Genomic DNA, 57,671 nt, shown 5'->3' with positions numbered 1-57,671 from the left:
ACCTCCTCCGGAGCTCCGGGCCGTGCTCCGGCTGATCACGACGCCATGGGGCCGACCGGTCGGCCCCGCCGCGGACGGCGCAGTGTCCCCGTGCCGCACCCCGGGTGCGCCGACCGCCGCTGACACGCACAGGAACGAGAGTCAGCCATGGCACACGTGAACACATGACGTCCCGTGCCGAGGGGACGGCCGCAGCAGAAACCGTCGTGGAAGGCCTTTCGGTGATCCTTGCAGTTCAGAGCACGGGGGTGGAGGCACCTCGCCGTTTTGAGGAACGGATGATCCAGAACTGGTAGATTGCAGAACATTCTGAGGGGTGGCGGCTACCTCAACGGTGCGGCGGGACTCGGCCAGGGGGAAAGTGAGCGAGACGGAATTCGGCGAGCTCCTGCGCACGGCACGCCTGCGCTCGCTGCTCACCTTGGAGGGTCTGGCGGAGGCCTCGGGTGTGAGTGTCCGGGCCATCAGCGACATGGAGCGGGGCAAGAGCCTGCCACGGCAGGGGACGCTGGCCGAGCTCATGGACGCTCTGGGGCTGGACCGGGGCGAGCGGGCGGATCTCGTGCGGGCGTCGAAGCGGCGGGGCACCGGTGTGCCCCGGCGGTTGCCGCCCGGTCCGGCCGTGTTCAGGGCCCGCGAAGCGGCGATGACGGCCGCTCTCGCCCTCACCGAGCAGGTCTCCTCGGTGGGACGGCACGCCGTCGTCGCCGCGATCAGCGGGATGGCGGGGGTCGGCAAGACGGCCCTTGCCGTGCACTGGGCGCATCGGGTCGCGGACCGGTTTCCCGACGGGCAGTTGTACGTGGACCTGCGCGGGTTCGAGGGAGCCCGCCGGCCCGTCGACGCCGGGGACGCGCTGGGAGGCTTCCTCAGGGATCTCGGTGTGCCCACGGAAGAGATTCCGGGCGGCACGGAGGAGCGTGCCGCGCTGTTCCGGGAGCAGGCGGCCGGCCGTCGCCTGGTCGTCGTCCTGGACAACGCCCTCGACTCCGAGCACGCGAGGCCGCTGCTGCCCGCCTCCGCCGGGTGTCTGACCATCGTCACGTCACGTAGCCGCATGTCCGCTCTGTCCGCCGCTGAGGGCGCTTCCCTGATCAGTCTCGACGTATGGTCCCGGGAGGAGGCGCTGGCGGCGCTGGCCGCCCGGATCGGTGGCGACCGGTGCCGGGCCGAACCGGAGGCCGCCGCCGAGATCGTCGACCTGTGCGGATATCTGCCGTTGGCCATCGCCGTGGTCGGCGCGCGGTTGGCAGCCGACCCGGGTACGTCGTTGCGGGGAGCCGTCCGGGAATTGAGGGAGATCCGTCCTCGGCTGGACGCCTTGGTGTCCGATGCTCATCCGGGCGGCGTCCGTGCCGTCTTCTCCTGGTCGTACCGAACGCTGTCCGACGCGGCCGCGCGCTTCTTCCGCGCCCTGGCCCTCCATCCCGCCCCCGCCATGTCCGCGGAGGCAGCGGCGTCCCTGGCAGGGGTGGGGCTGTCAGAAGCCTGGCGGCACTTGCGGGAGCTGACGTCAGGGAGCCTCCTCTCGCGTGACGGAGAGGGCTTTTACGTGCTCCACGACCTGGTACGCGCGTACGCCTCCGAACGTGCCGAGAGCGAGGGCGACGACCGCCTCGGCGCCGAGATCCGTCTGCTGGACTACCTCCGCCACAACGCCCGCACCGCCAACCGATACGTGGCGCGGCTGCCCTCCGATGAGGCCGGCACCGCTGCCTCCGGGGTCGTGCGGCTGGAGTTCGACGACCACGAAGAGGCGCTCGGCTGGTTCCGCCAGGAGGAGGCGACCGAGTCGGCCGTCCTGCGCCGCACGACTGATCGACGGCTGCTGCGCCGCCTCATCGGCCTCACCGAGGAATGGGCGGGCTACAACTCCGTGAGGGGGCGTTGGACCGAGGAGATCGCCGTCTCCCGCATCGCGTTGGACGCGGCCCTGGCTCTCGACGACCCGAGCGCCATCGTGCGCAGCTGCCTGAGCCGGGCGCGCGCGCTGATCGAAGCCGGTTACCCGGACGAGGTCGACGAGCGCAGAGAGGCCGTCGCCATCAGTGAGCGGGCGCTCGCCACGCTGCGGGAGCTCGGCGACGACCGTCGTGAGGCCGGCGCCTGGGACACCATCGGGTTCGCCCGGCACGGACTGGGCGAACCTCGGGCCGCGATCGATGCCTGCGAAACGGCCGCCGCGCTCTACTCCGCGCTCCACGACGACTGCGGCCACGCCCTGGTGCTGGACCGTCTCGCGGCTGCCCGGGCGGATCTCGGGGACGCCGAGGGCGCGCGGGCCGACTGGACCCGGGCGGCCGATCTGCTGGAGGCTCTCAAGGTGGTGCGCTCCGCGGAGATGCGGGCCACGGCACACGCCCTGCCCGTCCCAGCCGTCGTTCAGGACCTGGGAGACCCCGGCGCGGCAGGCTGACCGAACACGTCTCCACACACGTGTGACGTTCGATACGTGTGCAAGGGGGGTCATGCGTGCCCGATCGGCGCGATTCCCCCCTGACCAGCCGGCTTCGCCAAGGAGAGACATGTCCGTCACCGCCGTGGACCGGAGGAGCGCCCTCGTCGTCGTCGATCTTCAGAAGAGCGTCGCCGGGCTGCCTCTCGCGCACCCTGCCGAAGAGGTGCTGGCCCGCAACGCCGGGTTGCTCGCGGCTTTCCGCCGCCGTCGCCTGCCCGTCGTCCTCGTGAACGTCGCCGGGGCCCCGCCGGGCGCAACGACCTGGGAGTGAGCTTCCCCGAGCTTCCGCCGGAGTGGTCCGAGCTGCTCCCCGAGTCGGGTGCCACGGGAGACGATCACCTCGTGACCGAGCACGCGCGCAGCGCCTTCACCCGGACCGGCCTGGACGAGTGGCTGCGGGACCGCGGTGTCACGCAGGTCGTCGTCAGCGGCATCACCACCAGCAGCGGTGTGGAATCCACCGTCCGCGACGCCCACGAGCTGGGCTACGACGTCACGGTCGCGACCGACGCCGTCACCGACGTCGACGGGGCCGCCCACGATCACACGCTCGCGCAGGTCTATCCGCTGATCGCCGAAACGGGCCCGACGAAGTTGGTCCTGGCCGCGCTCGCCGTGGCGAGCTGACTTCGGCGCGTCGACGCCGCGGTGGAGTTGGTCGACGCCGCCGGCATGCCTCCCGTGCGTGTCGTAGGGCCATGCGTGGGGCTCGCAGCCGTTCGGTCCGTCGATCTGAGGATCTGTCCTCGGCCGCTCGGCCGGTAGAGGGGGACGGATCCTTCCCGGGCAGAAACCCGTCTCTCCCGCGTCCGGGCGGAAGGGCGGATGGTGGTGGTGTGCCCGACGGAACCGTCAAGGGCCGACCGCTTCACCACCCTCGTCTCCAGGAGTGTTCCCATGAGCAGGACCCGTGTGAGTTTCGTCAGTGCCGGTATCGAGATCGCCGCGCATCTGTACACCCCCGGCGCCCCCGCGTCGGTCCCGTGGCCGGCGCTCGTGGTCGGCCACCCCGGTACCGGGGTGAAGGAGCAGACGTCGGGCACGTACGCGCGGCTGATGGCCGAGCGTGGTTTCGTGACGCTCGCCTTCGACGCCGCCCACCAGGGCGAGTCGGGCGGTCTGCCGCGCGGTCTGGAAGACCCCGCGCAGCGCGTGGAGGACTTCAAGGCCGCCGTCTCCCACCTCACCACCCGCGAGGAGGTGGACCCCGGTCGGATCGGCCTGCTGGGCATCTGCGCCTCCGGCAGCTACTCCCTGGCCGCCACGGCCGGCGACCCCCGTGTCAGGGCCGTGGCCACCGTCTCCACCGCCGAACCCGCCCGCCAGTTCCGCTTCGGTGCCGACGGCGCCCAGGACCCGGCCGTCTTCCAGGCCCTGCTGGCCGCCGCCGCCCGGGCACGCAGCACCGCCGCGCGGGGGGAGGACCCCGGTGTGATGACGATGTTCCCGGAGACCGCCGAGCAGGCCGGCGCCCTCGGCGGGCAGCACGGCATCGACGGGTTCGAGTACTACTGCACCCCGCGCGGCGAGCACGAGCGCTCCGCCAAGTTCCTCGCCTGGGAGAGCATCGACCGCATGGCCTCCAGTGACGCCTTCCACGCCATCCCGCTGATCGGCGACCGGCCTCTCCTGCAGATCATCGGGGAGCGTGCCGTCACCGCCTGGATGGCCGTCGAGGCCCACCAGCGGGCCACCGGCCCCAAGGAGCTCCACTGGATCGAGGGCGCCGGCCACGTCGACCTCTACGACAAGAAGCGGTATGTCGGCCCCGCCGTCGACAAGCTCACCGAGTACTTCACCGAGCACCTCTCCAAGTGAACGGCCCCGTCCCGCGACCTACGGATCAGTCGTTCGACTGTCGGAACCGCCGGATCGCGCAGGGACCGAAGGGACCGTGGATCCGCTGTACGACGGAAAGGTCGCGGGTCTCAGTCCAGTGCCTTCAGCGCCCCGGCGACGGCTGATTCCAGGAACTCCCGGCCGACTCGCGCCTGGCCCATGACGCGGATGCCCTGGATGAACGTCGTGAGGAAACGGGCCAGTTCTTCCGGGCGTTGCCCGTCCCGTAATTCTCCCCGGTCCCGCGCCACGCGGAGCGCCGCGGTCAGCACCGTCTCCGCCTCCGTCATCGCCGCCCTCGCCCGCTTGGTCGTGCCCTCGTGGGCCGAGCGCTCGGTGGTGGCGCTGACGAGCAGACAACCGTGCTCCGGGTCCGCCGCGTCGGCGTCGACCATGGCCATCAAGAGTCCGTGCAGTGCCGTACGGATGTCGGGGCCGAGGTGGACGTCCCGGTCGAGTGCCGCGACCAGACCGTCGCAGTACCGTTCGAGGGCGCGTGCGTACAGGCCGTCCTTCGAGCCGAACGCGGCGTAGAGGCTGCCCGTGCCGATGCCGAGCCGCGCCGTCAGTCGTGGCATCGGCGTGGCGTGGTAGCCGTGCTCCCGGAACAGGTGCATGGCCTGGTCCACGGCCACTTCGGTGTCGAACTCGCGGGGGCGTGCCACTGCGGGATCCCTTCCTCGGCCGGCCGTCACACATGTGCTCGTCGACCCGACTCTGACAGGGTGCTCGCGGATGGGCATGAGTCGATCGACTGCAATACGGAAGGCCTTCGGCCCGGTTCCGTATCGATACGACAGGGGGCATGTCGGATCGGGGTTTGTGCGGTTAGCCTCGACGGCATTGACGGCAACAGCCCGAGGACCAACATGCAGGTGCACCTGAACCCCCCGCTGGAGCCGGGCAACGCGCCCTGGCACGCCGCTGCCATCGTCGCGGCCGCGGCCGACATCAGCGGTGCGGAACTGGACTACAGTCCGGAGAGCATCGTTCTGGTGGAGGACATCGTCGACGGCTTCCGGGCCGAGGGTGTCACCGAGGCGGACATGGCCGAGTCCCTCGTGGCCTTCGGCTGCTACGTGGGCGAGATCCTCGCCCGGCACGCCGGCGGAGCATGGCAGCACTCCCGGGCGACGCGGTCCTTCGGTGTCCCTGTCGTCGTGGAGCTGCCCGACGCACGGGAGTGCGATCCGATCGACTGGGTCGTCTGCCGTCTCAAGTTCGGCGCCGGAGTCAGCATCCGTGACCTCTACGCCGCCGTCGGCACGGGGCACGGTCCCTCGGACCAGCGGCCCTGTAGATGATCATGTCCACCTGAAGGTATCCGCTGCCGGTCGAGGAAGCGTGGGAGGACACGAAGTGAGCACGTACAGCGGCACGGACGGTCGGGGTCCGGACGGCACGGTCCCGTGCCGGTCCGATGCCGACGGGGCCGTGCTGCTCGGCCGCGAGCACGAGAAGCGGTTGGTGGAGACCCTGCTGACGGACCTGGCGCACCAGGGACGCGTGCTCCACCTGAGGGGCGCCGCGGGCACGGGGAAATCCGCGCTCATACGTTACGCCGCGGCATGCGCCGAGCACCGGGGCATACGTGTGCTGTCAGCGACATGGGCTCCTTCCGAACGGAGTCTGCCGCACTCCGCGCTTCACGGCCTGCTCCGCCCCGAACTGGCCCGGACGGACAGCCTGCCGGCCGCGGAACGGGCCGTCCTGGACTCTGCGTTCGGCGGCGGTCCGACCGCTCCGGAACCGGCGGACCTTGCGGCCGCCGCGCTGAAACTACTGGTCACAGCACCAGGACCGGTTCTGCTGTGCATCGACGACCTCGACCGGCTCGACACCGTGAGCCGCGGCGTCCTGAGTGCCATGGCCTCGCTCCGCGCGGCCTCACGTGTGAGCATGATCGTCACGGAGCGCGCGGCATCCGCGTCCCTGTCGGCTCCGGATCTGCTCACCGCGACACTCGACGACCTGCCCGATGCCCCGGCCCGTGCCCTCCTGGCCCGCGCGGGACGGACCACCGGGTACACGGAGGCGCAGCTCGTCCTCACCCTGGCCGGGGGAAACCCGCTGGCCCTCACGGAACTCTCCCTGGGCAGCGGCCCGCTCGGCGACGCGGCGGGCTTCGGCATGCTGTCGGCGACCCCTCGTCTCGCCGAGTCGTACGCGGAGGACCTGCGGGAATTGTCGGAGCCGGCCCGGACGGTCCTGCTCGTCGCGGCGCTCAGCGCCTCTCCTGTCGCGCGGGACATCCTGGACGCGGGCGGCCTGCTGCTGGGCAGCGGCCACGACGCGCGCGCCGGGCTCGCCGAGGCGGTCGCCCGGGGTCTCGTGACCGAGGACGGCGAGACCACGGGGGAGTGTCGGCGACTGGTCTTCCCCCAGCCGTTGGTCCGACCCGCGGTCCTGTACCTGGAGCCGGCGTCCCGGCGCATGGCCGCCCATGCGGTGCTGGGGCGGAGCCTCACCAGTGCCCCGCACGCGGCCTGGCACACGGCCCGGTGCACGGCGGGCCCCGACGAGGAACTGGCCCAGCGGCTGGAGGCGCTGGCCGACGGGCCCTGTTCGGGCACCGACCTGCTGGTGGCCCTGGCCGCCCTGGAGGGCGCGGCCCGTCTCTCCCCGGACCCCGAGCGCCAGGCGAACCGGCTGTTGCGCGCCGCCGAACTGGCCGTCGACCGCGGGCTGGTGGACCACTCGCTGCGCCAGGGCCGGCAGATCGACACGGCCGCGCTCGGCGCCCTCGGGCGTGCTCTGCAGCTGTGGGTGCACGACCTGATTCCGGGCAACACCGTGGTCGGCCGGGAGCGGATCGCGGAGCTGTGCGAGGCGGCACGCGCCGTGTCCGGGCAGGACCCCGTGCTCGCCCAGAAGCTCCTGTACGCGGCGGCGCGGCGCTGCTGGTGGCAGCAGACGGGACGCGAAGAGCGGCGCACCGTCCGGGAGGCGTTCGAGAGTCTGCGGTCCGGGCCGAGCGACGTGCTCGACCTGTCCGTCATGGCGCTGACCGACCCCCTGTCGGTCCTGCGGCCACCGGAGCCGCATCCCCTTCCCGGGCTCAGGGAGGAGGACGAGGCGAACCTGATCGCCCAGGTCGCCCACCTCACCAACGACCTCGACCGGGCGGCCCCGCTCTATGTGAAGGCGGAGGCGGCACTCCGCGCCGACGGCCGGTACGGACGGCTGCCGCAGGCCGTCGTCCCCCGGGCGATGGGCCAGATCTGGCTCGGCAGCCGGTGGGACGCGGTGCACGCCCTCACCGAGGAGGGCCGGGTGGTCGCCGAACAGACGGGGCAGCCCGAATGGGTGGCCCGGGCCACCGGTGCCAGGGCCGTCGTCCTGGCGCTGGAGGGCGACCACGAGCAGGCGCTCGTGTGTGCCGCGGAGGTCGAGGAGCACTCCCTGCGCACCGGGCTGAACCGGCAGTTGCATCTCGCCTCGCTCGCCCGTGCCCTCACGGCCTCCGGCACCGGCCGGTACGCCGAGGCCTACGCCCGGCTGCGCGCGCTGTTCGCCGAGCCGGCGGGGCCGTACGCCTACGAGGATTTCTGGGCGGTCGTCTTCCTGGCCGAGGCCGCGTTCCCCGCCGGGGAGACGGAGGACGCGAGGTCCGTCGTCAAGCACCTCGCGTCCCTGACGGATTCGGGACGCCCGCCCCTGGTGGAGCGGATGCTGGCATACGCCGAGGCCGTCATCGCACCCGACGAGGAGGCGGAGAGCCGCTATCTGCGGGCGCTGGGCCCCGGGGTCGAGACGTGGCCGCTGCTGCACGGCATGACCCTGTTCGGCTACGGAGCCTGGCTCAGGCGCCGGCGCCAGGTCACCGCGTCACGCACACCGCTGGCCACGGCCGAGTCCGTCTTCCGGGCTCTGGGCGCGCGGTCACGCGCGGACCAGGCGGCCTCCGAGCTGAGGGCGACGGGGCGTGCGGCATCGGTTCGGTCCGCCGGGGAGGGGGCGGACAGCGTCGGGGACGACGTCGCCCAGGTGTTGTCCCCGCAGCAGCTGACCATCACGCGCCTGGCCGCTCGTGGTCTGTCCAACCGGGCCATCGCCGAGCAGTTGCGACTGTCCCCCCGCACGGTCGCCTCGCACCTGTACCAGATCTTCCCCAAGCTGGGCGTCGCGTCCCGGGCGGGGCTCGCGGCGCGGTTCGGCGCGGAGGCGGAGTGAGTGCCGGCGGTCTCAGACCGGCCGGTGCTCCCGCAGGACCTCGGTGAGCTGCGCCCGCGCCGTCACGCCGAGCCGGGGGAAGATGCGGTAGAGGTACGCCCCGATGGTCCTCGGCGAAAGACCGAGGAGGTCGCCGATCTCCCGGTTGGACCGGCCGCTGCCGGCCAGTTCGGCGATGCGCAGTTCCTGCGGGGTGAGCAGGTCGCGCGGTGCGGTGTGGTCGGCCCCGCCCGCGCCGCCGGTCTCCGGCCGTTCGCCGGAGGCGCGCAGTTCCGCGGCGATCTGCGCGACCCGTGCCTCGGCACCCATCATCGTGAAGGTGGCCGCCGCCTGCCGCAGGACCGTCCGGGAGTCGGCGAACCGCCGTCGGCGTCGCATGCGCCGTCCGTGGGCCAGCCGCAGCGGCGCTTCCAGGAAGAGCCGGCCGGACAGGTCCTGGGCGAACGCCCGCTCGAACAGCTCCTCTTCGTCGTGGTCGTCCGCGAGGATGGCCCGCGCCACCGTGAAGCGGGCGGTCACGTCGGGGGCGCACTCCGCGCCCAGACGCTTCTCGAGCCGGTCGAGCACGGTCCGCGCCTCCGCGGTGGCGTTCGCGGCCTCGGCGGCCTCCGCGAACGCCACCAGCGCGAACATGGCCGCCGCGCTGACCTTCGGACGGCCCAGGAGAGCCGACAGCGTGGGAAAGGCGGCCTCGAAGTCCCCGTTCTCCACCTGCGCGCGGGCCGCGCCGACGGCCAGAACCGCGTCGATCGTGCGGACCGAGCGCCGTGCGGCCGCCCGTTCTCGTACGGTGCCGGGCGGGACCGTACCGCCGGTACGCAGTGCTCGGAGCAGGTCCTCCAGCAGACGGGCCGCCGCCGCGTGGTGGTCCTGGCCGTGGGCTTCGGCCAGGACCACGCACCGCCGCAGTGCGTGGCTGCCCTGTCCCCAGTCGCCCGTGGCCAGGTGCGCCAGGCCCTGCCTCAGCAGTACGGGGGGCAGCTGGTCGAGCGCGTCGTGGAAGCGGTGGCGGCGTTCGGCCTGTCGGTACAGGTCCACGGCGCGCAGGGGGTCGCCGGCCGCCAGTGCCGCCTCGCCCAGGTACTGGAGGTCGCGTACGGGCAGGTCCGCCAGGTTCCGGGCCGCGTGGACGCCCGCGAGGACCGTCGCGGCCCGGCGGACCGGGCCGACGGTGGCCATGGCCAGCAACAGCCGCGGGTCGTCCGCGCGGTCCGGCATCCCGTCCAGGAAGGCGAGCAGCGCCTCGGCCCGTGTGTCATCGCCCGCGAGGGCGGGCGCTGTGATCCGGGCCAGCTCCAGCCCGTCCACCTGTTCGTCCGGGCCATCGGGTTCGGGCCATGCGGCGGGGTCGACCGGAAGCGGCGTGCCTCCGGTCCGTGCCAGCGCCTCGGCGCACAGCACGCCCAGGGGGCCCAGTGGCCTGCTCAGTGCGCGGTGCGCCATGGTCCGGGTCATGCGCTCCAGGCCGAGGGAGTGGGCGAGCTGGGCGGTCCGCAAGGCGCAGCGTCCCTGGTCCTCGGGCGTCGAGTGCAGCTCGGCGGCACGCCGCAGGAGCCGTACGGCCATGAACGGCTCACACTGCTCCAGCGCGTGCCGGTGCGCGGATTCGAGGCGGCCGGCCAGGTCCGGAGCGTGTCCCTCGACGCTCTGGGAGAGGTGCCACAGCATGCGCACCGAACCGTCCGCCAGCACGTCCGCCAGGGCGGCGTGCGCGGTACGGATGCGCCGCGGGTCGGTGCCGTGGACGATCGCACCCGCTGTCGTGGGGTGGCCGAAGAGCAGCCGCATTCCGTCGAACTCCACCAGGCCCTCGCGCTCGGCGGGTTCCAGCGTGGTGAAACCCAGTTCGGTTCCGTCGATCCGTGACGCGGCCGACAGCAGCAGGGGCAGGTCGCCCGCCGGGTGCAGGGCGGCCACGAGCAGCAGGTCCTGGGTTCCCGTCGGCAGGCGTGCGGCGCCCGGCGCCATGGTGGCGGCCAGTCGGTCGGAGGAGACCGGGACGTAGGGCGACGAGTCCTCGGAGCGGGCCGGGAGTTCGAGCAGTGCCAGGGGGTTGCCGGCGGCGGTCGCCAGCAGTTCGCGCACGGCCTGGGCGTCCAGGCCCGGACGCCGGGCCGCCAGCAGGCGGGCGGAGTGGTCGGGCGTGAGCGGGCCGAGCCGCAGTTCCGGGAGGCCGTCCAGGGGTGCCAGGCGGGTGCGGTGCGGTCGCGCGGTCATCAGCAAGGCCATCCGGAGGCCGGTGGTCCGGCGGGCCACGAAGGACAGCACCTCGCGGCTGGGCTCGTCCAGCGCGTCCCAGTCGTCCACCGCGACGAGCAGGGGCTGCTCCGCACCGACCGTCTCCAGCATCTCCAGGACGGAGAACGCCAGCCGTGAGCGGTCGGCCGGGGGCGGAGTGCCGTCGACGAGCAGCATCTCCAGCGCATCGGGCCGCCCACCGCTCGAGGACCTGCCCGTCGGACCCAGTACCGGCCAGACGATCTGCCGCAGCCCGGAGAGGTCGGACGGCTTCCCGCCCCGGATGCCCGCGCCGCGCAGCACCCGCAGGCCGGCGGTGGCCGCGGCCTGGACCGCTGTCCCGAGCAGCGCCGACTTGCCCGAGCCGGCGTGACCGCGCACCACCCGGGTCGCCCCGTGCACCGTGGCCGCGAGCAGGAGGTCCCGCAGCACCCGCAGTTCGGCCTCGCGACCGACGATCCCGGTGTCCGCCGCCTGCTGAGGGAGCGGAACCACCAGCGACAACGAAGGGTTCCCCGTCTCACCTCCGGTGCGGCGGGAGAGCCTGGTCCGCGTGTTGTTCATCGCTGCCCCTGTTCCCAGGCGAGCGTTCCCGCCGGGCCGGGGCCGGCGCTCTCCTGTCGCCCTCCATCCCACTGGAGCGGGATCCGCGGGGCCAGGCAGTTCGCATGCAGCTTGCCTTCCGCGGGGAGGAGCCGCGGGTGGCCGAGGGGTGCGGGCGTGACGTGCCGCGCCCGCGAAAGGTGAGGTCAGGCCTGTTCCGAGGATGCTCCGGAAGCGTCCAGCGCCTCCGCGTTGGCCCGCATCCGAGCCGCGTGCGGGCTGCCGATCGTGCTCAGGAGCTCGGCTGCCCGCAGCCAGCTCGCCCGTGCGTCGTCACGGGAGCCCTGCTCCTGCTGGGCCGACGCGAGGTGTTCGAGCACCTCGGCCCGGTTGTAGTCGTCGAAGGCCTCTCCATAGACCCGCAGGGACTCCTGATAGTCGGCGATGGCGCCGCCGAGGTCGCCGAGGCGATGCCGGGCATAGCCCATGGTGTCCCAGGCGGCCGCCTCGATACGGAGGTTCTCGTCCCGCCGCAGCAGCGGGATGGCCTCCTCGCACAGCTCGATCGTCTCCTCGTACCGGCCGAGCAGTGCGAGGTACCAGCCCACCGCGTTCATCTCACGGGCCGCGGCCCGGTCGTCTCCCAGCGCGCGGAAGATCTCCAGCGCGTTGCGGGCGTGGTGCAGGGCCTCGTCATGGCGCTTCTGCCGGCCGCGGACCCATCCCACCGTCCGTTCGGTGACCGCGCGCTCCACGGGGCCGAGCCGGTGCAGCTGCCCGAGCATCAGCTCGACGTGCCGGTCCGCGTCGGCGGCCTGCCCCGTCTCCGCCAGGGCACGGGCGAGGTGCGAGGCGTTCTGGATGACGGCCGCCGGGTCGTCCAACCGCACGGCGGCGTCCAGACCGATCCGCTTGGCGGCGATCTCCTCGCTCCAGCGGCCCATGAGCGAGTAGTAGCTCACCCAGTCCCGCGTGAGGGTCATGCGGAACCGCAGCAGCCGCGGATCGTCCATGGAACGCAGGGCCGACGAGACGGTCGCCTCCTCCTGACGGAACCAGGCCAGCGCCTCCTCACGGGTGCCGAGCGGGACGCTCACCGCCCCGTCGGCCAATGGAACGTCCTCGTCCGCCACGGTGATCCCGAGGAAACGGTTGGCCGCCTGGGCGTTGTGGCGCAGATAGTCCAGCAGTCGGGTGCGGGCGCCCAGACCGTCGTCCTGCTCGGCCTCGACGAGTTCGACGCCGTAGACCCTCACCAGGTCGTGCAGGACGTACCTGCCCTCCGCGTCCCGCGACAGCAGATTCGCCGAAGCCAGCCGGCGCAGATGCCGCCGGGCTTCCGGTACGCCGATCCCCGCGAGGGAGGCCGCGGCCGCGGCCGACACCGACGGGCCGGGGTGCAGGGCCAGGTGCCGGAAGAGAAGGGCCGTCTCCGGCGGAAGGGCCCGGTACGACCAGGAGAACACGGTCCGGACGTCGCTGCGCCGGGCCCCGGCCGACAGCGCGTCCAGCAGCGGTGCGGCCCCCCGCAGGTCCCGTACCGCCACGCGCAGGGGGAGCTGCGGCATCGCGCTCAGCTGCGCCGCGACGATCGCGACCGCCAGTGGCAGGTGTCCGCACAGCTCCACCAGTCGGGCGGCGGCTTTCGGGTCCGTCCGGCAGCGGTCCTCGCCGATGCGTGCGGAGAGCGCGGCCAGCGCCTCCTCGCGGGTCCACACGTCGAGGCCGACCAGCTGTGCGCCTTCCCTCGTGGCCAGGTCGGCCAGGCGGCTGCGCGAGGTGATGATGGTCAGGCACCCGGTCGAGGCCGGGAGCAGTGGCCTGACCTGCTCCTCGTCGCGTGCGTTGTCGAGGACGACGATGAGCCTCCGGGACGCGGTCCGCTCCCGGAAGAGGGCGCCGCGCTTCTCGGTGCCGCGAGGAATGTCGTCGTCGGACACCCCGAGGGCACGGAGGAATCCGCCCAGGGCCTCTGCCGGATCCAGGGGATGTGCGGCGTCCTCGAAGCCACGCAGGTTCACATAGAGCTGTCCGTCGGGGAACCGGTCGGCGACGTGATGCGCCCAGTGCACGGCGAAGGCCGTCTTGCCCACCCCCGCCATCCCGCCGATCGCCGAGACGACCACGTGTCCGCCCCGGTCGGCGATCCGGGAGGTGAGCTCTCGCACGGTCTCCAGTGCTCGCGTGCGGCCGCGGAACACCGCGAGATCGGGCGGGAGCTGTCGCGGCACCCGACCGGCCGGGCCTTCGGCGCGGAGCACGGACGCCTCGAGGAACCGTCGCCGCTCGTCCTCGTCGAGCTCCAGGGCGTCCATCAACTCGCTCAGCGTGGCCTGCCGTGGCAGGCTCTGTCCGCGCTCCATGTCGCTGATCGCCCGGACGCTCACCCCGGACGCCTCCGCGAGGCTCTCCAGCGTCAGCAGCGAGCGCTGCCGTGCCTCCCGCAGCAGACGCCCGAACTCGGTCCTGCCCACACCCGCCCCCCGGCGCTTTCCGTTCTGGAACGCTCATTAAAGCAAGGAGGGGGACGGCGGGACGGGGCGAGACCCGGTCTCGCCCCGTCCTGTGGGCCGCGCGGGGCGGCCGTCGTCAGCGCAGGGTGTACGCCGTGGGGATGGTCTGGCGGACGGTGTTGCCCTGGCTGTCGGTGGCGCTGATCCTCAGCCCGACGCCCTGGGCGGTCTGGTCCCGCCGGGGGTTCCCGACCGTCGTGGTGAACGTGTTCCTTCCTGTGGCTCTCGTCGCCGCCGGGTGCCAGGTGCGGCCCCCGTCGAAGGTGGTCTCCGCCTTCAGGGAGGTCACCCTGGGCGGCTCGGTGAGGCGTGGCTGGTAGTAGCCGGTGACGGTGATCTCGTGCTGCTCCCCCGCCTTGGCCGTGTTGTCCAGGGCCAGGCCGAAGTCGTAGCGCAGGAAGATCAGCGGCTCGGGTCGGCAGGCCGCCTTGTTGGTGCCGAGCACCTCGCCCATGCACGGGCTCTGCCGGGGCGCGTCGGCCTTGGTCGCTTCGGCGGAGGTGTACTCCCAGACCGTCCTGGAGTCGTCGGTCTTCGTCTCGAACGTGTACCGGGCCGGCTTCGCCGGCAGGTCGTAGGAGACGAGGTCACCGCTCTTGCAGCCGGCCGATGTCAGCATCGCCGCGGCCGCGCACAGCATGAGGGTCGCTCTGCGGCGTCGCGCCGAAGGCACACGGTTGGTCATCGTGGGGGTCTCCTCAATGGATTCGGACGCCGTCACCGGTTCTCGTCGGGCAGGGGCTCCGTGCGGCTCTCGATCTCCCGACCCGATGCGTCGAGCAGCTTGAAGGCGCAGGTGTGGTCGAGGTTCGGCAAGGTCGGCGAGACGGTCGGCCCGCACGTCGGGATGTCGGCGAACCCGGTGGTGAGGAGTTCGTTGCCGACGATGCCGATCAGAGCCTGGCGGCCGCCGCCGCTTCCGGTCAGGTAGACGGTCGGGTAGAAGACGTCGCCCTGCCGGCATCCCGCGCACGGTCCGGCCCCGACGGTGAAGCCGGACTCGGTCCGCACCTGGGGCACGGCCCCCGGCACGGAGGGTCCCGCGTTCACGTGGAGGGAGTTCCGGCCGGTGAGGATCAGGTCGTTCGACTCGGAGCGGTTGTGCGCCAGGAAGGAGTACGCCCCGGTCGTCTCGGCCCAGGAGGCGGTGAACCTGCTGATCGCGTCGTCCTGCCGCTTGACGAAGGCGGTCACGCTCCGTCGCGTGGACGGGTGCGGCAGGGCCACCGGGGAGGCGTGGGGGGCGGCCCGGAGCGACTGCGTCCAGCTCAGCTGGTGGACGACTCCGGGCCGGGCCGCGTGGAAGTGGAGGTCGACCCGGTCGAGGTCGTCCTTCTCGACGCGGTAGGCGTTCGGCCGGATCTGCCCCTCGTCGTGGTACCTGGCGGCGTACGCCCTCGGCACTTCGCTGCCGCCGAGACGGATCTCCACGTGCGCCCGGTCGGCCCCGAGCCGCTTGATCAGGTCTTCGGCCTCGGCATGAGGCACCGTCACGACGGGCAGAGCGGCGTACGACCGGATGTCCGGGCAGCTCTGCGGCCCGTCCGGGCACTGGTCGAGCTCTCCGGGACCGCCCAGCGAGGTGAGGCCGGGTGCCGCGACCAGCACTCCGACGGCGCCGGCGGTGGCAGCGGCCGCGACCCGCTCGTCCCGGAGCCTGGGGAAGTCGCAGGTGTCCTGGCAGATGTCGGTCGGGGTCAGCAGGACGAGCTTGCCCCGGACGTCCGCCTTCGCGAGTTCGGCAGCGGTGCCGGTGCCGGCGTGGACCACCCGCAGGCGTCCCTTGAGCGGCAGCCGGGGGACCGTGATCGCGGCCTCGCGGAAGACCGGGTCGCCGTCGTCGCCCAGCCATGCCTGCGTCTCGCTCACCGCGGCGTCCGGGCTCCCGTAGCGCGGGGACAGGCCGGTGGGGGCGCCGCCGCCCGTGGTGCGCATGGTGACGACGGGAGTGGTCCCCGAGCTGTAGAAGTCGTGGGTGAAGGTGCCCAGTCGGACCTTCTCCGTGGGCAGCACCCACCAGTTCGGCTCGCCGGCGTCGTAGTCGTGGTTGACCGACGTGCCCGCCGTCCACTCCCCGGTCGCCGAGACCCGCATCACGTAGTCGCCCGCCGAGTAGGTCTCGGTGGCCTCCGGGTACCGCACGCTCAGCGGCTTGGCCTTGCGCAGGTCCAGGGTGACCGTGGTCGCCTTGGTGAGCACGACCTCCGGGGCGATCGGCTGGGCGTGCTGCCACGCACCGGAACCGTCGCGCCAGTCGACCGGTATCTGCACCGCGTAGGTGCCGCGGAAGAGCTGCCTGGTCACGGTGCCGGCGCCGGTCTCGGCGACCGGGCCCGCGTGCAGGTACACCTGGTCGTCGACCGGGGTGAACGTGGCGGTTCCGTAGCGCACGTCGGTGGTGTCCGCCGGGGTGACGACCTTGAGGGTGAGCGGGAACCTCTCGGCTTCCACGAAGGCGTGGACGACCGAACCCAGCCGTATGCCGCCCGCCTCGTCACGGGCGCTGACCAGCCCGTTGTAGGTGCCGTGGGCGTCCTCGGCGCCGAGCACGCCCGCGTCGAGGGTCACCGGCACCTCCGCGGACCCGCCGGCGGGGACGACCACCTTGTCCGTGCCGAGGGTGAACATGCCCGCGGGGGCGGGCCGTCCGTCGGCGAAGGAGACGGGCATCGTGAGGTGCAGGGTGATCGCCCTGTCGCTGCGGTTGGTGTACGTGATCTTCCTCGTCGTCGGCGACTGCGGGTGGGGCAGGCGGCCGAAGTTCAGGTTGCCCTTGGGGACGATCCGCGGGTCGGTCGCGGCCGCGAGGTCCACCCGGCCGGTTCCCTGGGCGTACAGGTCGTGCCCGAGGTCGGTGGCGGTGTCCATCAGCCGCGCCTTGATCTGCCGGCCGGTCAGCTCCGGGTTCTGTTGGGCGATGACGGCCGCGGCGCCGGCCACGTGGGGCGTCGCCATCGAGGTCCCGTCGGAGGCGGTGTAGTACGGGTCCACCGGTGCGCCCATGGTCGTGCCGGCGGCGCGTGCCGCGACGATGCCGACGCCGGGAGCCGCGATGTCGGGCTTGGCGGCACCGTCCCCGACGCGGGGTCCGCGGTTGGAGAAGTTCGCCATCTCGCCGAACGCGTCGACGGCCGCCACGGTCAGGGCGTCGTCGGCGGAACCCGGGCTGACGACCTTCTCGGGGAAGAGACCGGAGTTGCCCGCCGCGACCACGAACAGGGTGCCGGTGCTGCGGCTGAGGTCGTTGAGGGCCTGGCTCAGCGGGTCCGTGCCGTCGGTGGGGTCACCGCCCAGGCTCAGGTTGACGACCTTGGCTCCCGACCGGGCGGCCCACTCCATGCCGGCGATGATCTCGTCCTCGGGGCACTGCCCGCTGTCGTCGCAGACCTTGCCCACCAGGAGTTCGGCACCGGGTGCGACGCCCTTGCGCAGGCCCTTGGACGCGGCGCCGCTGCCCAGGACCGTGGACGCCACGTGGGTGCCGTGCCCGTGCCCGTCCTTGGCGCCGGCCGGGCTGCCGGTGAAGTCGCGCTGTCCGACGATGCTCCCGGCCACGTCCGGATGGGTGGCGTCGATACCGGTGTCGAGGACCGCGACGGTCACGCCCGTGCCGTCGTATCCGCGTTCCCAGGCGACGGGCGCGCCGATCTGCGGCACCGACCGGTCGAGGTCGATCCGGGCCAGGCCGTTGAGCCAGACCTTCTCGACCCCGGCCAGGGAGCCGGCGGACCGGGCGGCGGTCGCGGTGGCGGCCTCCTTGCCCCGTACCTCCTGCCACCACCGTCCGCTGTCGGCGATGTTCATCGAGCGGCCGTCGATGCTCGGAAGTGCCCTCCCGCCGGACGCCCCGGCGATCTGCCGCGTCCTGGCAGCGGCTCCGGCCGTGTCCGTGTAGGTGACGAGCACGGGCACCGTGGTGTCCTTGCCGGCCGCGACGAGCCTCACCAGTTGGCTCACGTCGAACAGGCTCCAGTCGAGCAGTCCCTTGCCGACCAGCGCGAGGGCGTCGTCGGGTACGACGTACAGCCTGCCCTGGCGGGTGAGGGTGTGGAACACGGCGGGCAGCCCGTCGGGCCGCCGCGCGCTCCTGGTGTCGCGGACGACCGGCTTGCCGTCGTCGTCGACGCCGATGCGCACCTTGTCACCGGTGACCAGCGTGACCGGAACGGATCCGCCGGACGCGGAGACGACCCGTGCCAGGTCGGCGTCGGCGGTCGCCGTCGCCTTCTTCTTCTGCGCGCCGCCGGTCGGCTTCTGCGCGCCGCCGGAGGGCGACGGTTGCTCGACGGCGTGGGACGCCGTCGTCGACACGAGCATGCCGAGGACGGTCAGCCCTACGGCCACCGCGCCCCGGCGTCTGCCGGTGCGCTGTCGTGCACTTGGCCTCATCGATCGGTCTCCTGTGCGAGGAATGACGGGGAAAGTGGGAGGAGTTCGGCCTAGAGCGGTTCGTACTCGCCGATGTCGTCGGCATCGGCCCCCGCGTCGTCCGAGGGGGCGGCGTCCGCCGGGTCCGGTGGCGTCGACGACGGCTCCGGTCGGCCCCGGGGGGCATGCCCGGTCGCGGACGGGGCGCCTTCGGGCGAAGGCGCGTGTGGGTCGGGGGGCGGCATGACGACGAGTCTGCGATCGGGCCGGCCGCCGGCACGATCGGTCAGATGCGGGATTTAATCCCGCCGCTCACTCGCCCGGCTTTTCTTCGACTGCCGGCCGGTGCGCGGAATTCACTCGTCGCCGGAGCGCCGTGGGCTCGGCTCGCCGACGAAGCCCGCCTCGACGACCTTGACCGCGAGCGCGGTGCGCGAGGTCACGTCCAGTTTGCGCATCGCCGATCGCACCTGGCTGGCTACGGTCTGCGCCGACACCACGAGCGCGTCGGCGATCTGCCGGTTGGTCAGGCCTTCGACCAGCAGCCGGGCGACCACCCGTTCACGCGGCGAGAGGCGGTTTCCGTAGCCGGGACGTCCCCGGCCACGGGTCGTCGTGGGCGCTCCTTCGTGCCGCGCGGCGAGGAACCGCTTGATCCGATCGGCGTCGTTGCCGGCGCCGAGTTCGGACAGTTCCCGCCCGATGCCGGACAACAGCGGCAGCGCCGTCTCCTCCCGGCCGTCCGCGAGGAGACAGCGGGCGGCGCGCTCCCGGGCGAGCAGAGCGTCGTACGGGCGCGGCAGCGCCTCCCACGCGGCGGCGGCCCGGGTGAACAACGCGGCGGCGTCCGCGAGGCGTCCCCCGGCTTCGGCCAGGATCGCGCGGCACAGGAGCAGGGATGCCTGGGGTGCCGGAGCGTCCCTGTCGCCCAGCGCCTCTCCGAAGACGGTCACCACGGCCGTGGCCTGACCGAGCCGGCCGGCCGCGGCCAGGGCCATGGCTCGTGCCGGGACGAAGTCGACGGCTCGGGACCACAGACCGCCCCCGACCGCGGTCCCCGCGGGCTGGTCGGTGACGCGGAGCGCCTCGTCGACGTCTCCGTCGTGCAGGGACAGCCTGGCCAGCGCGGCGGCGGCTTCGACGCGTTGCTGGTCGTCCCGTCCGGCGAAGCGCAGCCGGTGCCTCGCCGCGTCCCGGTCTCCGGCCGCGGCCTCCAGCAGGCCCGCCACGAGCGCCGCCTCGCACCGGTCCTTCTGCCGTACCCCGTGGTCGTCGTCGACCAGGCGGGCCGCCCGCTCGGCGAGGCCCTTCCAGGCACCGGTGAACCAGTCGAGGTGGGCCCTGGAGGAGGCGATGCTGTCGAGGTAGTCGGAGAGGCGGTGGCGCTCGGCGAGGTCACGCGCCTTGGCCAGTCGTGCCCGGGCCTCTTCGTACCGGCCCCACCGCATCGCCTCCTCGCCGATGTTCGTGTGGCCCGCCGTGACGAAGGACGCCGCCCCGGGAGCCGGCACGTCGTCCGGGATCTCCCGGGCGGCGTCCCATCCGGCCTCCTCCCCCAGCGCCAGCAGGGCGAACGCGCGGTCCACGGACAGGTGCAGCCGGTCGAGGGAACCCATCGCCCGCGTCGCCGGCGGCACCTCCCGCAGCCACCGGAGGTGCTCCGAGACCGGCCGCGCGTCGCCCAGGGGCAGGGCCAGCAGGATCCGGGCGCGTGCCGTCTCCGGGGATCCCGGCGCCAGGTGGGGCACCGCGGCGAGAATCTCGCGGCGGCCCTCCTCGATCTCCCCCGCCGCCATGAGCACGCGGCCGGTCTGGAAGCGGACCGACGCCTGCTCGACCGGCGTCAGGGTCTGGCTGCCGAGAGCCGAGCGCAGCGATGCGACGATCGCCGAGTGCGGGTCGGAGCCGGGCAGGGCCTGGAACTGGAGCTTCGTCACCAGCCGTACCAGGGCGGCCGCGGGCAGCGGGACGGTGGCGACGAGGCTGTGGATGAGGAGCGCCGACGTGGCCACGTCGCCGGACCGGACACAGAGGTCGGCCGCCTCCTCGGTGTACCGGCACGCGGCCTCGGCGTCGCCGGCCAGCCGGAAGTGCCGGGCCAGCTGTGCCACGGGCGGCAGCGGCCACCGCTCCAGTGCCCGGCCCGCCCGGAGGTGCATGGCACGCCGTTCGGCGGCCGGGATGACGTCGTACACGGCATGGCACGCCAGCGAGTGCCGGAACGACCATTGCCCGGGCCGTTCCTCGCGCAGCAGGCCGCAGCCGAGCGCCGCCGCCAACTGCTCCGCGAACCGCTCCTCGGGCAGACCGGTGACGGCGCGCAGCGTCGCGTGGTCGGCCGGACCGGACAGCACGGACACCGCGAAGGGTACGGCGCGGGAGTCGGGCCGCAGCCGCTGGACACGTTCGAGCATGGCGTCGCGGATGGTCGGCGGGACCTCGATGCGGTCCAGGCGACGCCGTGCCCACCCTCCGTCCCTGTGGATCAGATCGGCCCGGTCGTGCATCAGCCGCACCGATTCCTCCATCGCCAGGGGGACGCCTTCGGTACGGGTGTGCAGAAAGTCCGCGAACTCCCTCGACACATGCCCACCGGCCAGCATCGACGAGACGAACGGGGCGGTCTCGCCGACATCCAGCGGTCCCAGGGTGAGTCGGACGGGACGGGCCTCGGAGGGAAGCCGGGAGGACAGCCGCAACAGCAGGGAATCCGGCGGTATCTCGTCCCGCCGGAACGTCAGCACCACACTGACCGGCTGCGGTCGGCGGGAGACCAGGAAGAGCAGGAACTCGAGCGTCGCCTCGTCGGCCCAGTGGACGTCCTCCAGCGCGAGGACATCCACGTCGAGCCGGCCGAGGACCTCCGTGAACGCCCGGAACAGCCGGTGCCGGGCAGCGGTGGCGTCCTCCAACGTCTCCGGAGCCGGAGGCAGTTCACCGGCCCACTCGGGGAACAGCGGCCGCAACGCCCCCGCCAGTCCGCTCAGGCCCAGCGCGGCGACGTCCTCCACACCGTCGCGCACCGCGTCCACCACGGCCCCGAGGGTGTACGGCACCCGCAGTTCCAGGCAGGCGCCGACCAGAGCACGCCGCCCCTGCTCGGCCCGGGATGCCAGGAACTCACGCAGCAGCCGGGTCTTGCCGATGCCCGCCTCGCCCTCGATCAGGACGACCGCGCGGGTGTGTCCGAGCGCGGATCCGAGGGTGTCCAGGTCACGTTCCCGGCCGACGAACCGCGGCGCGGACAGCGCTGGAAGCCGGCCGCCGGTGGGGGTGTCTGCGAGCATCGTCATGTCCCGTCAGCCGACCGCCAGTACGCCACGCCGACTTTAGACGACGTGTGGGGCGGCGTCATCGATGTGTGCACACGTGACGGCAGCTCACACCCCGGGCCGGCGGTCCGGACACACTTGAGGGGACATCACCGCAGGTACGGGACACCGCCGCGAGACCGCACGGAGCAGTTGTCGCGGGGCGGCCGCGTCCTCCGGGCCGGACGCCGCAACCGCCCGCCTCGCACGGCGATCCGGCCGGACGCCGAACGGGCCGTCCGGTGCCGGGCGGTCCTCGACCGCGACGGGCACGGGCCGGGGCGGAGCGGCGAGGGTGCAATCTGGACGTCACTCGCGTACGGGTGATTGCATGGTGCGCGAAGGAGCCGGAAGCAGGCGTGATCAGCCAGGTCGGCACAGTACACCGGGCCCCCGGTGCGTCAGCCGATGGAGGCAGCACGATGAACGACCTGGGTGCGAGGGTCTATCCGGCGTCGACCCGTCTGGTCGGACGGGACGAGGATCTGGCGTACATTCAGTCGTTCTTCGCCGACTCCTGGGTCCAAGGGGCGTCCCTGCTCCTTTCGGGCGAGGCCGGGGTGGGCAAGACGACGGTCCTGGACGCGGTGGCGCGGGGCGCCGCGCAGCACGGGGTCCGCGTGCTGCGGGCGAAGGGCGTGCAGTTCGAGGCGGACATCGCCTACGCCGGTCTCAACCAGCTCCTCGTCCCCCTCTTCGACGACTTCGACGTGCTGGACACCGTCCACCGGGACGCCCTGCGCGTCGCGGTCGGCATCGGTACCGGCCCGCCTCCCGACCGCCTGCTGACCTCTACCGCGGCCCTGTTGCTGCTGCGGCTGGTCTCCGCCCGCGCGCCTCTGCTGATCGTCATCGACGACCTGCCGTGGCTGGACCGGGCGACCAATGCCGTGCTCGGTTTCGTCGCCCGGCGGCTCGTCGGCAGCCGCATCGGGTTCCTCGCGGCCTCCCGGGACGGCTCCGAGAGCTTCTTCGAGTCGAGTGGTCTGCCGGAGCACCGGCTCGAACCGCTCGACGAGGCGTCGTCCGCCGAGCTGCTCGCCCTCGCCCACCCCGGCGTCTCCCCCGCGGTGCGGCGCCGCATAGTCTCCGAGGCGCGCGGGAACCCGCTGGCGCTGATGGAGTTGCCGTCGGCGCTCTCCGCCGAGCAGCGCACGACGCTGGCAGCGGTACCCGCCGTGCTGCCCCTGAGCCAACGGCTCCAGGCGGTCTTCGCCTCGCGGGTGGCCACGCTGTCAGCCGCCGGCCGGGAGCTGCTGCTCATCGCCGCCCTGGACGGTACGGGCGACATGGCCGCGATCAACGCGGCGGCGGGGCGGGACACCGACGACGACCTGGCCCTCGCCGAGCGCAACCGGCTGGTGACGGTTTCGGCCAACGGCCGGCGGTTGTCCTTCCGGCATCCGCTCATCGGCGCCGCGGTGGTGGAGCTGGCGACGGCGGCAGAGCGCAGACGGGCGCACCAGGCACTGGCCGACGTGCTCGAGAGCCGGCCGGAGCGCCGCGCGTGGCATCTGGGCGAGGCCACCGTCGGTCCGAACGAAGGCGTCGCCGCCCTGCTGGAGGAAGCGGCCCACCGCCGGCTGCGGCGCGGGGACGCGCTCGGCGCGGTGGCGGCGCTGGCCCGTGCGGCCGGGCTCAGTCCCGCCAAGGCCGACGAGAGCCGCAGGCTGGCCAAGGCGGCCTATGTCGGCGCGGACTCCGCCGGTGAGCTGGAGGACGCTTCGCGGCTGCTCGCCGACGCCCGGCTCGTGCATCCCACGACCGGACAGCAGTCCCTGCACGCGGCGGCGGCGTCCGCGTTCCTGCTGCTCAACCGGGACGGTGACGTCTACACCGCGCACCGGCTCCTGGTCGGCGCGATCGAGGACGGGGATCACGGCTGGGACGCCTCGGACGACGCGCTCGTCGAGGCACTGCACCTTCTGGTCCTGCTGTGCTGGTACGGCGGCGAACCCCATCTGTGGCAGCCGCTCCTGACCTTCGTGGAGCGGCTGACCCCCGAGCCGCCGGAGCTGCTCTGGGTGACCACCCAGACCTTCGCCGACCCGGCGCGCACCGGCGCCGCCGCGCTGCCCCGGCTGGAGAAGCTGATCGCCACCGTGGGAGAGGAGCCCACCCACGTCATCCGGGTGGGCACCGCGTCGGTCTTCCCGGACCGCCTCGGGGATTTCCGGTGGGCCACCCGCCAGCTGGCCGAGCAGGGCCGCGCGGGCAGGGCGCCCGTGCGCCGGCACCTGGGCGCACTGATGCACCTCGGTCTGGACTACTTCCACCTGGGCCGCTGGGACGAGGCAGACCAGTTCGCCGACGAGGGGCTGGACCTGTGCGAGAACCACGACTACCGGTTCTTCGCGTGGTACTTCCACTACATCAAGGCGACCGTGGCCGGCGTGCGCGGCGACACGGAGGCCAGTGACGCGCTGTGCGAGGAGGTCATCCGCTGGGCGACACCCCGTGGTGCCCACGGTGCACGCTTCTTCGCCGCGCAGGCCAGGACACTGGCCGCGCTGGGCGGCGGCGATTTCCAGACGGCCTACCAGCACGCCTGCACGCTCAACCCGCCCGGAACCGTGGCGCCCTACCTCCCGATCGCCATGTGGAGTGCGCTGGACATGGTCGAGGCGGCCGTCCGCACCGGTCGGGAGGCGGAGGCCACGGCTCACGCGACAGCGATGCGAGCCTCCGCCATGGCGGAGCTGTCGCCCCGCCTCGAGCTGCTCGTGCTGGCGGGCGAGGCGATGACGGCGCCCGCCGACGAGTCCGTGGCCCTCTTCGAGCGGGCGCTGTCCCTGCCCAGCCCCGATCGCTGGCCCTTCGACGCCGCGCGGGTACGCCTCTTTCACGGTGAACGCCTGCGGCGGCAGCGTGCCACGACAGAGGCCCGGGAACAGCTCACCCTCGCGCTGAGGGGCTTTCAGCAGCTGGGCGCGCAGCCATGGGTGACGCGTACGGCGGCCGAGCTGCGGGCGAGCGGGCAGCCCGCGCCGGCGGCCGCCAGGGGAAAACCCGCAGGGCTGACCGCACAAGAGCTGCAGATCGCCACCCTCGCCGCGACCGGCCTGACCAACAAGCAGATCGCCGAGCGGCTGTTCCTGTCACACCGGACCATCGGCACGCATCTCTACCAGATCTATCCGAAACTGGGCATCACCTCCCGGGCCGCGCTCCGGGACGTGCTCGCGGAGCTCGACGTCGCCCCTGAGGACGGCTGAGCCGCACGTCGGCTCGGCCCCGCCGGCCCAGTCATTCGACGTATGCCGGCCTCGGAGCCTCCGGGCACAGTGATCCTGGTGTTGCCCTTCCCCGTCAGGCACCACGAAAGGGGAGCCTGATGCTCGGCGCCTCGGACAGCCATCCGGACATCCACTGGCCGTCCGGTTTCTCACCGGCCCACGCCCACAGCTTCTGTCGGGCGGAAGTGTTCGTGCACGCCCCGCCCACCGCGGCCTTCCACCTGCTCACCGACGTGTCGCGGTGGCCGGACTGGGTTCCGGGCGTCACCGGAACACACTCGGGAACTCTCGAGGACACGTTCGAAGTCCGATTCCACGGACACCGGTTCGAAATCTTCGTCGGAGAGCGGGTTCCTCCCACACGTCTGGGCTGGTCCGGCGTAGGCGCCGGTCTGCAGCTGTACCAGGCCTGGCTGCTCACCCCGGTCGACAACGGCACCCATGTGGTGACCGAGAACGTCGTACGCGGCCCAGCCGCCAAGTCCCTCGACGCGCTGGCCCCCGTGTGGGCCCGCCGCCTGCACGTCCTGTGGCTGGCTCAGCTCAAGCGGCTGTCGGAGAACGCCCCCGGCAAGGTCGCCGGTTAGCCGCTGCCAGGTGGCACGGGTTCGCGGACGTACACCGGCGGGCCCTCGCGTGACCGGGTCGGCCGTTCAGGCGGCCCGTAGGAGGTTTCACAAACGAGCACACCGTTGAGCAGCCGCTCCCGAGGTGGGACCCCAGGAGCGGCAGATGCGTTCAGCCCCGGAGCAGCTCCGCCACGCGTTCGGCGATGGCGTACTTCGCGTCCGAGAGATCACCGATCGCGCACATCGATCTCGACGCTACGGCCACTCTGCTCGCCGAGCAGGCCAGGCGGGCAGGCCGCGGGGCACCGGTCGTCGCGGTCGCCCACAGCATGGGCGGTGCGGTACTGAGCAGGGCGGCGGAGCAGCACCCCCGTCTGTTCCGGCACCTGGGATACGTCACCGCGTACATGCCCGCCGCCGAGGCCCAGCGGCACCGTCGTCCCCGCCGGCCGTGGCGCTCCACAGGTGGACCGCGGCGGCGATGCCCCGGGACGGGCCGCGGTCGGCCTCGTGCGGCAGCCGGGCGTAGTCGTCGGGACGGGAGGGGCCGATGCGTACGCCCATCGCCATCGCGCTCGTACCTCACTCCCCGGCGTACGGCGATCCGCGCTGCGCGCAGGAGCGAGTCGCGGTTCGAGCTCCTCGTCTCCGTGAACCAGCCAGGCGCCGTCGTCCTGGTCCGGCGATGCCAAGGGCGCCGCCTGGTCGTCATGGGCGTGCGCGCGGACGGAACCTAGGAGCTGATCGCGATGGCCGACGACCAACCCCATCGAGTCGACCTTCGCGACCGTCCGTCTGCGGACCAAGGTCACCACGGGTGCCGGATCCCGGGCCGCCGCCCTGGCGATGGTCTTCAAGCTCGTCGAGTCCGCCCAGGCCCGCCGGCGCGCCGTGAATGCGCCCCACCTCGTTGCCCTCGTCCGCGCCGGGTCCCGCTTCGAACACGGCCGACTCGTGGAACGGCCGCAGACGACCGCGGCGCGAAGAGGGTGGCGGACCTGCCTCGAAGTTCGAGAACATCCGGTCATGTGGGAAGGCACGGCAGGACAGGACCTTCCGGTCGGCTTCGGGTTCCGGCCGTATCGCGGCGACGAAGACCACGGCGCCATGGCCGCGGTGCGGCTGGGGTGTGTGGAACGGGACCGGGTCGATGTCCATTCGGTTGTGGAAGGGCTCCCGACAGCGGCCGAGATCGCCGAAGCCTCTGCCGAGTTGGAGGAGCCGTCCGAGAACCAGATCCTGGTGGTGCTCGACGGGAGCACCGTCGGCTACTCGACGATCCGGTGGTGGCAAGAGCGGGACGACACGTGGCTGTACCTGCACCGCGGCTACCTCTTGCCCGAGCACCGCGGCCAGGGCATCGGCTCAGCCATGCTGAGCTGGGCCGAGGAGCGGATCCGCCAACTCGTCGAACAGCACGGAACGGCGCGGACGGCGGTGATCGGCGCGAACGCCATGTCCTCCGAGCAGGACGCCACGGCACTTCTGCGCGCAGCCGGCTACCGACGTGTCTTCAGCCTGGTCGAACTGGAGCTGGGCGATCTGCGGCAGGTGCCCGAGCCGGACAGCGAACTGCCGCCCGGGATACGGACAGGGCCGATCGGGACAAGCCACTACCGTGCGGCCTGGAGGACGGTCGTCGATTCGTATGCGGACACCGGCTTCACTCAGAGATGGCCTTTCCAGAACTTCGTCGACACCGCCGACCCTGCGTGCTGGAGGGCTGCCTGGAACGGGCAGGACATGATCGGCGTCGCCCTCTGCTCCCTACGCCGTCACGACCACACCGTGGGCGAGGTGGAAGAGCTGAGCGTCCGAACGGACCAGCGACGCCTCGGAATCGGCCGGGCCCTGCTGCTGGACGGGCTGCGGAGCCTTCGCGAGCAGGGCGCGACGACCGCCCGGCTGTTCACGGGCACGGCGAACCCGCACCGCTCCTACGACCTTTACGAGAGTGTGGGGTTCCGGCGGCAGAACGAGTACGTCCGTTACCGCAAGCCACTTCCTTGATCGACCGGCCGTCGGACTGTCTGGTCAGTCCACAGAATTTGACAATGCCTCCACCCGGACATCGCCGTCATCGCAGAACCGACCTCATGCGCCCGCACCTCCGCTCCTTTTCCAACCTCACGCTGACGCATGATGAAGGACAAGGACGGCCTTCACCGACTTGGCCTTGTCCACGAGAACGGGCTCTGGCCCAACTTCTGTGGTGTCGATTCGAAGCTCGGTGTCCAAGGCCGGAGCACGCCGGGAAACTGCAGTTCAGCGGCTTGACCTGAGGCAGACACAAACCCGGATGGTGTGGCTCCACAAAAGTTGTGCCAGAGCCCGCCGACGGTGCGGCAGGTGACCGGCTTGCTCACCCGTCACCCCGCGACCCTGACCGAGGAAGACCAGGCCTGCCTGAAGGAGGTCCTGGCCCGTTGTCCCGAACTGGACACGGCCGCCGGACACGTCCGCGCTTTTGGTGAGATCCTCACCGAACGCCTCGGCTCCACACTTCCCATCTGGATCGACGAGATCGATGCCAGCCAACTGCCCGGGCTCACCGGCTTCGCACTCACCTGCTCCGAGACCTCGACGCCGTAACCGCCGGGCTCACTCTCGGCTGGAGCTCCGGCAGCATCGAGGGAGCCGTCAACCGCATCAAGAAGATCAAGCGGCAACTCTACGGCCGAGCCGGATTCGAACTCCTCCGCAAGATGATCCTGCTTCAGTTACCCTCCGTAATCGCGACCCAAGATGTTGCGCCAGAAACGCCTGAAAAGACCCACTCGTCAGAAGCGCGGCCCGACAGTGGGATGCGAGACCAAGGCGCGGGCAGCAACCTGCAGTTGCGATTCCCATGCCGCCTCGTCGAGCCCCAGCGTGTACTCGATGCAGCACGCGCATGGCGGGAGTAGCGCCACGAATGCTTGCTCCTCAGCGGTCTCGACCTCCACCTCCGACCACTCGTCGGATGCCAACTCGGCGAGATCCACCTCCCTGGCGGTGAATCGCGAGGCGAGCCTGCGCAGCGCGTATCGCCGGGACAGGTGGTGATCGGGCAGAACGATCCCCAATTCCTCGAGGGCCTGCTCGAATGTGTCACGGATGTCCCGGGGGTCCGCATGACGCGGCAGACCAGCGAGCTCGCACAGGGCCGGCGTGTCCATTCCCCTTGCGAGTGCCTGGGCAGCGGTCATCGGCAGGTCTTCCGGACATACCTGATCCGCCTGGTACAGCCACGCTGCCTCCACCAGGGGTGGACAGGTGCTGTGGACAGTGCTGTCAGGTTCGGATGCGTCGTCGATCGCTGCCATGGTCCATACAATGCCAGCACGACTCGCGGGAGCGCCTAGAAAATTAAGCTGTCCTGGCAGACCACCCTGTGGGCCAACCCGAATCATGCTGTTGCCCCAGTGACACTCCGCGACCGATCCCCAAGGTCTGTGCCAGAACCCCGTTCTCGTGTGCAGAGCCACCGACTCAGCGTCAACCGCTGTGGCGCTGTGCCCCAAGGCCGAGCTAAGGGTAGACGCGGAGGTGCGCCCAGGTGGTCGGTCCGACGATGCCGTCGGCGGTGATCCCCTCGGAACTCTGGAACCGCTTCACAGCGGATTCCGTGGCGGACCCGAACTGACCGTCTATACCGCTGGAGCCCACGGAGAAGCCCCAGAAGATCAGCAGTGCCTGGAGTTCCTTGACCTTCGCACCCGAGTCTCCTCGGCTCGTGTAGGCGTTGCTGGTGTCGTAGCCGCAGTAGTACCCGAAGAAGGATGCGCGCCAGCATGTCGCCGCTGCTGTCGTCTGGGCGGCCGTAGGTTCGGCCGGCGTCGCTGCGGAGATGCCTGCCGCAGGTATCGAAAGCACGCCGACCAGGCCGAGTGTCACGGTCGTCTTTCGCCACTTCATCAGGGGCTCCGTTCGATCGGAGGTGGACGCCACCAACTGTGGAGGGGGCGAGTGAGGCTGTCAGGCGGGTGGAGAGATGTGGCGGGATGTAGTGGAGGGATGCCCGGCGAGAGCCCCTTGCGCGCCGCGTGCCCGGTAGGGGAGGCCCGTAGCGGGCCGGCGGGTCGGCCCCGGGTGGCCCGCGTGCCGGCTGGCCGGATGGTCGGGGAAGAAGCAGGCGCATTGGTCGAGTTCGGTCGCCGCCATACGCGGCAGGGGCGTACGGAAAGGCAGGCACGTCCCATGGTCTTTCTCAGCGCCAACGGCTGTACCGATGTTGCAAGAGCTCACCGGTGGTTGGTCGGCTACAGGTCCGTGATCCAGGGATGGCCCGGGTGTACGCGGCCGAGCAGTTCAGCCAGGGTTCGCCTCTGAGCCAGGGTCATGTGCGGGACGGTCGCGTCGAAGTCTGACTGATCCTTTCGGCGGACGTGCTTGGCCTTGAACAGCAGGACCAGTTCGGGTGCCAGATACGGGATGCCGTCGTGGGTGTGGCGGATGATGCCGCTGTAGGGAAACCGGATCCGCTCATCGCGTCGGCAGATCCAGGTGTCGCCGTCGTGTGGTTCGCGGAACACGTCGACCAGGTAGTTTCCGGCGACCGGATCGCGGAGCCACGTCTGGTGTACGGCGGCCAGCACCTCCGGGGTGGCGTCCTGCCAGATCCGGCCGCTGCCTGCCGCGTCGAAGGCGTACCCGGGGAAGCGGCGGCGGATCTCGGGAAAGCTCGCGGCCGGAATCGCGATCTCGATGTCCCCATGAGCGCGTGTCTGCCTGCCGCGGAAGAGGTCCAGCGCCCAGCCCGCGGCCACGTACCAGGGTGTGCCGACCCCGGCCAGCCGCTGCGCGACCTCACTCGGGGTCCAGCAGGACGACCACCTGGCATCGAGAGCTTCGATCTCGTCGGGTGACAGTTCGATGCCGCCGCTGGGCAGTTGCTCGCTCACCGCAGGAATCTATCAGCGACTCGAAGGCCCCCGGCCGCGTTCGACGGGGGAGGCCGACGGTGCCTGGAGTCGTACGCCCCTGACGATCACGCAAAGTCACCAGCAGGTCTGCCTCCACGGCGAATCGGCGACAGTGGAATACGAGAGCCCACCAGTACGAGGCCGGTCCAGGTGGAGACCGGCGGGCGCTCCGGGTGAGCGGCGCATCTCCTGAGCGGTGGCCGTCTCTCCGGGCCGCCCGGGCGCGGGGGCGAGGAAGCGCCCGCTGGCGAAGCGTTCCGCCCGTACCTCCCGAGAAAGCGCATGCGGTCACGCGTCAGGGACGGAGACGGCGGGGGTACGGTTCACGGCTGGTTGCTTCGGGCATGACGACCACCCGTGCACGGGCGACTGCTCCAGGATCGTCCAGACGGTTGCTCGGACGGCATCGGCGGCAGCGTGAACGGTGCACGTCGCAGGCGGACGCCCGCGGCATCACATCACTGTACGAGCAGATGTCCGCATAATGCCGATGGTCTCGCCGATCACCGTCATGACGGGTGGAGCCCGCCGGTCAAGTTACTTATGTACGTCACCCGAGCCGAGACGAGAGTGGACCTTGCCACCCCACGCCGACGGGAAGGACCAACCTGGCATGAACCGCAACCACCCCGATGTCCAGCGCCGCGAAGCGCTTGAGGGCACCCCCGTCCTGAGCCTGGACATCGAGCGCGTACTGGGCACCTCCGCCCGGCAGACGGTCGGGGCGGAGTTCCGGTTCAGCCCGGAAGCCCCTTGGGTCGTGTCCGTGAGCCTTCTCGTGGAAGGCGGCCCGTGCGTACGCTGGCGCATCGGACGGGACCTGCTCCAGCAGGGGCTGTACTCGATGAGTGGTCTGGCTGACGTCCGGATGTGGCCGTCGAAGGAGCGGGCGACCTCGTGGCTCCAGCTTTGCTCGCGTGACACGGCAGCTCTGTTCGAGCTGCCCGTGCCCCCGCTGGCGGAATGGCTGGAGGGCACGTACGCGTTGGTTCCCGCGGGCCATGAACTGGCTGGAGTGGACTGGGACGTCGCCAGTGCGGGCCTGCTCCCCGCTCGCCGCACGCAGGGGGACGTGAAGGCTCCGAAGCAGGGACTTTAGACACGTGTGTCATGGCCGCCAGGGCACACGCTGCCGTGACGAAGGTGCGTTGTCCGTATCCGGCGAGCGGCGATCTCGCCGGCCGAGGAACCGGCGTGCGCGTTCTCCTCGCTTCCCGTTTCTCCCAGCCGTGTGAACCCCCGCGGCGTCGGCTCCGTTCCCCTGGGGAACTCCCCCGGGAAGCGTCTTCAACGGGCTCGCCGAGCTGCCCGTCGCACCCGGCCGCGCCGTGCGGCTCGCGTCCGGCGTGGGGCATCCGGCGGTCACGGCTGGGCTCGGCGCCGTCAGAGCCCGTCGCTGTCGGGGCTCCCGGCCCGTGCCGTCCGCTCCAGGAGTCGAAGGGCGGCGGACAACGCGGGCTCGGCGCCGGGCGCCGTCGCCTCGGCGACCTCGCACGATCCGGCGAGCAGCCGCGCGAGCCGGCCGCCGGCCGTGTACGTCAGTGCGACGCTGCCCTCCCACAGGGTCTCGCGCAGCCGGGCCGGGGTGAGCTGTCCGTCCCCGGCGCAGGCCAGCAGGAGCCGGGACGCCAGGGTCCGTTCCAGCGGCCCCGGAACCCATGCCTTCCGGTCGAGGTCCTCGGTGAGGGTGGCCGTCAGGGAGTCGAGCTTCCGCACGGCCGATGTGTACCGTTCAGTGCCCGTCCGGGGGTCGACTGCGTCGAGAGACATGTGTCCGGGTTCCTTTTGGTCGGTCAGGATAGGTGTGCCCACTTCGAGGATGGGCGGTGTCGGCTTCACCAAGCATACGTTTCTCTAGGTGTCTCCCGGGACAGGCTGGTCGGGGCGCCGGGGAGGGCGTGCGGCTCATCGTCCGGTGGTGAGGCGGTCCTGAGCGGGCTGTGCCCGTCCGCCTTCGAGCGGGAAGTGCCGGTGCGCGATGCGGTGACACCCGGGATCGATCGCAGGGACCGCGAGGGCGGCGGCCCGGCCCTCGTACGGCAGGCTGCCTCCGCCCCCGGCCGTAGAGGGCGCCGTCGACTGCCTGTCCGCTCACGCCTGTGTCCCGTGTCGGCAGCGCTCGGCATCACCGCCCGGGCGACTTCCACGAGTCGATCAAGGCGGAGTACCGTAGAGCACCTTGTGAAACCGAGCTTCCCGAATGAGGGAGAGGGTCAGCGGGCAGAGTCGCGTTGCGGATCTGCCCTCGCAGTCCGGGGGACAGCTGCCTGATGAACGACGTGCGCCGTTCCGGTCATCGTGCGGGGTCACACCTCATCGGACGTGAAAGGGACCTGGCGCATATCAGGTCTCATTTCCATGGTTCCGGCCGCGGTGCGGCTCTGCTGCTGTCAGGTGAGGCCGGTCTGGGCAAGACGGCGGTCCTCGAAGCGGTGGCAGCCGAATTCCGTCACGGGGGCGCCCACGTCCTGCACGCGAGCGGTGTGCAGTACGAAGCGGACATCAGCTACGCCGGCCTCAATCAGCTCCTCGTTCCGTTCTTCGACTCCTTCGACTCCTCCGACTCCTCCGACTCCTTCGACTCCCTGGAGCCCCACCACCGCGACGCGCTGAGGGTCGCCGTGGGTATCGGCGGCGGCCCGCCCCCGAACCGGCTGCTGGTGTCCACGGCGCTCCTCTTCCTGCTTCGCCGGGCAGCCGGTGAGAAGCCACTGTTGATCACGGTGGACGACCTGCCCTGGCTGGACCGGGCCACCACCTCGGTGCTGGCCTTCGTAGCCCGCCGGCTGGCCGGCAGCGACATCAGCTTCCTCGCGGCCACCCGTGTCACCTCCGACGACGCCTTCGAGTTGAGCGACCTGAGCGAGCACCGGTTGCAGCCCCTGGACGACGTGGCGTCCGGCGAACTGATCCGCAGCGCTCACCCTGATCTGCCGCTCATGCTCCGGCGACGTGTCGTCGCGGAGGCACACGGCAATCCGCTCGCCCTGGTGGAGCTTCCCACCGCCCTGAAGAGCCGGCAGGAGGCAGGCGCGTCGCTGCCTTCCGTACTTCCGCTCACCGAGCGCCTCCAGAAGCTGTTCGCCTCACGCGTGGCCGACCTGCCCAGGGCCAGCCGGGAGGTACTGCTGGTCGTGGCGCTGGAAGGCACCGGCGATCTCGGCGTGATCGAGGCGGCCACCGGAAGCGGTCCCGTCGTCGATGCCCTGGAACCTGCGGAACGCGACCGGCTGTTGACCCTATCGACGACGACCCGCCGTGTGTCCTTCCGGCATCCGCTGATCGGTTCCGCCGTGGTGACGGGGGCCACGGCCGCGGAACGTCGAAGGGCGCACCAGGCACTCGCCGACGCGCTGACGGACCAGCTGGAGCGCCGCGCCTGGCACCTCGGCGAAGCCACGACGCAGCCCACTGAGATGGTCGCCGACCTGCTGGAGCGGGCTGCCCGCCTGCGATCGCGCCGGGGCGACGCACTCGGTGCGGTGGCCGCTCTCACCCGCGCCGCGGAGCTCAGCCCTGCGCCTGCCGACAAGAGCCGTCGCCTGGCGGAAGGCGCATACCTCGGGGCCGAGGCGACCGGCGAGCTGGCGGATGCCTCACGTCTGCTGGCCGGAGCCCAGCAGGCCGATCCCGCAGCGGAGTCCTCGCTGCACGCCGCGGCGGCGTCCGCCCTCCTCCTGATCAACCAGGACGGCGACGTCGGTACCGCGCACCGCGTCCTCGTCGATGCCATCGAGGAGGGAGAGCACGGCTGGGACGCCTCCGACGAAACCCTGCTCGAAGCCCTGTTCACGCTCAACCTCTTGTGCTGGTACAGCGGGGACCCGGAGACGTGGCCACCGTTGTTCCGGGCGATCGACCGGCTGACCCCCGCGCCCCCGGACCTGCTGTGGGTATGCGCCCAGACCTTCGCCGATCCCGCGCGGACCGGGACGCGGGCGTTGGGCCGGCTGGACGAGCTGCTCACCGACATCGGCGAGGACCCGGCCCGCATCGTGCGCCTCGGCCACTGCGCCGTGTACCCGGATCGGCTCGCGGCCCTGCGGGAGCCCTCCATGCGCCTGGTCGAGTCGGGCCGTGCGGGCACGGTGCCCCTGCGCCGGTACCTCGCCGCCCTGCTGCACGTGTGCTTGGCCGACTACGACGCGGGGAAATGGGACCAGGTACTGGCCCTGGCCGACGAGGGTGTCCGCCTGTGCGAAGAGAACGGCTACCGCTTCCTCACCCGCAAGTTCCAATACCCTCTGGCCCTCGTGGCCGCGGCTCGTGGAGACACGGAGGCGAGCGCCGTACTGACCGAGGAGATCGTCGGCTGGGCCACGCCCCGCGGCGCCGACGGAGTACGGGCCCTTGCCTGCCACATCAAGGGCCTCACCGCTCTCGGCTCGGGGGACTTCGAAAGCGCCTACCTGCACTCCACCACGTTGACCCCCGTCGGGAGCCTTCCCCCCTATCAGCCTCAGGCCATGGCCGGCGCCATGGATGTGGTGGAGGCGGCTGTCAGAACCGGCAGGGTCGCGGAAGCCGCCGCGCACACGGCGGCCCTGCGCGCGTCGACGATGGCGGAACTCTCGCCCCGCCTCAGCATGCTCGTGCTCGCCTGCGAAGCCCTGATCACGACGGACGAATCCTGCTTCCCCCTCTTTGAAGAGGCGCTTTCCCAGGTGGATGACGGGCAGTGGCCCTTCGACACGGCGCGGGTACGCCTGTTCTACGGTGAGCGGCTTCGTCGTCATCGGCTGACGAGCCAGGCACGGGTCCAGTTGGCTGAGGCCGCTCAGGTTTTCGACCAGCTCGGGGCAGCGCCGTGGAAGACCCGCGTCGCGGCTGAGCTGCGCGCGAGCGGCCAGGTCTCGGTGGCCGCCGCAAGGCCGATCAAGGATCCGCTGACGGCGCAGGAGCGGCAGATCGCCACCTTGGCGGCGACGGGACTGACCAACAAGCAGATCGCCGAGCGGTTGTTCCTTTCGCACCGGACCATCGGCACGCACCTGTATCAGATCTATCCGAAGCTCGGCATCAACTCTCGTGCCGCGTTGCGTGACGCCCTGGCTGCTCTCGACATGGGGGACGCCGGCTGACGCTCGCCCCGGTTTCCGACCGGGAGCGCGTCTTCACCGGTCTGCGGGTGCGGCGGTCCGAGCGGTTGCCGGAGGTGGTCGGGGCACGCTGAGCAGGCAGCCCCGAAACCAGCCCTGACCTGCCCGGCCAGTCGAGCCGTCAGTCAAGGCTTTTCTTGGACCAATCGGTCAGTCTCATGGTGCCGTCACGGACAACGGCGATGGCGACGTCCTCCGGCGAGAGACCCGCATGCTCTCGGTCCCCGTGTGGACGCACTCGCCCTCTGGTGTGACCGGCTTCAGCTCGGCCAGGGCCTTTGGGATTCTTTCCGGGTTCGCGCTCCACGCCTTCTCGACGGCCGCGGCTATCAGCTGGACGGCGACATAGCCATCGCCGTCGAACTGCGAGGGATCGGTGCTGTGGGTCCGCACGAACCGCTTACTCATCGCGAAGACGGAACTCCTGACCTTGGAAGCGGGAAGGTCCGCGGCCACACCCGGCAGCGAGGTGGCGAGGACGACGTTTTCGGCGGCGGGGCCTGCTCTCTGACGATCCGGATGCCATACGTGCCGGCGAGTGCACGGTGGCGTTCCCGTCCCACGTGGGGCGAAATCACTGTCGCCGTCGTACGCGCTCGCGATTCTGGCCAGTCCCCCGGGCACGGAAGTACCGGAAGAGCTGCTCAGCGGGGCGAGCTGCCCGAGTCTGACGGGGCGGGCGGGGCGGCGGCCTTGTCCGGCGTACCGGAGTATGCAGACTCCGGCGAGGCCCCGTAGAGCACGCTCTCCAAGCCGGACAGGTCGAACCGCTCGGTCGGTCCGCTGTCCGCTGTCCGCTGTCCGCTGTCCGACAGGCTGTAGCTCATCGTGGGAACGGCAAAGCCGTAGGTGAGGCGCTCCCCTCGGACCGTGTGCAGCCCTCGCTCGGGGTCGTAGGGCGGGACAGGGCCTGCCTGATCATCGCGGGATCAGTACCGCTGCCGCCGCCTGCGCTTCCAGCCACTCCCCCGCCTGGTCGTAGGCCCAGCCAAGCTCCCTGACGGCGGTCGTCCAGGCCGAGGCGCCGAAGTAGAACCACACGATGTCCCGGACCTGCTCCCGGGTGAGATCGGGACGTACCTCGCCGAGGTCGAAGAGCCGGTCGGCGATCAGGTTCACGTGGTTCCGGTAGAAACCCAAGGCGTAGTCGGCGGCCTTGGCCACGTCCGCGTCCGAGTTGCGCGCGTCCATGAGCACCATGAGCGTCTTGAAGTGCCGTTCGATCACCGCGCCCGTGCCCGCGGCCGTCAGCCGCAGGATCTCCCGGCCGTCGCCGGCGGCCACGATCTGACGCATGGTGCGGCCGGTCAGCTCGTCGTCGGTGCTGTCCTGTGCCATCGCCAGGATCAGTGCGGGCTTGCCGCCGACGCTGGAGTACACCGTGTTCAACGCGACCCCCGCCTCTGCTGCGACCGTCGCGACGCTCACGCGGCCGTATCCCCGCGAGGCGAAGAGGTCACGCGCCGTCTCGACGATCGCCCTGCGGGTCTCCTCCGCCCTCTGGGCGCGGAGTTGAGAGGTGTACACGCGCTGGCTCATGTGCGGGATGCTACCCACCCATTTCAATGGATGGTGTGTATATTCAATGCACGCTCACTCCATCCAATTTGGGCCGTATCCCGCACGTGCCGTCGTCGCGGGCACCCCAGAACCTTCGCGAAGGAAGCGGGAGAACATGAAGCACAGACTGGCCGTACTCGCCTGCGCCCTCACCGTCACGGCGACGACCGCCGTCACGGCCGTCTCCGCCTCGGCGGCGACGCGCCCCGACCCGGAACCGCGTGTCGTCGCACACCTCGACCTCTCACGAGGGCAGACGCCCGAGAACATCGCGCTGACACCCGACGGCACGGCGGTGGTGACCTTCGCGGCGGCCCGCCAGGTGGCCATCATCGACCCGGAGGGCGCAACCCGGATCCTGGCCACCCTGCCGGCGCCCGCCGACGGAGGTGTGCACACCCCGGTGCTCGGGTTCCCCCTGACCTCGGGCATCGTCCGTGCCCACGACGGCACGCTGTACTTCCTCTACGCGACCGGGACCTCGGACCTGACGGGCCTGTGGCGGATGCGTCCGGGCGGCACCCCGCACCGCATCACCGCGCTCCCCGCCGACAGCCTCCCCAACGGGCTGGCACTGGACGAACACCACGGCCGGCTCTACATGGCCGACTCCGCCCTGGGCGAGATCTACACGGTGCGCACCTCAGGAGGACCCGCCACCACCTGGTCCGCCGCTCCCGAGCTCGCCTCGACCGGCTTCATCGGCGTCAACGGCCTCAAGCTCCACCAAGGCGCGCTGTGGGCCAGCAACCTCGACCAGGGCACCCTCGTGCGCATCCCGTTCGGTCCGGACGGCCGACCCGGACACGCCCAGGTCCGGGCGACGGGGCTCCAGGGCATCGACGACTTCGCCTTCACCGGTCGGGGCGACCAGATCCTCGCCGCGATCGACGGTCCCAACAAGGTCGTACGCGTCGAGCAAGACGGCAGCTCCTCCACCGTGCTCACCGGCGCCGACGGCCTGCAGAACCCCACCTCGATCGCCGTGCGCCGAGGCACCGCCTACATTCCCAGCGCCGCGTACCAGACGGCCACCCACCCCAACCTGATGGTGCTTCCCGGAGTCGGCCCCATGGGCAACTCCGGTCACGCCCCGCACGATCACGGTGGTCGGTGATGTGCTGCCCGGCCTGAACATCCTGCCGGGGTCGCGCAGACGCCGCTCAGGAAGGTTCCGTGGCGACTGCCTCCGTCCCTCCCGCTCTCCAGCCAGAGTGTGAGACGGAGGTCGTTGCCACGTGACGACAGACTCCGAGAATCCAGAGGTCGGTCGACAGCACGAAAGGCGTATCCGCTCGCCGCGTGCCGTACATGTGTACCGGCGCGCAACGGACACACCCGCTCCAAGAAACACCTGGAACGAGATCCTGGAAGCCTGCGACCCGGCGCGCAACCTCATACGGGAGGGCCTTGCGGCGATCCGGTCCGCAGCCCGGCGGGGCCCCGGCCCCGGTGACCAACTGCTCCACATCTACGGTGCAGGTGCCGTTCGTGGAGAACAGCCCGGCCACCGTGCGGCGCCGACCGTGTCAGTAGGTGGTCACGAGGGGCTTGGTCTCGTCGACGACGTACGTGGAGAGCATCATCGTCGTCACCTTGCCGACGTTGCGCGCATTGTGGATCACGCCGTTCGGGATGAAGAACGGGTCGCCCGTGCACAGCCGCAGGGGCGGCCTGTCGTCGAACTCCATGAGGACGTCGCCTTGGACGATGTATCCGACCTCGACGCCGGGATGGCTGTGCCGGCCCGACTCCCTGTGCCGGGGGATCTGCACCAGCGTCTGTACGGCCTCCCAGCCCTCGGCAGGCGAGGGGTGCTCCTGGAGGAGGGTGCGAGTGACGCCCCCGGTCGGGTCCTGGCCCTCGGGAACAGGGGTACCGCCGGCGTGGGACGGCTCGGCGGCCGCGGCGGAGGACGGCAGGGCGGCGCCGAGTACGCCGGCGGCCGCAACTCCGCTCGTCCGCAGGAGAACACGCCTGTCGAGCATCATGATTCCCTTCCTTGGGCAAACTTCCCTTTCCCTACCAAACAACCACGTGTGCATACCCACAAGCAAGAACCACAGTCGGCCAGTGACACACATGTGCAACGCAGAAGCGATCGGGGCGGCCCGACACCGGGGCGAGGCGGGAAGGATACGGCGGCGGGAACCGCAGCGTGGCGCGGGTGCGCGGTCTGGCAGGGGACGCGAAGGTCAGCTCCACCGGGCCGCGACCAGCACGGGGCCGCCCGGCACCGTGGGGAACCTCCGCACCTCCGCCGGGCCCGTGGCCGTGAGCGTCTCCGCCATGCGTTCCGTGTCGTAGGAGTTGCCTCCGTTGCGCACCGCGTTCCATCCTGCGACGGCCCGCCGCAGGGGGTCGGACACCGCGGGGTTCGTCCCCACGACGAGCCAGCCCCCAGGGCTGAGGGCCCTGATCAGCCGGGGCACGGCGGCGGTCAGCGCCTCCTCCGACAGGAACGGTGCGGGCAGCCAGGCGAGGTCGTAGACGGCTCGCTCCGTCAGATCCGCGACGTCGAGGTGGCGCAAGGTCACCCGGCCCGTCACGTCCGCCTCCGCGTCCGCCAACTCCGCGGCGGCCAGTCCCACCACACGTTCCAGGACGTCGATGCCCACAACCTCGGCACGCGGGAACTCCCGGGCCAGGACGAGCGCCAGCGCCGCCACGCCGGTACCGACGTCCAGGACGCGGCTGCCTTCCCGGCCCAGCCGATCGGCCAGACCGGGCAAGGCGGGAACCACCCGGGTGGCCAGCACCCGGCCGGTCATCGCGGACGCCCGCCCCTGGCTCAGCAGCACGGCGTCGTCCTGGTCCGCCCAGCCGCCGCCCGGCGTGCCGGCCGGGACGCCCGCCGCGGCGGAGACGGCCTGGCGCAGCGAACTCAGACGTGCCTCGACGGCGCTCTCGGCCGTCGGACCGTCGGCGTACACCATCGACGGGTGGGGCGTGAGGGTGTCTCCCTCCCGGCGGATCAGGCCTGCGGCCTCCAGTACGGCGGTGCGCGCCGGCTCAGCCTCCAGCACGTCGGCGAGGGGGGTCGTGATCGCGTCCGCGATGGTCCCGAGCATGGCCGCCAGGGCCCACGGCGCGGCGTCGAGTGCGGCCGCCGGATCGTCACCGAGGGGCACGGAGGCGGGCTTTGCGGGATCGGGGGCCCCGGACGACGCCCCGGGAGCAGCGCTCACAGCGCGGCGCCGAGGTGAGCGGCGGTCGCAAGGCGCCGGGTCCCGAGGGAGTACTCCCGCGCCCCACCGTCCTGCGGCTCTCGTCGGGCGTTGCGGTTCACCCGGCTGAGCAGTTCCCGGTGGGCTTCTTCCTCCTTACCGGGGTGGCCGGGGAAGAGGGGGTGTCCGTAGGCATTCATGCATTGTCCCTTCGACCCTTTCAGCCTGCCTCCACCATCATCACCTGTCAATGAGGTGATCTGGACACATGTACTCACGGATGCGCGTCCGGCATGTGCAAATGTGTGTCGGCCTCGCCGCCACCCGGTCCTCACTGGGTCCGACCGCTCAGGACGTCGATGAGGTGTTGCCGGGTGGAGGAAGCCGGCGCGCAGCCGGAGGGCGTCGTCCTCGGGTCCGTATCGGTGGCTGCGAGGCGGATGGCCTCATCGACCAGATCAGCGGGGGCGGCCGGCCGTGGCGCCGGCTGGAGCGCCTCTCCCGTCTGTCGGGGCCGCGCTCGCCGCCGGAGTCGAGCACTCCGCCGCAGAGCGCGGCGGAGCGTTCGGGGCGCATCGCGGAGACCGGGCCGAGGACTCCGCCGCCACGGCGGTGTGCGGCCCGGCTCGTGCTCTGGCACCCGCGACAGCGGGCGTCAGCCGAGCTCCAGCAGACCGGTTACGGCGACGTGCAGGGTACGGCCGAGCCGTTGGGCGAAGTCGACGCGTGTACCGGCGAGTTCGGGGTCGCGCTGAGCCTCTGCGACGGCCTCCGAGGGATGGGCGAACGGCCACAGACCTGCTGTGCACACGATGGTCAGGGAGACCAGCTCGCGGGAGGTCGCCGGTGTCAGGCCGGTCATGCTGCCCCGCATCACGTCCGCCAGTCGGTCCAGGAGCCGGATGTGGGCGAGCTTGAACTCGCGCGCCGACTCGGCGGAGATGTTCCGTTCGAGTTCGGATCCGAGCGCGCTCAGCAGGTCGCACAGAAGGGACCGCTCGGCCAAGGACCTGGCCAGGGCGTCCGTCACGGCGGCGGGCGAGGCCGCGCCGTGCGGGATCGGAGACGGGAGTTCGGCGGGCAGCTCCTCGATCCACTGTGCGAGGGACCGGTTGAGCAGCTCGAAGAACACCGCCTCCCTGGTCTCGAAGTACCGTACGACGTTGGTCTTGGACAGTCCGACCCGTCGGCTCAGCTCGCGCAGGCTGATCTCGCCGACGGGCATCTCGCTCAGGAGCTGCGTCGCGGCATCGAGAATGGCCTGCTTGCGGATCTCGCGCTGTTCCGCGCTGCGCGCACGCTGGAATTCCGTCGGCCGCTCGTCTGTCATCGTCACATCCCCGGAGTGCTTCGTGGTGGGCCGCTTCCGGCGCCGCCTGTGAGAAGCCTAAGCCCGGATGCCGGCACCGCCCGAAGGGCGGTACCGGCGTGGGCACGGACCCGGGTGCGGGTCCCGATGGGGCGGGTCACACGGACTCGCTGACGTGCCGCCACTTGGCGTCCGAGGCGGCGAGCGTCTCGGACACGAACCGGGCGACCTTGACGGCGTCCTTGCCGAGGAGCAGGTGCAGCGGCGGCTCCTCGGTCTCGGTGAGGTCGATCAGAACCTGCGCGACCTTCGCCGGGTCGCCCGGCTGGTTGCCGTCGGAGGCGCGCTGGCGGGCGATGGCGGGCTCGATGACGGACTTGTAGGCCTCGCTGACCGGCGGCGTGGCCATGGAGGAACCCGCCCAGTCGGTGCGCATGGCGCCCGGCTCGGCGACGGTGACCTTGATGCCGAGGTGGGCGACCTCCTTGGCCAGGACCTCGGAGAAGCCGCCGACGGCCCACTTGGCGGCCTGGTAGGCGCCCAGACCGGGTCCGCCCACGCGTCCGCCGACGGAGGAGATCTGGATGATGTGACCGGAGCCCTGCTCGCGCAGGACCGGGAGGGCGGCGCGGGTGACGTTGACGACGCCGTAGAGGTTGGCGTCGATCTGGTCGCGGAAGGCCTCGTCGGTCATGTCCTCGATGGGGGCCATGTCGGCGTAACCGGCGTTGTTGACCACGACGTCCAGACGGCCGAAGGCGGTGACGGCGGCCTTCACGGCCCGGCGGGAGGCCTCGGCGTCGGTCACGTCCAGAGTGACGAGACGGACCTTGTCGCCGTACTTCTCCGTGAGGTCGTTCAGCGACTCGGTGCGCCGGGCGGTGGCGACCACGTTGTCGCCGGCCTCCAGCACCGCCTCGGTGATGGCACGGCCCAGACCGCGGGAGCTTCCGGTGATCAGCCAGGTCTTGCTCATGGTGACGCCTCGATTTCTGTGTCTGAGGAGAGTTGTGCGGTGAGTACGGGTGGGACGAGGGGAGCCAGGGGGCTCGGTACGCGGGGAGGGGCCGCCTCCAGCGCCGGAAGCCGGTCCGTCGTCGTCCAGGGGGCTCGGTACGCGGGGAGGGGCCGCCTCCAGCGCCGGAAGCCGGTCCGTCGCCGTCCAGGGGGCTCGGTACGCGGGGAGGGGCCGCCTCCAGCGCCGGAAGCCGGTCCGTCGTCGTCCAGGGGGCTCGGTACGCGGGGAGGGGCCGGTCCTCAGATGAGGAAGCCGCCGTCGACCGCGAGGTGGGCGCCGGTGACGTAGGACGCCTCGTCGGAAAGCAGGAACGCGACCGCCTTCGCGATTTCCTCGCCGGTGCCCAGACGACGGGCGGGGATCTTCTCGGCGATCTTCGCGACCTCCTCCGGGTTGCCCTGCTGGCGGGGAACCGGGATGACGCCGGGCTGCAGCTCGTTGATCCGGATGCCGTGCCGGGCCCAGTCCGCGGCGGCGGCTCGGGTCAGGCCGCGAAGGCCGTGCTTGCTCGCGCTGTAGGCGGCGCGGTGGGACAGTCCGCGGTCGGCGAAGACGCTGGAGATGTTGACGATGGCGCCGCCGCCGGCCGCCTGGATCGCCGGGATCTGGTACTTCAGTCCGTAGAAGACGCCGGAGAGGTTGATCCCGAGGGTCTTGTTCCACTCCTCCTCGGGGAGGTCGGGAACATCGTGGTGGACGCTGGACGTGCCCGCGTTGTTCACGGCCAGGTGCAGAGCGCCGAAGTGGCGGACGGTCTCGGCGACGGCGTGCTCGACCGCACGAGGGTCGCTGACGTCACCGGCGACCGCGAGCGCGTTTCCGCCTGCCTTGCCGATCTCGTCGGCGAGCTCCTGCAGCGGTTCCGGCGAACGGCCCACGAGGGTGACGTCGGCGCCGCGGGCGGCGAGCAGCCGGGCGATGGCGGACCCGATGCCGCTGCCGGCACCGGTCACGAGTGCGGTCCTGCCTGCGAACTGGTCGTCGTAGTTCATCAGAACTTCCTTCGCTGTGTCGTTCTGCACGTCTGTGGTGTGTGTCGGGGCCCGGCGGCCACCGGGCCTCACTTGCCGGTGTCGCTCGCCCGGACGTCGAGGGCTCCGTACCGGCCGCCCTTGACCCGCGCGGGGTCGAAGAGGGCGTCCAGGCGGGCCACGTCGTCGGCGCTGAGGCGGACCGAGGTGGCCGCCAGGTTCGCGCGGACGTAGGCCTGACGCCTGGAGCCGGGGATCGGGACGATGTCGTGGTGGCGGGCCAGCAGCCAGGAGAGAGCGATCTGGCCGGCGGTGGCACCGATGCCCTCGGCGTACCGCTCGAGCTCTTCGACCAGCCGCAGGTTCTGCTCGAAGTTCTCGCCCTGGAACTTGGGGAGAGTCGAACGGAAGTCGTCGCTGTCGAACTCGGCGCCGAGCCGGAAGGCTCCGGTGAGCATGCCGCGCCCCAGGGGGCTGTAGGGCACGAGAGCGATTCCCAGGCGGCGGCACTCGGGCAGTACCTCTGCCTCGACGCCGCGCTCCCAGAGCGAGTACTCGCTCTGGAGGGCCGCTACGGGGTGGACGGCGTGTGCGCGCCGCAGGATCTCCGCGCTGACCTCGCTCAGGCCGATCGCGCGAACCTTGCCCTCGGCGACCAGTTCGGCCATGGCGCCCACGGTGTCCTCGACGGGGACGGTGGGATCGAGCCGGTGGTAGTAGTAGAGGTCGATCCGGTCCGTTCCGAGCCGCCGCAGGCTGGCCTCGCAGGCGGCCTTCACGTACTCGGGCCGGCCGTCGAAGAGGCTGCGTCCCTCGGGAGTGGGGCGGGCGGAGAACTTGGTCGCCACCACCGCCTTGTCCCTGCGGCCCTGCAGGGCCCGCCCGAGCAGTTCCTCGTTGTGACCGAAGCCGGCCACCGGCCGCCCCGGGATCGCGCTGCTCGCCCCGTAGTAGTCCGAGGTGTCGAACAGCTCGACACCCAGGTCGATCGCGTCGCGGATGGTGGCGACCGAGGCATCCGGGTCCGCCGCTCCGTAGAACTGCGACATCCCCATGAGCCCCAGGCCGACCGGCCGCACCGAGATACCAGAGCCGCCGAGCGGCGTACGGGCTACGGCTGCGAGGTCTTCGTTCATGGCCTGAACCACCCTGCTTCCTGAAGTCTGCCCGAGCCCACTTAAGAGGCCACTGGAACCTTATGCACTCAAAATTAAAGACCCACTGGCCTCTTGTCCACTCCTGACACCCTGGAGTGATGCAGGTCACATGGGCGAACCCATGTGTAAAGGCAGCGGGGATACGGCGCAGCCGGTCGACGCTGGACGCGCCAGAAACACACACGTGTACGCAGGACGTAGGTGCGCGGCAGTCGTCACGGGCGCGACCGTCCTGGCCCTCGCGACTCCGCTCACCGCCTCGGCCGGCTCACCGTCCGTCGTCCCCGCGGCAGATCACGTGCCGTCCGGCACACACACCGTCACCCTGGCCACCGGTGACGTCGTCACCACCCGTCACCCCTCCGGGACATCCGGGGCGGTCGTCGTCACCGGTCCGGCGGCGGGCGGGCCGAGGCCCACGACTCGGAGGCCGGCGGCGGCCCTCACCCAGGACCGCACGCGCACGACCGGCTTCTGGAACGCCGTCACCGTCACATCCGGCTGGACGGAGTTCTCCCACGAGAGCTGGGCCAGGATTCCTGGATCCTCACGGGCGGGGAGCGGGCCTCCCTCCCGCGACCAGCGCGCCAAGGTCCTCGACTGGGCCTGAGATCCCCCACACCGTCCGACGGGACGGCCCGAGAGCGTGGCGGTGAACCCGGCTGAGCGCCGAGACCGGCACCCTCTTCGTCATGTCGGCGGGCGACACCTGCGCTCCGAACGGAATCAGAGGCAACAGCGGCCACTACGGCCAGGTCACCGCCGCCCGGCACGTCACTACGAAGCCCTGCCGCAGAGATCCCGAGCGGTGATCAGGTGCCCTCTGAGCCGGGCGCCGGTTCGGGGACCGCGGTTCTCAGAAGTACATGGCCCGATGGCTGCGGTAGGCGAAGGTGTCGCCCGGACTGAGAATGGTGACGATGTCCTCGCAGAAACGCCGGTACTCCCTCTCCTGCTCGGCGGGCAGGGTCACGGAGCCGGCCGCTTCCGGGAGCATGACCTGGCGCAGCATGGCCAGGAGCCGCTGCGGGGGCGGCAGCAGGAGCACTTGCAGAACGCGGCGGAGGACGTCGGTGAGCCCTCGGTCCGTCTCCGACTGCTCGGCGCCCTCCTGGGCCGGCGTCCCGGGCCGGACCCGGTCCTGCGAAGTGAACAGGTCGAGGCAGGCCGTCAGGTGCCCGAGCTCGGCCGCGGTCACCTCGATCGGGTACAGGCAGGTGAGCTGGTCACCGCCGGTGCCGTACAGGACGTATCGCGCCGGATTGCCGGGAGCCGGGTCGGTGGTGGATCTGCCCGTGTGCCATTCGGACCACAGCGGCAGTTTCAGCAGGACCTGCACCCAACTGTCGTAGGCGTCAGAAATGATCCGCTCGTCGTCGGAGTCCAGCCCTCCGCTGTGGAGCCGGTACAGATGGCGGAGAAGCGGTTCCTCAAGGCTCTGGAACTTCGCGAAGAACACGGGGTCGTCGGGGACCAGAACGTACACGGGACTCCTCCCCCTCACCAGTACGGCGACCCGTGGGGCGAGTCGCCCGGCCGGCTGCGCCGCACGGCAGAACGGACTCCGCCGACGGTCGCCGGGCCGGCGACGGCTCGGCGTCGGGTGAACGTGGCGGCCCGCCACGCACTTGTCCCGCGCCTCCACCCGCGCCTCCAAAGGATCTCAGCATCCCGGCACACGTGTCACCTGTCAAAAACACGACCGGAGGGCCTTCGGTCAGGTGAATGGTCGCCTCGGCTGTCATGTGATGCGCCCACGGCCCCGAGTGTGTGCGACACCCACAGCTCCAGGCAGGCGCCGACCAGGGCACGTCACCCCTGCTCGACCTGGGACGCCAGGAACTCACACAGCAGCCGGGGCTTGCCGGTGCCCGCCTCGCCGTCGATCAGGACGACCGCGCGACTGTGCCCGAGCACCGATCCGAGTGCCTGGACACATCTGGCTGGATGAGGGTGTGTACGGGTCCGGTCGGGGGTCACCGCATGCCGTGGACCTCCAGGACCGCGGCGGTGAAGGCCTCCGGTCGCTCCTGAGGGAGGTTGTGGCCCGCGCCGTCCACCACATGGTGCGTCCACGGTCCGGCATAGTGCGGCGCGTAGGAGCTTCCGTCGGTCCAGGGCGTCACACCGTCCGCCCTCCCGTCCAAGGTGACGGTCGGTGCGGTGATCTTCGGCTGCTCCAGCAGCCGGCGCTCCAGTTTCGCGTACCGGGGCTCACCGGGAGCGGCACCCAGCCGGTGACGGTAGCTGTGCAGGACGACGTCGACGTAGTCGGGGTTGGTCCACAGCTCCGCGGCCTGCGCGAACTCCGCCTCGGTGAACTGCCATTCGGGAGAGTTGCGGTGCCAGACGACTCGGGCCAGATCGTTCCTGTTGCGCGTCAGGCCCTTCTTGCCCCGCTCCGTGAGGAAGTAGAAGAAGTACCAGTACCCCGACTCGACGGACGGCGCGAGGGGCTCTTCCGCGAGATCGAGGTTCTGGATGAGGTAGCCGTTCACGGACACCAGGCCGGAGCAGCGGTGGGGCCACAGCGCCGCGGCGACGTTGGCCGCACGCCCGCCCCAGTCGTATCCGGCGTACAGAGCCCGCCGGATCCCGAGCACGTCCATGAACGCGATCAGGTCCGCGCCCAGCGCGGCCTGCTCTCCGGAGCGAAAGGTGTCGCTGCGACGGAAGGTGGTGTCGCCGTGGCCGCGCAGGTAGGGGATGTAGCACCGAAAGCCGCGGGCGGCGAGCGCCGGTGCCACCTGAGCGTAGGAACCCACGGGGCTGAAGGGCCAGCCATGCAGAAGGACCGTCGGCGTACCGTGGGCCGGACCGACATCGTGGTAGGCGACGTCCAGGAAGTCGGTGCGCACGTGGCGTACCGGCCCCAACCCCTGATCCGTCCGTGCCTCCCTTCCTGCGGACGAAGCCCCGGAGACCGGTCCCTGAGCCAGGGCTGTTGCCCGAGCCGCGCCGGAAAGTCCGACCGTGCCTGCGGCCACGGCCTGGGCCGCTCTACGTCTGCTGATCACGTCATCCCTCTCGTCGACACGAGACATGTTGGTGCGCGCGTACGCCCGGCACGAGCCGCCCCGCGGGAGTCAGAAGAAGAGACTGAGATGGATCATGGCCGCCAGAAGGCGTACGGGCATGCTGTCCTCCCCGCTCGGCTCACGTCGGTCGTCACGGTTCTTCCGGCGCCGAGGGGCCTGGAGTGTCCTCCGGTCCTTCCCCGTCCGCGCGGGGGCACAGAGGCCCTTCTCCATGGTTCGCCCTTCGGGTAGAGATGGCGCATCGGCTGCCCCGGTCGCGTCGACCGGAGCTCAGAGGGCCAGGTCGACGGCCACGCACGAGAAGTGGTTCCACGAGGCCTCAGGGTTGTACGAGGACCTGCCCTTGGAGTCCGGGTCGATGTCGGCGCCCTCGGCCATGTCCTCGAAGCGGATCCGCTCCGGGAGCGCGCCGAATCGCGCCTGTCGGACCGCCGCGGCGTCCGTCGTGACTGCCTTGTCCATGGTCCGTCTCCTCTCCTGTCGATCAGTGATCGTGTCCTGATTTCCGGACGAACAACAGCCTGCCCCTTTACGTGTAACCAGTCAAGATGGTTACGCATGATGTGTCTCCGTGCCTGGCGGGTGTGCTGAGCACTACGGCTCCAGCAGCGCGTGTCGGTCACCCCCGCCCACGCTTGGCCGCCTGCCATGACGGTTGCATGCGGGTGGCCGCTGCCGGGCGTTGCATCAGGCTCTGTACCCGGCGCTGTAGAGTGCGCCGGCTCGGGCCGAGCCCGCCGGCGACGACTTCGTCGCCCACACCGGCGATCAGCAGGTCTGCCCGGGGTGCCACGCTCTTGCGGTGCCGGGGGACGCGGCGCCGCTGCCCACGACGATGGATGCGACATGGGTTCCGTGGCCGAAGGCGTCGTCGGCGGAGGCACGGCCGGAGAAGTCCCTCGCCACGGATGTGCGGCCGGTCGGACGGGATGACCGGTGTCGGCTCCGGCGTACAGGACGGCCGACTTGACGCCTCTCCCCTGATCGCCGGTCCGCCCGAGAGCGGGCGCTCCGATCTGCGCGTGCTGCGGTCGAGGTCGGTTTCGGGATGGGCGCCCGGGGGCCGTCGGTGGCCGGCGCCGGGGTGGCCGGCCGGGCAGCCGCCGGCTGCGGCAGGATGACCGGAGCGGCCGGCATGAGGGCGGTGACGGCCTTCACCACCCGGGCGATGTCAGGAACGGGTCGCGTCTGCCACCTTGCGCCATGTGCTGCTGCGCACCAGGTCGGTCAGTCGGTCCACGCTCACCGCCGGTGTGGTGCGTGTGGCCGGCAACAGGTGGGCCCTGGTGTTGAGTTCGCTGACCACCACCCGCAGACCGTCTCCGCTCAGCAGGTCGACGCGCCACTCGACCGCCCCCTTGCCACCGTTCTTCGCCGCTGAGCGACTGGTCGTGATGCGTGTGCCGTCCGGGAGTCGCGCCGCCGCGGAGAAGAGGTCCTCGATGGTGGAGTCACCGGGTTTCCACCTCTGTACGGTCACCGCGACCAGGCACTTGCCGCGTCCGTCGTCCACGGTGACGTGGCCGTATCCGGGCTGGCCTCCCTGGTCGGCGACCTTCAGTGCTCCGGGAAGCAGCTCGGTCAGGGTCTCGGTGATCCGCTGGGCCGGCGCCGTCTGGTTCACCTGCAGATCAGGGCGGCTGTCCGGCTGGGAGAGGGAGGCCAGGAACGGGTCCCAGGTGGGTGATCCGGCCATGTCGGTGAGTTCCTGCAAGGTCAGCGGCAGCCCCGGTCCTGTGACCGCCCTGCTCCGCGCACGGTCGGCGGGGGCCTCCGTCACCACGACCTGCCGGCCGTCGGCGAACGTGAGGGCGGCCGTCCAACGCTGCGCGCCGGCGGGTGCGGACTCGTCGATCGGCGACCTGTCCAGTGCCAGGTCGGCGCCACGGTGTTTCCTGACCGTGCAGGTGCTGTACGGATGGAATGCGCTGTCAGGACAGCCCGAGTACAGCGGGGAGACCGGGACCGGAAGCCGGTTGACGACGACCTGGACGCGCCCGTCTCCCGTGCCGCTCTTCAGTTCGAGAGCGGTCGTGGCCGACGAGGTTCCCTGGGGAACCGGAGTCTCCGTCGCCCGCGTCACGCCCTCTCGCGCAAGCAGCTTCTTCAGGTTGTACGTGAGCTCGTGCTGTGGAACGGGGTCGGTCGTGGCGGCCGCGGCACCTTTCTGGTCCGGGCCGGCGCAAGCGGCGGCGGCTCCCGACAGCAGGACGGTGAGCAGCACGGCACCTGCCGGCGTGGGGCGGCGCAGCCACCTCATGGACGCCTGCTCTCAGGAACGACACACATGTGGATTCAGGTTCTCCGGAGGTTCGGGCTTCGGCGACGGGAGAGGGTGACGCCGGTCCGCTGCGGTCGCGCGTGCTGTGTGACCTCCGGATCCACGGAGGTCACACAGCACCGCACCGCCTCGACCGGCGGAGGTCTGCCGTTCAGGTCAGCAGGGGCGACCCGACGAAATGGAGTTCTCGTACGGATAGCTCAGGGTGTTCCAGGTGTAGTTGTTCTGGAACTCCCCCTTGATTCCGGAGTAGCCGTTGTCGGTCCAGAAGCACCACTTGCTCCCCGAGTAGTTCCTGATGGAGGAGATGTCGTCCTGGAAGTTCCCCTCGCTGGCCCACGACATGTTGGGGACGGAAGAGGTCTCGTACGTACAGGCCCCACCGAGGTAACTCTGCGTGCACAGCTGGATGACGCCGCCCGCCGGCACGGCGGAAGCGGTCGCCGCGGACGAGGCGACGAGCGAGCCCGCCGCCAGCGCCAGACCGGCGCCGCTCATGACCTTCTTCATCAGATTCACGATGACTCCCTTTCGTATGCATCACGCCTGAGGCCGATTGATCGAATCGACCGGATCACGATAAATATGCGGACATTGGAGAGCAATGCCGAACGGGGCCAACGAAATTTCAATCCCCCCGGTTCGCGCGACCGAGGTAAAGAAATTCAAAGGGGTACCGGCACGTGCGACGGTCGGGCCTGTGATGCCGCCGCCATGCCGGGCCCCCGCCGCCGACCTGGTGTGGGGCGCGGCGGCGTCCGACCCCGTCAGGCCGAGAACCGGTCGGCTGTCGACGCGCGGGCGTCGAGGGCGGACAGCGTCAGTTCCTGCACGGCGGGGGTCCCCATGGGCCCGGCCCGGAGGCGCAGGTGCCCTCTCCGTGGCCTCGGGGAAGTCCAGAACTCGCCCTCCACTCCGGCCGCGATCGTGAGTCCGCCGGCCGGCGATCCCCGTCTCCCGCGGCTTGAGATCCCCTCCGTCATCGCATCTCCACTCGCCGACGGCGCCGCCGCGCGAGCGCCGCGTTCCCGCCCTCCACGTCCGGGGGCGTACACCGGGGAAACGGTTGCGGTCGACCGTCCGGTTCATCGCCTTCATGGCTATGGCCGGAAAACGATCCTGACCTGATTTACCGAATCGTCATGAACTCAAGCCGTGCGCATTTCGTACCCCTGTCCCCTCTCGCAGCACCCTTGCACGCCTTCTGGTTTTTTCGGCCGTAGCCGTTTTCTGCGCAGCCTCATCGCCCTCCGGAGAAAACTGAAGAGGGCACTGAGATACAGTGCCGCCGCCGTGGTCCTTTCACTCGGCCAGTTCTCGATCGAGGGGCTGTACCGGATCACCACCCACACGGCCGCGCCCGGGCGCGAGATCGGCACAGTGGGCAGGAGCGACGACCACGGCCACTGGTGGACCGAGTACGCCAACGTGTGACTGTCGTCCCAGGTCCGGCCTCGCTCCACGACGAACAGCCGCCAGGGTGACAGCCTGAGCAGTAACCACAGCATGTCCGTGGCTCGTTGCCGGCTGATTCCGGGACACGCTGCCCCGAGTTCCTCCAGCCGCACGGCCGGCACGCCGAGTGCCTGGCGGTAGGCCCGGGCGACCTGCACGAGTGCCCCTTCGGCATCGCGTTCCAGAGCCGCCGCGGAGATCATCACCTGGACCGGATCGAGGTGGCGCTCGTTGTACGGGTCAGGGCATCGATCACCTGGCCGGGCGTCGGTGGCCGCGAGCGGCCGATGCGGTCGCCGTTCACGGCTGCTCCGCGTGCTCGTGCCGCTCTTCCGAGCGGCCACGGGTGTACTGGCTGTCGCCCCTCCGCGGATCATGCTCCGCTGAGATGCGTGTCGGCCAGGCGGTTGATCGACTCTCGCAGCAGGAGCCCCGCGCCAGGGCTGAGCAACGCGGTGTCGTCCTGGTCGATGGAGGCGAGGAGTTCCGCGGGGTGGTCCGCGCGGTGCCACCGACAGCCTTGCCGGCGCTCTGAGACGGTGCCGGGAGCGTGAACGCCCCGGCCGACGGCATGCGGCCGGGGCGCAGCCGGCCGTGGACGAGCGAGTAGACGTGGGGTGCGCGAGCCCGAAGACGATGGGCGTGTCCCATGGCGTCGCGCAGCGTCTGGACGGGGTCGTCAGTGGTGAGGAACCTGGCTTTGACCCCGGCGTACCGCTCGAAGCCGTGCTCGCCACCTGCCCGAGCAAGCCGCCCTTGTCTCCGAACAGCCGGAAGCTCGGCGGTGTCGGGCGAGCGGCAGGACCCGCGGGACGTTTGACGGTCAAGTTACTTATGCACGACGCCCTCGCATCGAACAGAGTGGCCCGGAGCAGGCTCCGCCCGATCACAGAGAAGGACCCATCCGTAAGATGAGCGGCAAACGATCCGGAGTGCAGGCCCGCCGGAGCACGGTGGGAAACCCCCTTCACCTGACCTTGAACATCCAACGCGTGCTGACCATCGCGACCCGGCAGGACGTCAGGGCGGAGTTCCGGTTCGCACCGGGCACTCCCTGGGCCGTGTCCGTCCGGTTCGTCGTCGAAGGCGGCCCGAGCGTCCAGTGGCGTATCGGCCGCGACCTCCTTCAGCAGGGGCTCTACTCGATGAGCGGGCTCGGCAGCATCCAGATCTGGCCATCCGGCTTGGAGGAGCGGACCACCGCATGGCTCCAGTTGACCTCCGGCAACGTAGCCGCTCTCTTCGAGTTGCCTGTGCCACCACTGGCCAAGTGGCTGGAGTGCACCTACCGGCTCGTTCCCGCCGGCGCCGAGCTCGCCGAGGTCGACTGGAACACGGCCGCCACGGAACTGCTCCGTGCCCCCGAGGCACAAACAGACTGAACCGGCCGAAAGCGATGACACGCGGGGAACTCCGGGACCTCTCGTCCCCGATGCGGTGCTCACTCCATCACCACGGCTTCCCTGCCGCCCTCCTCACCGGCATCAGGACGGCATACGCCGCGCCGCGATGCCGTCATGAATGACTCACCGATCGGAACGTGTTTCACGTTCCATGAAATACGTATTCATATGGGCGCGACCCTCCCTGAAGTACTCTGCGCGGAGGGGCGGTGTGGCGCGGCGTACCGGCCGCTGGTCGACGCGCTGTCCGTACGCGGGAGGGCGAATGAGGCGGCCGGAAGCATCGCGCCGGGCACAACGGTCGACGACGCCCTCTTGATGCCGGGGCCCTCATGCCTCGAAGTCCCCTGAAGCACCCCGAAGTGCCACTAAGTGCCACGAAGTTCCCCGAAGGCTCACCGCCGAGCCCGCCGTGGATCAGTCGGCAAGCAGATGGGCACGGCCGAACAGGGCCGCGGCGGCTCGTGCGGTCGGTGTGCCCCGGTCCAGGTCCGCGCCTGCCGCGTACAGCACTGCGACCGCCTCGTCAGCGCCTTTGAACAGGGCTCCGGCGATGGGGGTCTGGTCCCGGTGATTGCACAGGTCCGGGTCGGCTCCGAGCCGGAGCAGGGCGCGTACCGTGTCGGCGTGGCCGTGATAGGCGGCGAGCATCAGGAGGGTGTTGCCGGCCGTGTCGGCGGCGTCGACCGGGAGGCCGTGTTCCACGAACTCCTCCAGTTCGCCTGTGCTGCCGGTCCGGGCCAGGTCCGCGGCGATGACAAGGACGCGCCGGGTCTGTTCCGGAGTCAGGCCGCCGCGGTTCGTCATGTACGCGCCTTCTCGTGGTCGGGTCGAGGCCGGCCCGGCACGGGCGTGTGTGGTGCTCGCGCCGGGCCGGTGGCTGACGTCCGGCGTCAGGGGCGACCGGCTGCCCGGGCCTCGACCGCCTTGCGGACGCCTTCGCCGTAGGCCGGGTCGGCCTGGGTGCAGTTGGCGATGTGCCGTTCCACGGTCGGCCGGGAAGCTCCGTCGATCGCGCGGGCCGTGTTCTCGAACAGGGCCCGCTGCTGTTCGGGGGTCATCAGGCGGAACAGGTCGCCGGGCTGTTCGAAGTAGTTGTCGTCGTCCGCGCGGTAGTCGAAGCGGTCGGCGACGGCGCCCACGGCCTGGCTCGGCTCGCGGTAGGCGGGCTGTTCCTGCCAGCGACCGTAGGAGTTGGGCTCGATGCCCGGGGTGGATCCCTGATTGCCGTCGACCCGCATGCCGCCGTCGCGATGGTAGGAGTTCACCGGGTTCTTCGGGGCGTTGACGGGGATCTGGTGGTGATTGACGCCGAGGCGGTAGCGCTGGGCGTCACCGTAGGAGAAGAGGCGGCCCTGGAGCATGCGGTCGGGTGAGAAGCCGATGCCCGGAACGACGTTCGCGGGGCTGAACGCGGCCTGCTCGACGTCGGCGAAGTAGTTGTCGGGGTTGCGGTCGAGTACCCACTCGCCGACCTCGATCAGCGGGTAGTCCTTCTTCGACCAGACCTTGGTGAGGTCGAAGGGGTGGAAGCGGTAGTGCTCCGCGTCGGCCTCCGGCATGACCTGGATGAACAGCTTCCACCTCGGGAAGTCGCCGCTCTCGATGGAATCGAAGAGATCGCGCTGGTGGGATTCCCGGTCCTTGCCGATGAGCGCTTCGGCCTCGGCATCGGTGAGGTTCTTGACGCCCTGCTGGGTACGGTGGTGGAACTTGACCCAGAACCGCTCACCTTCGGCGTTGACGAGGCTGTAGGTGTGGGATCCGAAGCCGTGCATGTGCCGGTACGAGGCGGGGATGCCCCGGTCCGACATCACGATCGTGACCTGGTGCAGGGCCTCGGGAAGGTGGGTCCAGAAGTCCCAGTTGTTCTCCGCGTCGCGGAGGTTGGTCCGCGGGTCGCGCTTCACCGCGTGGTTGAGGTCGGGGAACTTCAGCGGATCACGGAAGAAGAAGATCGGCGTGTTGTTGCCCACCAGGTCCCAGTTGCCCTCGTCCGTGTAGAACTTCAGGGCGAAACCACGGATGTCACGCTCGGCGTCGGCGGCGCCCCGCTCGCCCGCGACGGTGGAGAACCGGGCGAACAGCGGAGTCCTCTTGCCCACCTCGGAGAAGACGTTCGCGCTCGTGTACCGGGTGATGTCGTGGGTGACGGTGAACGTACCGAAGGCACCCGAACCCTTGGCGTGCATCCGGCGCTCGGGAATCACCTCACGGTCGAAGTGGGCGAGCTTCTCCAGGAACCACACGTCCTGCAGGAGCATCGGTCCGCGCGGCCCGGACGTGAGGGAGTTCTGGTTGTCGGGCACCGGCGCGCCGGCAGCCGTGGTCAACGGCTTCTGATCGTCCTCGGGCATAGCTCGCTCCTCGGTGAGTTTTCCTCGCCTGTCCAAGACATGTCGGCCCCGGCCGGCCGCAGTGTGCCTGCAAGCAACCCTGCGGCACACTGCGGCACACATCCTATGGTGAAACATATCTACGTCAAGGTGTGTTCCAGGGAGCCATGTGTCTCCCGGTTGGTGATCGCGCGCCGCACTTCGATCGTCGTCCCGTCGACCGTGATCCCCACCGACGCCGCCCTGTGGCGGTGCGCGTTGAGGATCAGGTTCCTGACGACCCGGTCCAAGCGCCGGGGGGTCGGTCTCGGCGGTCGGACGGCCGGCGACCGAGATCCGTCTCTCCAGCCCCGTACGCCGCACCGACTCCGTCACCAGCTCCTCCAGCCCCACCGCCAGGGTCAGGAACCGGCCGGTGACCGCTCCTGACCACAGCCGGTAGGGCGGCCGGGAGGGGTGATCTCGGCCTCCCGACCACCCCGCTGCCCGCCGGTGGCCGCAACAGGAACCAGCGGGAACGATGACCACAGCAGGCCCTTCCGGGCTGCCCGACGCAGGGTGGAGTCATGGCCTACGACGAGGTACTCGCGGAACGCGTGATGGAACGGCTTGAGCCTGAGGGAGTGGTCGCGAAGAAGATGTTCGGCGGCCTGACCTTCCTCCACCAGGGAAACGCGCTGGCCAACTTTCCGCCGCCGTGTCACGCCAGACGAGCGCCGCGCCCGCCAGGGGCGCAGGCACCTGCTGGGCGGGATCGACCCGGGTGCTGACTCCGGAAGAGGTCGCCGCAGCCCTCACTGGGCTGCACGCGACCGACCCGGCCACCGTGTTCCTGTCCGCCGCCCCGCATGGCCGACCCGGGCGTCCCGGCGGTGGCACGGGCGCTGTACGAGGAGCGGACGCTGGCGCGGATACGGTGCATGAGGCGCACCATGTTCGTCCTCCCAGCCGCTCTCGCCCCGGTGGTCCAGGCCGCCGTCGGCCGGGACGCCTCTATGGACCGGGCAAAGGCGATGGGCCAGCTCCGGGACGCGGCCGGCTGGGACGAGGACCGCTACACCGCAGCCGAGCGGGCCGCATCACCGCGTAGTAGATGCAGCCGAAGAACGCCTCCAGATGAGGGTCCCGCCCGCGTTGCTGAGCAACTGCCGCGGGGAGCCGCGCAACCTGTGCCGGATCGGGAACGGCAGCCGAGTCAATCTCCTCGTGGACCGCCGGAGCGCCACCTGGACGACCTGTGCTTGGACGATCCGGTGGTCGAGGTGGTCCTGCAGGCGACGGCAGCGGGGATCGCTCCGTGTACTGCTTCTGGACCGTGGTTCTGACCGGGCTGCAGACCGGGCAGACGCGGCCGGACTGAAGGGATGTCCGGCGGCGCCCGGGCGTCGCCTCGCCGTCGCCTCGGTGAAGCCGATGCAGGCGTAATCGACGGTGCGCCTTCGAACGGACCGACAAGGCTTCACGGGCGTGGCCTGCTTGACCGGCCGGGCAGCCGCCTGCAGAGTCGGAACGCCGTCCCGTAGCAACGCCTCACCCCTACCCTCTCTGTCCATACGTGGCGAACAGCGCCGAGACCCAGGAGCGACTGGTCCGATGGTCCTCGACCTGATTGTGATCGGTACGGCCATCACCCTCGGGCCTTTGCACAACAGCGCCTTCATCCTGCTGCTCTCCTCGCGGCGCGGCGTTCGTCAGGGTCTGGCGTTCCTGTTGTCGTGGCTGGCCAACCTGATCGCGGTGATCGCCCTCGTCGTGCTGCTGACCGGCGGTCAGCCCCCGGCCCGTCATAGCGCACCCTCGACCGCCACGATCGCCGCGAAACTCGCCATCGGCCTGGCACTGGTGGCGTTCGGCGCGTACCGGCACCGCCGACCGCCCCGCCCGCACGGCCCGCCACGCTGGGCCGCCCAGATCGACAACGCTTCCCCGGTCGCGGCAGCCGGTCTGGCGTGGCTGTTGCAGCCCTGGGGCCTGGTCGGCGCCGGCGCCGCGACCGCCATCGACGCGGACCTCTCCACCCTGACCGACTGGCTCGTACTGACCGGCTACTGCCTGCTGGCCACACTCAGCCTCATCGTCATGGAGATGTACACGGTCTGGGTGCCCGCGGCCGCGCACGCCCGCTTGAACGCCCTACGGAGCTGGCTGGAGCAGCACCAGGAACAGCTGCTGGTCACGCTCTCCCTGCTGGTCGGCCTGTGGCTGACGGCCCGGAGCATCTACGAGCTGGTCGCCTGACGCAGGCAGCTGGTGCGTCGCAGTGTCGGCTGGGTGGCCAGTCGCCGGTGAGGGCGGGCTGTTCGGGCCAGCGCAGGCGCGGGAAGACGTTGAAGCTCCCTGCGGGTGCGGGGGCCGGTTGTTCTCGGGGTCGGGTCCGGCGCTGTCGCGCACCACGCGTGGGATCCGACGTCCGCCCGCCCGGCGGCTATACCTTCCGAGGGGAGGACAGCACCATCACTCCCCACTCGACCGTTAGGGCCGCCACCATGCCCGGACGCACCCCAGAGACGACCGAGAGCCCGAGACCGGACGAGACCTTCGGCGAACCGCGATGGCCGATGGCGGCGGCCGTCGTCACCGCCATGGTGCTGACCCTCCTGCTCCCCGGCGACCCGGGCCGGATCGACCGGCGTACGGCCGCCTTGCGGAGCATGTCGATCGCCCTGGTGGGAGTTCTGGCCCTCAGTGCCGTCTGGTCGACCGTGCAACTGGTCGACGACATCCT

Annotated in this window: 46 protein-coding genes and 2 pseudogenes (1 of these 48 running past the window's edge); 22 read left to right on the top strand and 26 right to left on the bottom strand. The window is 70.9% G+C overall.

Features of this window, described 5'->3' with window-relative positions; all coding sequences use genetic code 11:
- The 5 genes from ACFYUS_RS34865 to ACFYUS_RS34845 all read left to right on the top strand — a co-directional run.
- On the top strand, nt 1–35 hold the 3' portion of the coding sequence (locus ACFYUS_RS34865; RefSeq protein WP_388861535.1) for an SsgA family sporulation/cell division regulator. It extends 436 nt beyond the left edge of the window; only the last 35 of its 471 coding nucleotides appear in the window; the start codon falls outside the window, past its left edge; it ends in the stop codon at nt 33–35.
- Nucleotides 36–361: 326 nt separating this feature from the next.
- A complete protein-coding gene (locus ACFYUS_RS34860; RefSeq protein WP_388861533.1) occupies nt 362–2,416 on the top strand; it encodes a helix-turn-helix domain-containing protein in 2,055 nt (684 codons plus the stop codon).
- 109 nt (nt 2,417–2,525) lie between these two features.
- Nucleotides 2,526–2,729, top strand: coding sequence for a hypothetical protein (locus ACFYUS_RS34855; protein ID WP_388861531.1), 204 nt, complete (start codon nt 2,526–2,528; stop codon nt 2,727–2,729).
- Nucleotides 2,726–3,085 carry a cysteine hydrolase family protein gene (locus ACFYUS_RS34850; protein WP_388861529.1) on the top strand — a complete coding sequence of 120 codons (360 nt, stop codon included), beginning with the start codon at nt 2,726–2,728 and terminating at the stop codon, nt 3,083–3,085. The genes ACFYUS_RS34855 and ACFYUS_RS34850 overlap by 4 nt, the downstream gene beginning before the upstream one ends.
- A 270-nt stretch (nt 3,086–3,355) precedes the next feature.
- The gene (locus ACFYUS_RS34845) at nt 3,356–4,276 is read left to right on the top strand and encodes an alpha/beta hydrolase (protein ID WP_388861527.1); all 921 of its coding nucleotides are present in this window, start codon (nt 3,356–3,358) and stop codon (nt 4,274–4,276) included.
- Nucleotides 4,277–4,386: 110 nt separating this feature from the next.
- On the opposite strand, the gene ACFYUS_RS34840 is transcribed toward ACFYUS_RS34845, so the two are convergent.
- Nucleotides 4,387–4,962 (bottom strand): TetR/AcrR family transcriptional regulator, encoded by a 576-nt coding sequence (locus ACFYUS_RS34840; protein ID WP_388861525.1) that lies wholly within the window; start codon nt 4,960–4,962, stop codon nt 4,387–4,389.
- 204 nt (nt 4,963–5,166) lie between these two features.
- Between ACFYUS_RS34840 and ACFYUS_RS34835 the strand changes: the two genes are divergently transcribed.
- The gene (locus ACFYUS_RS34835; RefSeq protein ID WP_388861523.1) at nt 5,167–5,601 is read left to right on the top strand and encodes a hypothetical protein; all 435 of its coding nucleotides are present in this window, start codon (nt 5,167–5,169) and stop codon (nt 5,599–5,601) included.
- A gap of 55 nt (nt 5,602–5,656) precedes the next feature.
- The gene (locus ACFYUS_RS34830) at nt 5,657–8,470 is read left to right on the top strand and encodes an AAA family ATPase (protein ID WP_388861521.1); all 2,814 of its coding nucleotides are present in this window, start codon (nt 5,657–5,659) and stop codon (nt 8,468–8,470) included.
- A gap of 12 nt (nt 8,471–8,482) precedes the next feature.
- On the opposite strand, the gene ACFYUS_RS34825 is transcribed toward ACFYUS_RS34830, so the two are convergent.
- The 5 genes from ACFYUS_RS34825 to ACFYUS_RS34805 all read right to left on the bottom strand — a co-directional run bounded on the left by ACFYUS_RS34825 (nt 8,483) and on the right by ACFYUS_RS34805 (nt 21,425).
- The gene (locus tag ACFYUS_RS34825) at nt 8,483–11,203 is read right to left on the bottom strand and encodes an AAA family ATPase (protein WP_388861519.1); all 2,721 of its coding nucleotides are present in this window, start codon (nt 11,201–11,203) and stop codon (nt 8,483–8,485) included.
- Between the two features lie 254 nt (nt 11,204–11,457).
- Nucleotides 11,458–13,725 (bottom strand): ATP-binding protein, encoded by a 2,268-nt coding sequence (locus ACFYUS_RS34820; RefSeq protein WP_388861517.1) that lies wholly within the window; start codon nt 13,723–13,725, stop codon nt 11,458–11,460.
- Between the two features lie 115 nt (nt 13,726–13,840).
- Complete coding sequence (locus ACFYUS_RS34815) at nt 13,841–14,449, bottom strand: hypothetical protein (RefSeq protein ID WP_388861515.1); 609 nt, start codon at nt 14,447–14,449, stop codon at nt 13,841–13,843.
- 32 nt (nt 14,450–14,481) lie between these two features.
- Nucleotides 14,482–18,153 carry a S8 family serine peptidase gene (locus ACFYUS_RS34810; RefSeq protein ID WP_388861513.1) on the bottom strand — a complete coding sequence of 1,224 codons (3,672 nt, stop codon included), beginning with the start codon at nt 18,151–18,153 and terminating at the stop codon, nt 14,482–14,484.
- Between the two features lie 335 nt (nt 18,154–18,488).
- The gene (locus ACFYUS_RS34805; RefSeq protein ID WP_388861511.1) at nt 18,489–21,425 is read right to left on the bottom strand and encodes a helix-turn-helix transcriptional regulator; all 2,937 of its coding nucleotides are present in this window, start codon (nt 21,423–21,425) and stop codon (nt 18,489–18,491) included.
- A gap of 440 nt (nt 21,426–21,865) precedes the next feature.
- Here ACFYUS_RS34805 and ACFYUS_RS34800 point away from each other — a divergent pair, with 440 nt between their 5' ends.
- From ACFYUS_RS34800 to ACFYUS_RS34775, 6 genes and pseudogenes are all read left to right on the top strand, one after another.
- Nucleotides 21,866–24,658, top strand: coding sequence for a helix-turn-helix transcriptional regulator (locus ACFYUS_RS34800; protein WP_388861509.1), 2,793 nt, complete (start codon nt 21,866–21,868; stop codon nt 24,656–24,658).
- A 119-nt stretch (nt 24,659–24,777) separates the two neighbouring features.
- Nucleotides 24,778–25,266, top strand: coding sequence for an SRPBCC family protein (locus ACFYUS_RS34795; protein ID WP_388861507.1), 489 nt, complete (start codon nt 24,778–24,780; stop codon nt 25,264–25,266).
- Between the two features lie 185 nt (nt 25,267–25,451).
- The gene (locus tag ACFYUS_RS34790; protein ID WP_388861505.1) at nt 25,452–25,985 is read left to right on the top strand and encodes an alpha/beta fold hydrolase; all 534 of its coding nucleotides are present in this window, start codon (nt 25,452–25,454) and stop codon (nt 25,983–25,985) included.
- A 19-nt stretch (nt 25,986–26,004) separates the two neighbouring features.
- A pseudogene (locus ACFYUS_RS34785) lies at nt 26,005–26,238 on the top strand (IS256 family transposase); the annotation flags it as partial.
- 36 nt (nt 26,239–26,274) lie between these two features.
- The gene (locus ACFYUS_RS34780) at nt 26,275–27,258 is read left to right on the top strand and encodes a GNAT family N-acetyltransferase (protein WP_388861664.1); all 984 of its coding nucleotides are present in this window, start codon (nt 26,275–26,277) and stop codon (nt 27,256–27,258) included.
- A 339-nt stretch (nt 27,259–27,597) separates the two neighbouring features.
- Nucleotides 27,598–27,840 carry a hypothetical protein gene (locus ACFYUS_RS34775; RefSeq protein WP_388861503.1) on the top strand — a complete coding sequence of 81 codons (243 nt, stop codon included), beginning with the start codon at nt 27,598–27,600 and terminating at the stop codon, nt 27,838–27,840.
- Nucleotides 27,841–28,028: 188 nt separating this feature from the next.
- Here the strand turns inward: ACFYUS_RS34775 and ACFYUS_RS34770 are convergent, their stop codons facing one another.
- The 3 genes from ACFYUS_RS34770 to ACFYUS_RS34760 form a co-directional block, all read right to left on the bottom strand.
- Nucleotides 28,029–28,553, bottom strand: coding sequence for a hypothetical protein (locus tag ACFYUS_RS34770; RefSeq protein ID WP_388861501.1), 525 nt, complete (start codon nt 28,551–28,553; stop codon nt 28,029–28,031).
- 205 nt (nt 28,554–28,758) lie between these two features.
- Nucleotides 28,759–29,145: a peptidoglycan-binding protein gene (locus tag ACFYUS_RS34765; protein ID WP_388861499.1), complete on the bottom strand. Its 387-nt coding sequence runs from the start codon at nt 29,143–29,145 to the stop codon at nt 28,759–28,761.
- Nucleotides 29,146–29,489: 344 nt separating this feature from the next.
- Nucleotides 29,490–30,131, bottom strand: a complete 642-nt coding sequence (locus ACFYUS_RS34760; protein WP_388861497.1) for a nucleotidyltransferase domain-containing protein — start codon at nt 30,129–30,131, stop codon at nt 29,490–29,492.
- Nucleotides 30,132–30,765: 634 nt separating this feature from the next.
- Between ACFYUS_RS34760 and ACFYUS_RS34755 the strand changes: the two genes are divergently transcribed.
- On the top strand, nt 30,766–31,251 hold the full coding sequence (locus ACFYUS_RS34755; RefSeq protein WP_388861495.1) for an SsgA family sporulation/cell division regulator: 486 nt from the start codon (nt 30,766–30,768) through the stop codon (nt 31,249–31,251).
- A gap of 284 nt (nt 31,252–31,535) precedes the next feature.
- On the opposite strand, the gene ACFYUS_RS34750 is transcribed toward ACFYUS_RS34755, so the two are convergent.
- Nucleotides 31,536–31,868 carry a hypothetical protein gene (locus ACFYUS_RS34750; protein ID WP_388861494.1) on the bottom strand — a complete coding sequence of 111 codons (333 nt, stop codon included), beginning with the start codon at nt 31,866–31,868 and terminating at the stop codon, nt 31,536–31,538.
- 554 nt (nt 31,869–32,422) lie between these two features.
- On the opposite strand from ACFYUS_RS34750, the gene ACFYUS_RS34745 reads away from it, so the two are divergent.
- Nucleotides 32,423–35,233: an ATP-binding protein gene (locus ACFYUS_RS34745; protein ID WP_388861492.1), complete on the top strand. Its 2,811-nt coding sequence runs from the start codon at nt 32,423–32,425 to the stop codon at nt 35,231–35,233.
- Between the two features lie 662 nt (nt 35,234–35,895).
- Here the strand turns inward: ACFYUS_RS34745 and ACFYUS_RS34740 are convergent.
- Together ACFYUS_RS34740 and ACFYUS_RS34735 are read right to left on the bottom strand one after the other, a co-directional pair.
- Nucleotides 35,896–36,078, bottom strand: a complete 183-nt coding sequence (locus ACFYUS_RS34740) for a hypothetical protein (protein ID WP_388861490.1) — start codon at nt 36,076–36,078, stop codon at nt 35,896–35,898.
- Nucleotides 36,079–36,169: 91 nt separating this feature from the next.
- Entirely contained in the window at nt 36,170–36,790 is a 621-nt protein-coding gene (locus ACFYUS_RS34735; protein ID WP_388861488.1) for a TetR/AcrR family transcriptional regulator, read from the bottom strand.
- Between the two features lie 136 nt (nt 36,791–36,926).
- On the opposite strand from ACFYUS_RS34735, the gene ACFYUS_RS34730 reads away from it, so the two are divergent.
- The gene (locus ACFYUS_RS34730; RefSeq protein WP_388861486.1) at nt 36,927–37,928 is read left to right on the top strand and encodes a hypothetical protein; all 1,002 of its coding nucleotides are present in this window, start codon (nt 36,927–36,929) and stop codon (nt 37,926–37,928) included.
- A 412-nt stretch (nt 37,929–38,340) separates the two neighbouring features.
- Here ACFYUS_RS34730 and ACFYUS_RS34725 read toward each other — a convergent pair whose 3' ends face one another.
- The 7 genes from ACFYUS_RS34725 to ACFYUS_RS34695 all read right to left on the bottom strand — a co-directional run bounded on the left by ACFYUS_RS34725 (nt 38,341) and on the right by ACFYUS_RS34695 (nt 44,412).
- Nucleotides 38,341–38,802 (bottom strand): cupin domain-containing protein, encoded by a 462-nt coding sequence (locus ACFYUS_RS34725; RefSeq protein WP_388861484.1) that lies wholly within the window; start codon nt 38,800–38,802, stop codon nt 38,341–38,343.
- 204 nt (nt 38,803–39,006) lie between these two features.
- Nucleotides 39,007–39,942 (bottom strand): SAM-dependent methyltransferase, encoded by a 936-nt coding sequence (locus ACFYUS_RS34720; RefSeq protein ID WP_388861482.1) that lies wholly within the window; start codon nt 39,940–39,942, stop codon nt 39,007–39,009.
- A 53-nt stretch (nt 39,943–39,995) separates the two neighbouring features.
- Complete coding sequence (locus tag ACFYUS_RS34715; RefSeq protein ID WP_388861480.1) at nt 39,996–40,178, bottom strand: hypothetical protein; 183 nt, start codon at nt 40,176–40,178, stop codon at nt 39,996–39,998.
- 455 nt (nt 40,179–40,633) lie between these two features.
- Complete coding sequence (locus ACFYUS_RS34710; RefSeq protein WP_388861478.1) at nt 40,634–41,308, bottom strand: TetR/AcrR family transcriptional regulator; 675 nt, start codon at nt 41,306–41,308, stop codon at nt 40,634–40,636.
- Nucleotides 41,309–41,444: 136 nt separating this feature from the next.
- Nucleotides 41,445–42,263 (bottom strand): oxidoreductase, encoded by an 819-nt coding sequence (locus ACFYUS_RS34705; RefSeq protein ID WP_388861476.1) that lies wholly within the window; start codon nt 42,261–42,263, stop codon nt 41,445–41,447.
- Nucleotides 42,264–42,544: 281 nt separating this feature from the next.
- The gene (locus tag ACFYUS_RS34700; protein WP_388861474.1) at nt 42,545–43,297 is read right to left on the bottom strand and encodes an SDR family NAD(P)-dependent oxidoreductase; all 753 of its coding nucleotides are present in this window, start codon (nt 43,295–43,297) and stop codon (nt 42,545–42,547) included.
- Nucleotides 43,298–43,365: 68 nt separating this feature from the next.
- On the bottom strand, nt 43,366–44,412 hold the full coding sequence (locus tag ACFYUS_RS34695; protein WP_388861472.1) for an aldo/keto reductase: 1,047 nt from the start codon (nt 44,410–44,412) through the stop codon (nt 43,366–43,368).
- Nucleotides 44,413–44,617: 205 nt separating this feature from the next.
- On the opposite strand from ACFYUS_RS34695, the gene ACFYUS_RS34690 reads away from it, so the two are divergent.
- Nucleotides 44,618–45,043: a hypothetical protein gene (locus tag ACFYUS_RS34690; RefSeq protein WP_388861470.1), complete on the top strand. Its 426-nt coding sequence runs from the start codon at nt 44,618–44,620 to the stop codon at nt 45,041–45,043.
- 246 nt (nt 45,044–45,289) lie between these two features.
- Here the strand turns inward: ACFYUS_RS34690 and ACFYUS_RS34685 are convergent, their stop codons facing one another.
- From ACFYUS_RS34685 to ACFYUS_RS34665, 5 genes are all read right to left on the bottom strand, one after another.
- Entirely contained in the window at nt 45,290–45,919 is a 630-nt protein-coding gene (locus ACFYUS_RS34685) for a hypothetical protein (protein WP_388861468.1), read from the bottom strand.
- A 490-nt stretch (nt 45,920–46,409) separates the two neighbouring features.
- The gene (locus ACFYUS_RS34680) at nt 46,410–47,291 is read right to left on the bottom strand and encodes an alpha/beta fold hydrolase (RefSeq protein ID WP_388861466.1); all 882 of its coding nucleotides are present in this window, start codon (nt 47,289–47,291) and stop codon (nt 46,410–46,412) included.
- Nucleotides 47,292–47,741: 450 nt separating this feature from the next.
- Nucleotides 47,742–47,933, bottom strand: a complete 192-nt coding sequence (locus ACFYUS_RS34675) for a hypothetical protein (protein WP_388861464.1) — start codon at nt 47,931–47,933, stop codon at nt 47,742–47,744.
- A 709-nt stretch (nt 47,934–48,642) separates the two neighbouring features.
- Entirely contained in the window at nt 48,643–49,731 is a 1,089-nt protein-coding gene (locus ACFYUS_RS34670; RefSeq protein ID WP_388861462.1) for a hypothetical protein, read from the bottom strand.
- A 177-nt stretch (nt 49,732–49,908) separates the two neighbouring features.
- Nucleotides 49,909–50,271, bottom strand: a complete 363-nt coding sequence (locus tag ACFYUS_RS34665; RefSeq protein WP_388861460.1) for a hypothetical protein — start codon at nt 50,269–50,271, stop codon at nt 49,909–49,911.
- A 774-nt stretch (nt 50,272–51,045) separates the two neighbouring features.
- Here ACFYUS_RS34665 and ACFYUS_RS34660 point away from each other — a divergent pair.
- Together ACFYUS_RS34660 and ACFYUS_RS34655 are read left to right on the top strand one after the other, a co-directional pair.
- Nucleotides 51,046–51,186, top strand: coding sequence for a hypothetical protein (locus ACFYUS_RS34660; RefSeq protein ID WP_388861458.1), 141 nt, complete (start codon nt 51,046–51,048; stop codon nt 51,184–51,186).
- Between the two features lie 1,013 nt (nt 51,187–52,199).
- A complete protein-coding gene (locus ACFYUS_RS34655; RefSeq protein ID WP_388861456.1) occupies nt 52,200–52,589 on the top strand; it encodes an SsgA family sporulation/cell division regulator in 390 nt (129 codons plus the stop codon).
- A gap of 438 nt (nt 52,590–53,027) precedes the next feature.
- Here the strand turns inward: ACFYUS_RS34655 and ACFYUS_RS34650 are convergent, their stop codons facing one another.
- The gene (locus ACFYUS_RS34650) at nt 53,028–53,417 is read right to left on the bottom strand and encodes an ankyrin repeat domain-containing protein (protein ID WP_388861454.1); all 390 of its coding nucleotides are present in this window, start codon (nt 53,415–53,417) and stop codon (nt 53,028–53,030) included.
- An 86-nt stretch (nt 53,418–53,503) separates the two neighbouring features.
- Nucleotides 53,504–54,967 carry a catalase gene (locus ACFYUS_RS34645; protein ID WP_388861452.1) on the bottom strand — a complete coding sequence of 488 codons (1,464 nt, stop codon included), beginning with the start codon at nt 54,965–54,967 and terminating at the stop codon, nt 53,504–53,506.
- Nucleotides 54,968–55,794: 827 nt separating this feature from the next.
- Between ACFYUS_RS34645 and ACFYUS_RS34640 the strand changes: the two genes are divergently transcribed.
- The 3 genes and pseudogenes from ACFYUS_RS34640 to ACFYUS_RS34630 form a co-directional block, all read left to right on the top strand.
- Nucleotides 55,795–56,271 carry a DNA glycosylase AlkZ-like family protein gene (locus ACFYUS_RS34640; RefSeq protein ID WP_388861450.1) on the top strand — a complete coding sequence of 159 codons (477 nt, stop codon included), beginning with the start codon at nt 55,795–55,797 and terminating at the stop codon, nt 56,269–56,271.
- Between the two features lie 268 nt (nt 56,272–56,539).
- Nucleotides 56,540–57,184 carry a GAP family protein gene (locus ACFYUS_RS34635; protein ID WP_388861448.1) on the top strand — a complete coding sequence of 215 codons (645 nt, stop codon included), beginning with the start codon at nt 56,540–56,542 and terminating at the stop codon, nt 57,182–57,184.
- A 248-nt stretch (nt 57,185–57,432) separates the two neighbouring features.
- Nucleotides 57,433–57,671: pseudogene (locus ACFYUS_RS34630) on the top strand (hypothetical protein); the annotation flags it as partial.

The sequence above is a fragment of the Streptomyces sp. NPDC004284 genome (genome assembly GCF_042874035.1).
GTDB lineage: Bacteria > Actinomycetota > Actinomycetes > Streptomycetales > Streptomycetaceae > Streptomyces.
Note: the sequence above shows the minus strand (reverse complement) of the source record. Positions and strands in the feature narration are given on the sequence as shown.

Bases quoted from the DNA above. Each gene is read 5' to 3' on its own strand.
- ACFYUS_RS34855 (WP_388861531.1), top strand. From the start codon at position 2,526: ATGTCCGTCACCGCCGTGGACCGGAGGAGCGCCCTCGTCGTCGTCGAT.
- ACFYUS_RS34845 (WP_388861527.1), top strand. From the start codon at position 3,356: ATGAGCAGGACCCGTGTGAGTTTCGTCAGTGCCGGTATCGAGATCGCC.
- ACFYUS_RS34835 (WP_388861523.1), top strand. From the start codon at position 5,167: ATGCAGGTGCACCTGAACCCCCCGCTGGAGCCGGGCAACGCGCCCTGG.
- ACFYUS_RS34815 (WP_388861515.1), bottom strand. From the start codon at position 14,449: ATGACCAACCGTGTGCCTTCGGCGCGACGCCGCAGAGCGACCCTCATG.
- ACFYUS_RS34810 (WP_388861513.1), bottom strand. From the start codon at position 18,153: ATGAGGCCAAGTGCACGACAGCGCACCGGCAGACGCCGGGGCGCGGTG.
- ACFYUS_RS34805 (WP_388861511.1), bottom strand. From the start codon at position 21,425: ATGACGATGCTCGCAGACACCCCCACCGGCGGCCGGCTTCCAGCGCTG.
- ACFYUS_RS34800 (WP_388861509.1), top strand. From the start codon at position 21,866: ATGAACGACCTGGGTGCGAGGGTCTATCCGGCGTCGACCCGTCTGGTC.
- ACFYUS_RS34795 (WP_388861507.1), top strand. From the start codon at position 24,778: ATGCTCGGCGCCTCGGACAGCCATCCGGACATCCACTGGCCGTCCGGT.
- ACFYUS_RS34790 (WP_388861505.1), top strand. From the start codon at position 25,452: ATGGCGTACTTCGCGTCCGAGAGATCACCGATCGCGCACATCGATCTC.
- ACFYUS_RS34780 (WP_388861664.1), top strand. From the start codon at position 26,275: ATGTGGGAAGGCACGGCAGGACAGGACCTTCCGGTCGGCTTCGGGTTC.
- ACFYUS_RS34770 (WP_388861501.1), bottom strand. From the start codon at position 28,553: ATGGCAGCGATCGACGACGCATCCGAACCTGACAGCACTGTCCACAGC.
- ACFYUS_RS34765 (WP_388861499.1), bottom strand. From the start codon at position 29,145: ATGAAGTGGCGAAAGACGACCGTGACACTCGGCCTGGTCGGCGTGCTT.
- ACFYUS_RS34755 (WP_388861495.1), top strand. From the start codon at position 30,766: ATGAACCGCAACCACCCCGATGTCCAGCGCCGCGAAGCGCTTGAGGGC.
- ACFYUS_RS34745 (WP_388861492.1), top strand. From the start codon at position 32,423: ATGAACGACGTGCGCCGTTCCGGTCATCGTGCGGGGTCACACCTCATC.
- ACFYUS_RS34740 (WP_388861490.1), bottom strand. From the start codon at position 36,078: ATGAGCTACAGCCTGTCGGACAGCGGACAGCGGACAGCGGACAGCGGA.
- ACFYUS_RS34735 (WP_388861488.1), bottom strand. From the start codon at position 36,790: ATGAGCCAGCGCGTGTACACCTCTCAACTCCGCGCCCAGAGGGCGGAG.
- ACFYUS_RS34730 (WP_388861486.1), top strand. From the start codon at position 36,927: ATGAAGCACAGACTGGCCGTACTCGCCTGCGCCCTCACCGTCACGGCG.
- ACFYUS_RS34725 (WP_388861484.1), bottom strand. From the start codon at position 38,802: ATGATGCTCGACAGGCGTGTTCTCCTGCGGACGAGCGGAGTTGCGGCC.
- ACFYUS_RS34715 (WP_388861480.1), bottom strand. From the start codon at position 40,178: ATGAATGCCTACGGACACCCCCTCTTCCCCGGCCACCCCGGTAAGGAG.
- ACFYUS_RS34710 (WP_388861478.1), bottom strand. From the start codon at position 41,308: ATGACAGACGAGCGGCCGACGGAATTCCAGCGTGCGCGCAGCGCGGAA.
- ACFYUS_RS34705 (WP_388861476.1), bottom strand. From the start codon at position 42,263: ATGAGCAAGACCTGGCTGATCACCGGAAGCTCCCGCGGTCTGGGCCGT.
- ACFYUS_RS34700 (WP_388861474.1), bottom strand. From the start codon at position 43,297: ATGAACTACGACGACCAGTTCGCAGGCAGGACCGCACTCGTGACCGGT.
- ACFYUS_RS34695 (WP_388861472.1), bottom strand. From the start codon at position 44,412: ATGAACGAAGACCTCGCAGCCGTAGCCCGTACGCCGCTCGGCGGCTCT.
- ACFYUS_RS34675 (WP_388861464.1), bottom strand. From the start codon at position 47,933: ATGGACAAGGCAGTCACGACGGACGCCGCGGCGGTCCGACAGGCGCGA.
- ACFYUS_RS34670 (WP_388861462.1), bottom strand. From the start codon at position 49,731: ATGAGGTGGCTGCGCCGCCCCACGCCGGCAGGTGCCGTGCTGCTCACC.
- ACFYUS_RS34650 (WP_388861454.1), bottom strand. From the start codon at position 53,417: ATGACGAACCGCGGCGGCCTGACTCCGGAACAGACCCGGCGCGTCCTT.
- ACFYUS_RS34645 (WP_388861452.1), bottom strand. From the start codon at position 54,967: ATGCCCGAGGACGATCAGAAGCCGTTGACCACGGCTGCCGGCGCGCCG.
- ACFYUS_RS34640 (WP_388861450.1), top strand. From the start codon at position 55,795: ATGGCCGACCCGGGCGTCCCGGCGGTGGCACGGGCGCTGTACGAGGAG.
- ACFYUS_RS34635 (WP_388861448.1), top strand. From the start codon at position 56,540: ATGGTCCTCGACCTGATTGTGATCGGTACGGCCATCACCCTCGGGCCT.